57 protein-coding genes (1 of these 57 running past the window's edge) are annotated in these 56,318 nt (G+C 71.5%); 34 read left to right on the forward strand and 23 right to left on the reverse strand.

All coding sequences use genetic code 11. From position 1 onward, the window contains the following. Together IH26_RS0145295 and IH26_RS0145300 are read right to left on the reverse strand one after the other, a co-directional pair. Positions 1-596: Uma2 family endonuclease (locus tag IH26_RS0145295; protein ID WP_157437736.1), on the reverse strand; the 596-nt coding region annotated here is incomplete at its 3' end. A 68-nt stretch (positions 597-664) separates the two neighbouring features. Further along, positions 665-2,455, reverse strand: coding sequence for a S9 family peptidase (locus IH26_RS0145300; RefSeq protein ID WP_425394461.1), 1,791 nt, complete (start codon positions 2,453-2,455; stop codon positions 665-667). A 157-nt stretch (positions 2,456-2,612) separates the two neighbouring features. Between IH26_RS0145300 and mshB the strand changes: the two genes are divergently transcribed. The 3 genes from mshB (at position 2,613) to IH26_RS0145315 (ending at position 4,603) form a co-directional block, all read left to right on the forward strand. Next, positions 2,613-3,512: an N-acetyl-1-D-myo-inositol-2-amino-2-deoxy-alpha-D-glucopyranoside deacetylase gene (mshB, locus tag IH26_RS0145305; RefSeq protein ID WP_157437738.1), complete on the forward strand. Its 900-nt coding sequence runs from the start codon at positions 2,613-2,615 to the stop codon at positions 3,510-3,512. After that, complete coding sequence (locus IH26_RS0145310) at positions 3,509-3,985, forward strand: hypothetical protein (protein ID WP_030442502.1); 477 nt, start codon at positions 3,509-3,511, stop codon at positions 3,983-3,985. Before mshB ends, IH26_RS0145310 begins: the two co-directional genes overlap by 4 nt. A gap of 147 nt (positions 3,986-4,132) precedes the next feature. Continuing rightward, complete coding sequence (locus tag IH26_RS0145315) at positions 4,133-4,603, forward strand: hypothetical protein (RefSeq protein ID WP_030442503.1); 471 nt, start codon at positions 4,133-4,135, stop codon at positions 4,601-4,603. Here the strand turns inward: IH26_RS0145315 and IH26_RS0145320 are convergent. Further along, entirely contained in the window at positions 4,600-5,565 is a 966-nt protein-coding gene (locus IH26_RS0145320) for a GNAT family N-acetyltransferase (protein WP_034217469.1), read from the reverse strand. The two genes, IH26_RS0145315 and IH26_RS0145320, sit on opposite strands and share 4 nt — an antisense overlap. 82 nt (positions 5,566-5,647) lie before the next feature. Between IH26_RS0145320 and fdxA the strand changes: the two genes are divergently transcribed. The 8 genes from fdxA (at position 5,648) to IH26_RS0145360 (ending at position 12,995) form a co-directional block, all read left to right on the forward strand. Next, entirely contained in the window at positions 5,648-5,971 is a 324-nt protein-coding gene (gene fdxA, locus IH26_RS0145325) for a ferredoxin (RefSeq protein WP_030442505.1), read from the forward strand. Continuing rightward, positions 5,968-7,059, forward strand: coding sequence for a succinyldiaminopimelate transaminase (gene dapC / locus IH26_RS0145330; protein WP_030442506.1), 1,092 nt, complete (start codon positions 5,968-5,970; stop codon positions 7,057-7,059). The genes fdxA and dapC overlap by 4 nt, the downstream gene beginning before the upstream one ends. Positions 7,060-7,158: 99 nt before the next feature. Further along, entirely contained in the window at positions 7,159-7,572 is a 414-nt protein-coding gene (locus tag IH26_RS0145335; RefSeq protein WP_030442507.1) for a hypothetical protein, read from the forward strand. Continuing rightward, positions 7,569-8,981: a hypothetical protein gene (locus IH26_RS0145340; RefSeq protein WP_030442508.1), complete on the forward strand. Its 1,413-nt coding sequence runs from the start codon at positions 7,569-7,571 to the stop codon at positions 8,979-8,981. Before IH26_RS0145335 ends, IH26_RS0145340 begins: the two co-directional genes overlap by 4 nt. 59 nt (positions 8,982-9,040) lie before the next feature. Beyond that, entirely contained in the window at positions 9,041-10,093 is a 1,053-nt protein-coding gene (locus IH26_RS0145345) for a S8 family serine peptidase (protein ID WP_157437737.1), read from the forward strand. Between the two features lie 181 nt (positions 10,094-10,274). Next, positions 10,275-10,826 carry a hypothetical protein gene (locus tag IH26_RS0145350; protein WP_030442510.1) on the forward strand — a complete coding sequence of 184 codons (552 nt, stop codon included), beginning with the start codon at positions 10,275-10,277 and terminating at the stop codon, positions 10,824-10,826. A 160-nt stretch (positions 10,827-10,986) separates the two neighbouring features. After that, on the forward strand, positions 10,987-11,622 hold the full coding sequence (locus IH26_RS0145355) for an SIMPL domain-containing protein (protein WP_030442511.1): 636 nt from the start codon (positions 10,987-10,989) through the stop codon (positions 11,620-11,622). A 29-nt stretch (positions 11,623-11,651) separates the two neighbouring features. Then, positions 11,652-12,995, forward strand: coding sequence for a DUF4407 domain-containing protein (locus tag IH26_RS0145360; protein WP_030442512.1), 1,344 nt, complete (start codon positions 11,652-11,654; stop codon positions 12,993-12,995). Between the two features lie 7 nt (positions 12,996-13,002). Here the strand turns inward: IH26_RS0145360 and IH26_RS0145365 are convergent, their stop codons facing one another. From IH26_RS0145365 to IH26_RS0145390, 6 genes are all read right to left on the reverse strand, one after another. Beyond that, positions 13,003-13,629: a hypothetical protein gene (locus IH26_RS0145365; RefSeq protein ID WP_030442513.1), complete on the reverse strand. Its 627-nt coding sequence runs from the start codon at positions 13,627-13,629 to the stop codon at positions 13,003-13,005. A 448-nt stretch (positions 13,630-14,077) separates the two neighbouring features. Then, positions 14,078-14,476 (reverse strand): RidA family protein, encoded by a 399-nt coding sequence (locus IH26_RS0145370; RefSeq protein WP_030442514.1) that lies wholly within the window; start codon positions 14,474-14,476, stop codon positions 14,078-14,080. 26 nt (positions 14,477-14,502) lie between these two features. Continuing rightward, positions 14,503-15,210, reverse strand: coding sequence for a carbon-nitrogen hydrolase family protein (locus IH26_RS0145375; protein ID WP_030442515.1), 708 nt, complete (start codon positions 15,208-15,210; stop codon positions 14,503-14,505). 33 nt (positions 15,211-15,243) lie between these two features. Continuing rightward, positions 15,244-15,984: a class I SAM-dependent methyltransferase gene (locus IH26_RS0145380; RefSeq protein ID WP_030442516.1), complete on the reverse strand. Its 741-nt coding sequence runs from the start codon at positions 15,982-15,984 to the stop codon at positions 15,244-15,246. Positions 15,985-16,102: 118 nt separating this feature from the next. Further along, the gene (locus IH26_RS0145385) at positions 16,103-17,128 is read right to left on the reverse strand and encodes a DNA polymerase III subunit beta family protein (protein WP_030442517.1); all 1,026 of its coding nucleotides are present in this window, start codon (positions 17,126-17,128) and stop codon (positions 16,103-16,105) included. Positions 17,129-17,386: 258 nt separating this feature from the next. Continuing rightward, a complete protein-coding gene (locus IH26_RS0145390; protein WP_030442518.1) occupies positions 17,387-17,983 on the reverse strand; it encodes a LysE/ArgO family amino acid transporter in 597 nt (198 codons plus the stop codon). A gap of 72 nt (positions 17,984-18,055) precedes the next feature. Between IH26_RS0145390 and IH26_RS0145395 the strand changes: the two genes are divergently transcribed. Next, entirely contained in the window at positions 18,056-18,877 is an 822-nt protein-coding gene (locus IH26_RS0145395) for a LysR family transcriptional regulator ArgP (RefSeq protein ID WP_030442519.1), read from the forward strand. A gap of 27 nt (positions 18,878-18,904) precedes the next feature. On the opposite strand, the gene dapD is transcribed toward IH26_RS0145395, so the two are convergent. Beyond that, complete coding sequence (gene dapD, locus IH26_RS0145400) at positions 18,905-19,846, reverse strand: 2,3,4,5-tetrahydropyridine-2,6-dicarboxylate N-succinyltransferase (protein WP_030442520.1); 942 nt, start codon at positions 19,844-19,846, stop codon at positions 18,905-18,907. A gap of 74 nt (positions 19,847-19,920) precedes the next feature. Here dapD and dapE point away from each other — a divergent pair, with 74 nt between their 5' ends. Next, the gene (gene dapE / locus IH26_RS0145405) at positions 19,921-21,000 is read left to right on the forward strand and encodes a succinyl-diaminopimelate desuccinylase (RefSeq protein WP_030442521.1); all 1,080 of its coding nucleotides are present in this window, start codon (positions 19,921-19,923) and stop codon (positions 20,998-21,000) included. Here dapE and IH26_RS60615 read toward each other — a convergent pair. Continuing rightward, positions 20,997-21,179 (reverse strand): hypothetical protein, encoded by a 183-nt coding sequence (locus IH26_RS60615; protein WP_030442522.1) that lies wholly within the window; start codon positions 21,177-21,179, stop codon positions 20,997-20,999. The two genes, dapE and IH26_RS60615, sit on opposite strands and share 4 nt — an antisense overlap. A 188-nt stretch (positions 21,180-21,367) precedes the next feature. Here IH26_RS60615 and IH26_RS0145415 point away from each other — a divergent pair, with 188 nt between their 5' ends. The 5 genes from IH26_RS0145415 to IH26_RS0145435 all read left to right on the forward strand — a co-directional run bounded on the left by IH26_RS0145415 (position 21,368) and on the right by IH26_RS0145435 (position 31,019). Then, complete coding sequence (locus tag IH26_RS0145415; protein WP_030442523.1) at positions 21,368-22,147, forward strand: LOG family protein; 780 nt, start codon at positions 21,368-21,370, stop codon at positions 22,145-22,147. Position 22,148: 1 nt separating this feature from the next. Next, positions 22,149-22,697, forward strand: coding sequence for an LOG family protein (locus tag IH26_RS0145420; protein WP_030442524.1), 549 nt, complete (start codon positions 22,149-22,151; stop codon positions 22,695-22,697). A 311-nt stretch (positions 22,698-23,008) separates the two neighbouring features. Beyond that, positions 23,009-24,031: a LacI family DNA-binding transcriptional regulator gene (locus tag IH26_RS0145425; protein WP_030442525.1), complete on the forward strand. Its 1,023-nt coding sequence runs from the start codon at positions 23,009-23,011 to the stop codon at positions 24,029-24,031. 29 nt (positions 24,032-24,060) lie between these two features. After that, positions 24,061-27,633 (forward strand): ATP-dependent helicase, encoded by a 3,573-nt coding sequence (locus IH26_RS0145430; RefSeq protein ID WP_030442526.1) that lies wholly within the window; start codon positions 24,061-24,063, stop codon positions 27,631-27,633. Continuing rightward, positions 27,630-31,019, forward strand: a complete 3,390-nt coding sequence (locus IH26_RS0145435) for an ATP-dependent helicase (RefSeq protein ID WP_030442527.1) — start codon at positions 27,630-27,632, stop codon at positions 31,017-31,019. The genes IH26_RS0145430 and IH26_RS0145435 overlap by 4 nt, the downstream gene beginning before the upstream one ends. Here the strand turns inward: IH26_RS0145435 and IH26_RS0145440 are convergent. Further along, positions 31,016-31,423 (reverse strand): hypothetical protein, encoded by a 408-nt coding sequence (locus tag IH26_RS0145440; protein WP_030442528.1) that lies wholly within the window; start codon positions 31,421-31,423, stop codon positions 31,016-31,018. The two genes, IH26_RS0145435 and IH26_RS0145440, sit on opposite strands and share 4 nt — an antisense overlap. Before the next feature lie 223 nt (positions 31,424-31,646). Between IH26_RS0145440 and cspE the strand changes: the two genes are divergently transcribed. Further along, entirely contained in the window at positions 31,647-31,850 is a 204-nt protein-coding gene (cspE, locus tag IH26_RS0145445; RefSeq protein ID WP_030442529.1) for a transcription antiterminator/RNA stability regulator CspE, read from the forward strand. Positions 31,851-32,010: 160 nt separating this feature from the next. Here cspE and IH26_RS0145450 read toward each other — a convergent pair whose 3' ends face one another. Continuing rightward, complete coding sequence (locus IH26_RS0145450) at positions 32,011-32,724, reverse strand: lysophospholipid acyltransferase family protein (RefSeq protein WP_030442530.1); 714 nt, start codon at positions 32,722-32,724, stop codon at positions 32,011-32,013. Between the two features lie 115 nt (positions 32,725-32,839). On the opposite strand from IH26_RS0145450, the gene IH26_RS0145455 reads away from it, so the two are divergent. Next, positions 32,840-33,040 (forward strand): hypothetical protein, encoded by a 201-nt coding sequence (locus IH26_RS0145455; RefSeq protein WP_030442531.1) that lies wholly within the window; start codon positions 32,840-32,842, stop codon positions 33,038-33,040. 50 nt (positions 33,041-33,090) lie between these two features. After that, positions 33,091-33,975: a hypothetical protein gene (locus IH26_RS0145460; RefSeq protein WP_030442532.1), complete on the forward strand. Its 885-nt coding sequence runs from the start codon at positions 33,091-33,093 to the stop codon at positions 33,973-33,975. 105 nt (positions 33,976-34,080) lie between these two features. Here IH26_RS0145460 and IH26_RS0145465 read toward each other — a convergent pair whose 3' ends face one another. Genes IH26_RS0145465 through IH26_RS0145480 form a run of 4 tightly spaced genes read right to left on the reverse strand, consistent with a single transcriptional unit; the run spans position 34,081 to position 37,204 of the window. Further along, positions 34,081-34,947: an ABC transporter permease gene (locus tag IH26_RS0145465; protein ID WP_030442533.1), complete on the reverse strand. Its 867-nt coding sequence runs from the start codon at positions 34,945-34,947 to the stop codon at positions 34,081-34,083. After that, positions 34,937-35,716 carry an ABC transporter ATP-binding protein gene (locus IH26_RS0145470; RefSeq protein ID WP_030442534.1) on the reverse strand — a complete coding sequence of 260 codons (780 nt, stop codon included), beginning with the start codon at positions 35,714-35,716 and terminating at the stop codon, positions 34,937-34,939. Before IH26_RS0145470 ends, IH26_RS0145465 begins: the two co-directional genes overlap by 11 nt. A 13-nt stretch (positions 35,717-35,729) precedes the next feature. Then, complete coding sequence (locus IH26_RS0145475) at positions 35,730-36,788, reverse strand: ABC transporter substrate-binding protein (RefSeq protein ID WP_030442535.1); 1,059 nt, start codon at positions 36,786-36,788, stop codon at positions 35,730-35,732. A gap of 8 nt (positions 36,789-36,796) precedes the next feature. After that, entirely contained in the window at positions 36,797-37,204 is a 408-nt protein-coding gene (locus IH26_RS0145480; protein ID WP_030442536.1) for an RrF2 family transcriptional regulator, read from the reverse strand. A 162-nt stretch (positions 37,205-37,366) separates the two neighbouring features. Here IH26_RS0145480 and IH26_RS0145485 point away from each other — a divergent pair, with 162 nt between their 5' ends. From IH26_RS0145485 to IH26_RS0145510, 6 genes are all read left to right on the forward strand, one after another. Beyond that, positions 37,367-38,674 (forward strand): M16 family metallopeptidase, encoded by a 1,308-nt coding sequence (locus tag IH26_RS0145485; protein ID WP_030442537.1) that lies wholly within the window; start codon positions 37,367-37,369, stop codon positions 38,672-38,674. Beyond that, entirely contained in the window at positions 38,671-39,990 is a 1,320-nt protein-coding gene (locus IH26_RS0145490) for a M16 family metallopeptidase (RefSeq protein WP_030442538.1), read from the forward strand. The genes IH26_RS0145485 and IH26_RS0145490 overlap by 4 nt, the downstream gene beginning before the upstream one ends. Further along, a complete protein-coding gene (gene nudC / locus IH26_RS0145495) occupies positions 39,987-40,934 on the forward strand; it encodes an NAD(+) diphosphatase (RefSeq protein ID WP_030442539.1) in 948 nt (315 codons plus the stop codon). Before IH26_RS0145490 ends, nudC begins: the two co-directional genes overlap by 4 nt. 104 nt (positions 40,935-41,038) lie before the next feature. Next, positions 41,039-41,932: a phytanoyl-CoA dioxygenase family protein gene (locus IH26_RS0145500; RefSeq protein WP_030442540.1), complete on the forward strand. Its 894-nt coding sequence runs from the start codon at positions 41,039-41,041 to the stop codon at positions 41,930-41,932. 22 nt (positions 41,933-41,954) lie between these two features. Beyond that, entirely contained in the window at positions 41,955-42,431 is a 477-nt protein-coding gene (locus IH26_RS0145505; RefSeq protein WP_030442541.1) for a hypothetical protein, read from the forward strand. Continuing rightward, entirely contained in the window at positions 42,428-43,072 is a 645-nt protein-coding gene (locus IH26_RS0145510) for a hypothetical protein (RefSeq protein ID WP_030442542.1), read from the forward strand. Before IH26_RS0145505 ends, IH26_RS0145510 begins: the two co-directional genes overlap by 4 nt. On the opposite strand, the gene IH26_RS0145515 is transcribed toward IH26_RS0145510, so the two are convergent. Further along, positions 43,041-43,283 carry a mycoredoxin gene (locus tag IH26_RS0145515; protein ID WP_030442543.1) on the reverse strand — a complete coding sequence of 81 codons (243 nt, stop codon included), beginning with the start codon at positions 43,281-43,283 and terminating at the stop codon, positions 43,041-43,043. The two genes, IH26_RS0145510 and IH26_RS0145515, sit on opposite strands and share 32 nt — an antisense overlap. A gap of 80 nt (positions 43,284-43,363) precedes the next feature. Between IH26_RS0145515 and IH26_RS0145520 the strand changes: the two genes are divergently transcribed. From IH26_RS0145520 to IH26_RS0145530, 3 genes are all read left to right on the forward strand, one after another. Next, the gene (locus tag IH26_RS0145520; RefSeq protein WP_030442544.1) at positions 43,364-45,499 is read left to right on the forward strand and encodes an ATP-dependent DNA helicase UvrD2; all 2,136 of its coding nucleotides are present in this window, start codon (positions 43,364-43,366) and stop codon (positions 45,497-45,499) included. Between the two features lie 53 nt (positions 45,500-45,552). Beyond that, the gene (locus tag IH26_RS0145525; RefSeq protein WP_245665981.1) at positions 45,553-45,912 is read left to right on the forward strand and encodes a hypothetical protein; all 360 of its coding nucleotides are present in this window, start codon (positions 45,553-45,555) and stop codon (positions 45,910-45,912) included. Between the two features lie 143 nt (positions 45,913-46,055). Next, complete coding sequence (locus IH26_RS0145530; protein ID WP_030442546.1) at positions 46,056-46,418, forward strand: WhiB family transcriptional regulator; 363 nt, start codon at positions 46,056-46,058, stop codon at positions 46,416-46,418. A gap of 337 nt (positions 46,419-46,755) precedes the next feature. On the opposite strand, the gene IH26_RS0145535 is transcribed toward IH26_RS0145530, so the two are convergent. The 4 genes from IH26_RS0145535 to IH26_RS61715 form a co-directional block, all read right to left on the reverse strand. After that, positions 46,756-48,021, reverse strand: coding sequence for a M18 family aminopeptidase (locus IH26_RS0145535; RefSeq protein ID WP_245665982.1), 1,266 nt, complete (start codon positions 48,019-48,021; stop codon positions 46,756-46,758). A gap of 25 nt (positions 48,022-48,046) precedes the next feature. Beyond that, on the reverse strand, positions 48,047-49,393 hold the full coding sequence (locus IH26_RS0145540) for an ABC1 kinase family protein (protein WP_030442548.1): 1,347 nt from the start codon (positions 49,391-49,393) through the stop codon (positions 48,047-48,049). Positions 49,394-49,476: 83 nt separating this feature from the next. Next, positions 49,477-50,490 (reverse strand): thiamine biosynthesis protein ThiF, encoded by a 1,014-nt coding sequence (locus tag IH26_RS0145545; RefSeq protein ID WP_030442549.1) that lies wholly within the window; start codon positions 50,488-50,490, stop codon positions 49,477-49,479. Between the two features lie 197 nt (positions 50,491-50,687). Next, positions 50,688-50,849 (reverse strand): DUF5679 domain-containing protein, encoded by a 162-nt coding sequence (locus tag IH26_RS61715; protein ID WP_015625326.1) that lies wholly within the window; start codon positions 50,847-50,849, stop codon positions 50,688-50,690. 435 nt (positions 50,850-51,284) lie between these two features. Here IH26_RS61715 and IH26_RS0145555 point away from each other — a divergent pair, with 435 nt between their 5' ends. Continuing rightward, entirely contained in the window at positions 51,285-51,818 is a 534-nt protein-coding gene (locus IH26_RS0145555; protein ID WP_030442550.1) for a M48 metallopeptidase family protein, read from the forward strand. 9 nt (positions 51,819-51,827) lie between these two features. Then, positions 51,828-52,424 (forward strand): hypothetical protein, encoded by a 597-nt coding sequence (locus IH26_RS0145560; RefSeq protein ID WP_030442551.1) that lies wholly within the window; start codon positions 51,828-51,830, stop codon positions 52,422-52,424. An 18-nt stretch (positions 52,425-52,442) separates the two neighbouring features. On the opposite strand, the gene IH26_RS0145565 is transcribed toward IH26_RS0145560, so the two are convergent. After that, the gene (locus IH26_RS0145565) at positions 52,443-53,702 is read right to left on the reverse strand and encodes a zinc-dependent metalloprotease (RefSeq protein WP_030442552.1); all 1,260 of its coding nucleotides are present in this window, start codon (positions 53,700-53,702) and stop codon (positions 52,443-52,445) included. Between the two features lie 90 nt (positions 53,703-53,792). Between IH26_RS0145565 and IH26_RS0145570 the strand changes: the two genes are divergently transcribed. Both IH26_RS0145570 and IH26_RS0145575 read left to right on the forward strand, forming a co-directional pair. Further along, positions 53,793-54,821, forward strand: a complete 1,029-nt coding sequence (locus IH26_RS0145570; protein WP_030442553.1) for a YlbL family protein — start codon at positions 53,793-53,795, stop codon at positions 54,819-54,821. Positions 54,822-54,904: 83 nt separating this feature from the next. After that, positions 54,905-56,318, forward strand: the beginning of a protein-coding gene (locus IH26_RS0145575; RefSeq protein ID WP_030442554.1) for a UPF0182 family membrane protein. The gene runs 1,556 nt beyond the window's last position; the window shows 1,414 of its 2,970 coding nt (coding positions 1-1,414); its start codon is at positions 54,905-54,907; its stop codon lies beyond the right edge, outside the window.

Raw genomic sequence — 56,318 nt, forward strand, 5'->3', positions numbered from 1 at the left:
CGCCGCGACATCACCGAAGCCACCCGATGGGCCGGCCGGAACATGACCAGACCCTTCGCCATCCTCGGAATCACATCATGATCTTGAAACGGCCGTGGCCGGAGGGCATCGCCGTCCTTGCCGGCAGCGTGTTCTACGTAGCTGTTTCCGGCCAGCCGGTAGAGATGAAGCGAACGTGCGCCGGGGTCGACCAGCAGATACCAGACGATGCCGGCGGCCGCGTAGTAATGCATCTTGAGGACTTTGTCGGTGGCCTGGTTCGACGGCGAGAGGATCTCGCAGACGAGGTGGACGTCGCCCGCGTCGATGACCAACTCATCCAGGTCGATGTCGGCGGTGATCGCAAGATCGGGGATAGGAATCCGGTCCGGCGCGAGTCGGACATTCACCGCCTCGAGCACCTGTAGGTCGGCGGCCTGCGCACCGATGTCCAGCGCGTTGGCGAGGCGACGTGAGATCAATTGATGGCGAGGAGTCGGGCTCGGAGTCACGTGGAGGCTCCCGTCGAAGAGCTCGATACGCTCAGGCGTCTCGCCGATGTTCAGGAACTCCTGCTCCGACATCGGAAGCCCGTGGCTGAAGATGGAAGTCGTCATGGCGTCTCCCTGGCGATCGAGGTCTGACTCTCTCACGAAGACTAGTCTCATGCCAACTCTCCTCGCGACTACCGTTCGAGGGGTCCTCGCAGGAAGGCTAACTCCTCGGCCAGGGTTGCGGCCGGGAGCGAGGTGAAGCCGGGCAGGGTCGCGCCGATCAGCAGCAGGGGGCGGGAGCGGTCCGACTGGGCCGCCGCCTCGGCCAGGCTGTGGTGGGCGTAGACGTCCGAGGCGTCGCTCCGGTCGCCCAGATAGCGCTCCGCGAACGGGGCCGGGAGCTGGTACCAGTCCGTGATCGGGTCGCGGGCCACCGCCCGGTGGAAGACGTCCGGCCGGCGCAGCACCGCCATCGCCGCCAGCCAGCCGCCCAGCCCCGAGCCGCGGACGGACACCGCGGTCAGGTCCAGGTCGGGGTGCTTGCCGACCAGGGCGTGCAGGGCGTCCACCTGATCGGTCAGCGCCACGTCGCCCAGGCGGCGGTGCACCACCTTCTCGAAGCTGGGGGCCACCCCGGGCGTACCCCGGGAATCGACGCTCACCACCGCGAAGCCGGCGTCGGCCCACCACTGCCGCTCCTGCCACGCCGACGGGTCGGTCACCACCTGTTGGTGGCCGGTGCCGTCGCCCAGCGTGACCAGCACCGGGATCTTCGCCCCGCCCACGAAGCCGGCCGGGTACAGCACCGCCGCCGGCAGCCGCCGGTCGGTGATCCGTTCCAGGATCGGGCTCGGGTGGTAGGGCAGCGGCGCCGCCAGGTTGCGCAGCGTGGCCACCCGGGCCTCGCCCCGCCACACCGTGTAGTCGAGGACCAGCACGTCGCCGTTGGCCTCGGCGCGATGCCAGCCGGGGGTCATGCTGATCTTCCGCGCCTCCGCGCCGCCGCCGCCCAGGGACGTACGCACGCGGAACACCGACTGCGCCGACGGGTCGCCGTCGGTGCCCTCGACGACCAGGTCGGGCGCGCCGCTCGGGGCGTCCGACCGGGGCAGCGTGCCGACCACCCGCCGCACGTAGAGGCCGGGCGGGGTGAGCAGGCTGCCGTCGGCGAACAGGCAGCGCGCGTCGAAGCCGTCGTGCGCGAGCTCGCCGCCGACCAGCACCCGGCCGTCCGGCAGGTGCCGCGGCGTGCCGGCCACCGGCTCCACCCAGCGGGCGTCGGCCAGTTCGGCGTGCACCTGGGTCTCCCCGGTCCGCGGATCGATCGCCAGCACCAGCCCGTGCTGCTGCATCCGGCGCAGCACGGTGATCAACGGGCCGCCGCCGTCGGCCCAGCGGACATTCACCACGTACGGGTAGGTCTCCCGGTCCCAGTGCACGTCCACCCAGCCCTCGTCGAGGTCGAGCAGGTGCAGGCTGGTCGCCCCGGCGGTGCGGGTGGCCAGGATCTGCCGGCCCTCCGGCGACCACCACCAGCCGCGCCGCCGGCCGAACTGGACGGCGGCCGGGTCGGGCACGCCCCACGAGATCAGGCCGCCGTGCTCGCGCCAGGCGGTGCCGGGCTCGCCGGCCAGCAGTCGGTCGCCCTCCGGCCCGACCACGCGCAGCGAGGCCGAGCCGCCGGCCACGGTCACGTACCCGATGTGCCGCCCGGCCGGGTCGGGCCGCGGGTCCTCGACCGGGCCCTGGGCGGGGACCTCGGCGACCGTGAGCGTCGTCAGGTCGGCGCGGAACAGACGGCCGTCGCTCGCGAACGCCGCCGTCCGGGCATCGCGGTCCACGGCGTACGCCGAAATTGGTCCTTCCGCTATTTGTTTCTCTTCGCCGGTGGCCACGGTGAGCGTCCAGAGCGCGGCGGCCGGATCCTGCGGGCCGGCCGTGCGCAGGAAGACCACCCGGGCACCGTCGCCGCCGATCGACACGGCGTGCGGCGCACCGTAGCGGAAGTGACCGGTGCGATCGGCGAGCGCGGGGTAGTCCACGTGTCCAGCATCGCTGATCAAGGGCGCACTCCGCCGTGCAAACTCCCAGCCCGGCTCCGAAAAGGCGCGCACGCCCCCGCGTAGAGTTGCGCGCGTGATTGACGCCCTGCCCGCACGCCGCCTGCTGCTGGTGCACGCCCACCCGGACGACGAGGTCACCGGCACCGGCGCGACGATGGCTCACTACGCCGCCACCGGCGCCCACGTCACGCTCGTGACCTGCACACTCGGCGAGGAGGGCGAGATCCACGTGCCCGAACTCGTCCAGCTCGAGGCGAAACAGGCCGACCAGCTCGGCGGCTACCGCCTGGGCGAGCTGAGCCGGGCCTGCGCGGCGCTGGGCGTGACCGACCACCGCATCCTGGGCGGGCCCGGCCACTACCGCGACTCGGGGATGATGGGCCTGCCGACCAACGATCATCCGCGCGCGTTCTGGGGCGCCGACCTCGACGAGGCCGCCGCCCTGCTGCTCGAGGTGATCCGCGAGATCCGGCCGCAGGTCATGATCACGTACGACGAAAACGGCTTCTACGGCCATCCCGACCACATCCAGGCGCACCGGGTCGCGATGCGCGCCGCCGAGCTGGCCGGGCCGGACGGCCCGCAGAAGATCTACTGGACGGCGATGCCGCTCAGCGTCCTGCGCGAGGGCATGGAGGCGTTCCGCGGCCTCGACGACAACCCCTTCGCCGACGTGGAGAAGGTGGAAGACCTGCCGTTCGGGCACACCGACGAAGAGATCGCGGCCCGGATGGACGGCACCGACCACTACCAGCGGAAGGTGGCGGCGATGCGCGCGCACGCCACCCAAATTCCGGACAATTCCTGGCTGTACGGCATCGCCGGGGACTTCGGCGGCGAATTCATGGGCGTCGAGTACTTCCTGCTGGCCAAGGGCGAGCGCGGTCCGGGCGAGGGCCCGCACAACTGGGAGAGCGACCTGTTCAGTGGCCTGCAGATCGAGGAGCCGGCGAGAGCGGACGCGGCCACCAGATGATCGACTCGCGGGAAGAAGCGCAGCCCGAGGCGCCCCCGGCGCGCAGCGGGTGGGAGCCGGTCGTGGTGACCGGCGGCCTGGTGATCGCGATCCTCGCCGCCTTCTTCTCCGGCGTGCTGGAGCTGTTTCTCACCCCGCTGCGCTGGGGCGACCTGACCACGATCTGGCGCGGCGACGCGATCGGCTCCGGCCACGGCCCGCTGCTCGGCCTGTCGATCGTGCTGGCCGCGGCCGGCAACTACGCGATCGCCTGGTTCGCGGTCAGCACCACCGGCGGCCGCCGCTGGGCGCTCGGCCCGCCGTGGGCGCTCTGGACCCTGATGATGCTGCTGGCCGCCGGGGTGCGCACCAACGAGGGCGACTACCTGCTGGCCGGCAACGACTGGATCGGGCTCGCGATGATCCTGGTCGGCAGCCTGACCTTCGCCGTCTACTCGTACCGGATGATCTTGCAAAGGCTCCCGCGGAGTTAGCCGAAGACGCTGACTCGCAGCGGACTCTCAGGTTTCAACCAGGAACTCGTGGCGCGTCATCCGCAAAGATGGCCCACGAGGTCGAGCGCCGGAAGTTCACTTGGCGTTACGATCCCGTGCCACGGATAGCGGTTTCGGGGAGGACTCATGAGGGAGAAGCGCTGGTTCGCGCCCGCGGCGCTGGCGATCGGCCTGTTCGCGATCAACGTGGTCGCCCGGCTGGTCATCCGCTTCTTCGCCAAGGACAACGACTCGGCGCAGACCGCGGCGACGGTCATCATGTTCGCGCTGATCGGCCTGACCCTCGCCGTCTGGACGTTCCTGGTCTGCCAGCGCAGACGCCCGAGCGAGTGGCTGCTGCCCGACCTGGTCTTCGGCGCGGCCGGCGGCCTGCTGCTGACCGTCCTGGCCGGACCGTTCATCAGTGGCGGCAAGCCGTTCGACAGCGGCGCCGGCGACTTCTTCTTCCAGGTCTGGCTCTACAGCGGCTTCGCGATCGGCGGCACGCTGCTCGGCTACTGGATCGCGATGGTGTTCGGCCGCGACTTCCGCTCCCGCTCGCTCAACGCGTACACGCAGACCCGCGCCGCGAAACCGCGCAAGGTCGTCCGCCGCTAACCGAGCGGTGCTTCGCGGGTCAGATAGGTGTGGTGGGTGCCGAAGCCGAGCCGGCCGTAGAGCGTGACCGCGGCCGTGTTCCGCTCCTCCACCTGCAGGTAGGCGCGGGTGCTGCCGCGCTGCGTCGCCCACTGCGCGAGGCCGCCCACCACCTGCTGGGCGATGCCGCGGCGGCGGGCGGCCGGAGCGGTCTGCAGCAGCGAGATGCCGAGCCAGCGATCCGGGCCGGTGACCGCGCCGCGCGCCACGGCGATCAACGAGCCGTCGGCGTCGTGCACGTGAGCAAAAACAATTTCCGGTACGCCGGTGAGAATGCGCACCGCGTTCGCCGGCAGGTCGCCCTTGTGCTCGGCGACCATCGCGAACCAGTCGTCGCCGGGGGTGTCGGCCAGCTCGACCGGGGGCAGGTCGCCGCGCGGCGGAACCGTGGTGAGCAGGGCGGACAGCGGGGCGGTCTGCACCAGGGTGAGCGGCCGGGCGGTCCAGCCGCGCCCGTCCAGGGCCGCGTTGACCGGGGCGGCGAGCGGCATCGGCGCGTTGATCAGCGGTTGCTGGCCGTGTGCCTCGTACCACTCCTCGACGGCGTCGATGGCGGCCTCGAGCGTACGGTCCGGATCGCCGACGGCCAGCGCGGAGTTCGCCCGGCCGGTCCAGTTGCCGGCCGCCCGCAGGATCCAGCTGCCCAGCCGGCCCTGGACCGGCGCCGGCCAGGCATCGTTGGCGGCGAGTTCGAGGGCGACCACGTCGGCGGCCGGCGGCCGGCGCGCGGGCGGGACCCGCTTGGCCCGGTGCACCTCCGCCAGGGGCACCCGTAAAGTCCCTTTTTCCGTGGCGATAGTGAGATCCGTCTCGGTGAGGGCGACGAGCTCTCCCAGTGCATCGGAATACAGCGTTCGCTCGTGGGAGACGCCTACAATCCGGCGTACTACCACCCGGTGTCCCACATCCTGCCGACGGAGCACGTGTCACCTCCTCCGGCGGAGATACTAGGCTCTGCATTCGTCGCCGGCGGTTCGCGCGGCGTGGCTTTGGAGGGAAAGACCCGTGACCTACATCATCGCTGAGCCCTGCGTCGATGTGCTCGACAAGGCATGCATCGAAGAGTGCCCGGTCGACTGCATCTACGAGGGCAATCGGATGCTCTACATCCACCCCGATGAGTGTGTGGACTGCGGGGCGTGCGAGCCGGTCTGCCCGGTCGAGGCGATCTTCTACGAGGACGACGTCCCGGAGCAGTGGAAGGACTACACGAACGCGAACTACGAGTTCTTCGAGGACCTCGGTTCGCCCGGCGGCGCCGCGAAGAAGGGCAAGATCGACAAGGACACGCCGTTCATCGTCGCCCTTCCGCCCATGGGCGAGCACTGAGCGCTCTCGCGTCGGCCCTGCCGGATTTCCCCTGGGACCTCCTGGAGCCGGCGAAGACCAAGGCCGCCGGCCACCCCGGCGGCATCGTCGACCTGTCCATCGGCACCCCGGTCGACCCGGTTCCGGCCCTGATTCGCCAGGCGCTCGCCGACGCGTCGGACGCGCCGGGGTACCCGCTCACCGCGGGTACCCCGGCGCTCCGCGCGGCGATCGCCGGCTGGCTGGCCCGGGCGTGCAACGCCTCGGGCGAGCCCGGCGTGCTGCCGACGATCGGCTCCAAGGAGTTGGTCGCCTGGCTGCCCACACTGCTCGGCGTCCGTCCGGGTGACGTCGTGGTGATCCCGTCGGTCTGCTACCCGACGTACGAGGTCGGTGGTCTGCTCGCCGGCGCGACCGTGGTGCGCAGCGACTCGCTGACCGCCCTCGGCCCCGACCGGCGGATCAAGCTGATCTGGATCAACTCGCCGTCCAACCCGACCGGCAAGGTGCTCCCGGTCGAGCACCTGCGCAAGGTCGTCTCCTGGGCCCGCGAGCGCGGCGTCACCGTGGTCAGCGACGAGTGCTACCTGTCGCTGGGATGGGAAACCCGGCCGGTCTCGGTGCTCGACGACGCGGTCACCGGCGGCGACTACACCGGCGTGCTGGCCGTGCACTCGCTCTCCAAGCGATCCAACCTCGCCGGCTACCGGGCCGGCTTCCTCGGCGGCGACCCGGCGCTGGTCGCCGGCCTGCTCGCGGTCCGCAAGCACGCCGGCATGATCGTCCCCGCCCCGGTCCAGGCCGCGATGATCGCCGCGCTCGGCGACGAGACGCATGTGGAGCACCAGCGCGAGCGGTACGCCGCCCGGCGTGACACGCTGCGTACCGCCCTCGGCAAGGCGGGCTTCGAGATCGACTTCTCGGAGGCGGGCCTCTACCTGTGGGCGACCCGCGGCGAGGACTGCTGGCAGACCGTCGACGGCCTCGCCGAGAAGGGCATCCTGGCCGCCCCGGGCGCCTTCTACGGCCCGGCCGCGGCCCAGCACGTCCGGATCGCGTTGACCGCCACCGATGAACGGATCGCCGCGGCCGCGTCCCGCCTGGCCTGACACGGGGTGATCTCGCCCTGACCGGGCGGGGTTTCGCGATGTCGACGCCCATCGTTACCCTCGGGGTCGGAATCCATACGACGCTGCGGGGAGGCGGTCGTGGCTGACGGGGTACGCGTCGAGACGGACGGGCTGCACAAGTTCTCCAATCAGGTCCCCACCGACACGTCGACGACGCTCGCGTCGGGGTATTCGCGCGCCAGCGTGGATCTCTCGACCGGCGTCGCGTTCGGGGCCAACAACGCGAGCGGCGGGGTGGCCGCGGCCAAGCAGCGCTACCAGCAGAGCCTGAAGGCCTCGACGCAGAACATCGAGGCATACCTGGAGGCGGCGGAGATCCTGGCCGCGGCGGCCGGCAAGGTGGCCGAGGCCCTGGAGAAGAGCGACGGCCGCTCGGCGCAGAGCGCGTCGCAGGTGAACGCCCTGATGGAGCAGGCGGTGGCCGAGGCGCAGGCCCGCCGGGCCAGGGCCGACGGGCACCCGTCCACCCGGGGAGGTGCGCAGCCGAGATGACCGACGAACCCGTGATGACCAGCCTGTACTGCACGAACTGGGGCGCCTTCAACACCCCGCGGCTCTGGTCGATGGTGGAGCACGAGAACGACGAGCAGGGCCGCCAGCAGGTGACCGCGTGGCGCACGCTGGCCGGCTCGGTGCGCAGCCAGCAGGAGGCGCTGAAGACGGCCAAGGCCGATCTGGTCGCCGCCTGGCCGCCGGACCAGAACGCGTCGTCGGCGGCCTTCGTCCAGGAACTCGACGTCCTGATCGGCCGCCTCGACTCGGCATCGGCGGATGCGGACGCCACCGCGAGCGGCCTCGACAACATCATCTCGGCGATCCAGACCGCGAAGACCAAGCTGCAGCCGCTGTGGGAGCAGTACAAGGACAAGAGCACCGACCTGGTCCCACACTGGTGGGACAAGGCCGAGGACGGGATCGACTCCCAGGCACGCAGCGTGATGATCGAGGCCGAGCGGGCGGTGGAGGACTCGGTCTCCCTGCTCAAGGTCCCCGATCCTTATCAGCTGAAGATCGACAACAAGGTGGAGAAAAAGCCGCCCGCCGGTTCGAGCAGCGGCTCATCCGGCTCGGCATCCCGCGGGGGAATCGACGTGTCGGTGCCACACGACCCGCCACCGCCGATGCCCGGGCACGAAGCTACTGTGCCCGACGGCAACCAGGGTGGTAACACCGGCGGCTCGACCGGCGCCGGCAGCGCAGGTGGTGGCGGCAGTGTGGGTGACGGGGATGGTCCCGGCCTGGCCGGCGTGATCACCCCGAGCACCCCGCCGGGCGCGCCGGGCGGCGGTGGGTCCATTCCGCTGCCAACCGGCGGTGGCGGTGGCTTGCCCACGGGAGGTGCGCCGATCAATCCGGTTGTTCCCGGCCTGTTGCCCACCGGCGGCGGCGCACCGATCAGTCCGGGTGGTGGCGTTCGTCCCGCACGGTTGTCGTCGGGCGTCATCGGCGAGCCCGGGGTCGGCGGCGGTCGCGGCGGTCTGGGACCGCTCGGCGCGACGGGCGGACGCGGGGGCGCCGGCGGCAAGAGCCGGATTAGCAGGACCGGCACGATCGGCGGCATCGAGGGGGCGTCCGAGGGCGGCCGGGGGGTGCGCGGCGGCCTGACCGGCATTCCGGAGGAAGGCCTCGGTGCCGCGGGTGGTCGCCGCGGGTCGACGAGCGGTCGCAGTGGCCGGCAGCCTCGACCGTCGTGGCTCTCCGAGGACGAGATCGGTCCCGACCGCAAGAGGGGCATGACCGGCATGCCGGGCCGTGGCGGGCGCCGAGGACAGAACGAGGGCGAATTGGCCTTCGACCCGGACAACCCGTGGGAGGTCGCCGAGGGCGTCGAACCGGTGATCGCCCCGTCCACCGACAACCCGTGGCATGACCCCGGCCCCAACGTGATCGGCTGGCGCTAGTGCGGCGAAGCCTTCCTGCGGGCGGCGCCGCGATCGGCGCCGCCCTGCTTACCGTCCTGATGACCGGCGTACCGGCCCGCGCCGACGCTGAGCGGGACAGCCAGTGGTACTTCGCCCCCATGCAACTCGCTAAGGCTCAGGCGCTGGGCAACGGCGGCGAGGGGGTGACCGTCGCCGTGCTCGACAGCGGCGTGGACAAGACTCATCAAGATCTGCGCGGCGCGACCGTCGCGGGCTGGAACACAGTGCGCAAGGTGCCGGACGACAATTCGGACACAGGGCCACACGGCACCAGCATGGCGACGCTGATCGCGGGCCGCGGGCACGGCGATGGTGCCGGTCTGTTGGGGGTTGCCCCCCGCAGCAAGGTCATGTCGGTCAGTCCGACCGAGGATCCGGTATATGTGGCCGACGGCATCCGGTGGGCGGTCGCGCACGGCGCCAAGGTCATCAACATGTCGTTTGTGCTGGATGTGGGCGACGACGCGGTGCAGAAAGCGGTTGACGATGCGGTGGCCGCGGATGTCGTGCTGGTCGCCGGGTCCGGCAACGACCACAAGGCGGTGGCGATGCCGGCTCGACTGCGTGGCGTGCTCGCGGTCGGAACAGTGGACAGGAACAACAAGATCGCCGACTTCTCCAACTACGGCCCGCAGCTCGACCTCGTCGCCTACGGCACCGACATTCCGGCGGCACGTCCGCACAACAAATACGAAATCGCGGAGGGCACGAGCGACTCGACTGCCCTGGTCTCTGGGGTTGCGGCGCTGATGCGGGCCCGCTATCCCGACATGTCTGCGGCCGAGGTGGTGGATCGTTTGACTCGCACCGCGACTGATCGTGGTGCCAAGGGGCGTGACGACTACTACGGGTACGGGCAGCTGAATCCGGTCGCCGCGCTGACCGTGCCGCGGGTCAAGCCGAGCGCGACGACGGCCGCCCCGACCGACGCCCCGGCCACCGCCGCCCAAGGCTCGACGGTGGATCCGACGGCGGCTACCCCGGCGGCGGGTGGTCTGCCGGGCTGGCTGTTCTTCGCGGCCATCGGCGGGCTGCTGGTGATCGTCGCGGGGGCCGTCTTCATGATGGTGCGGGTGCGTCGAAGCCCCTGATCGCCGGGCGCGGATTGGCACGAATGCCTCGCATTTGAGGACTCGAATGCGTTACCGCCGTGCGTTACTGTCAGTGCCCTCAGATCTGGGGGGATCGACGTTGTTTCCATCCGTTCAAGCGGAACGGGACGACGACGCGCGCGTGGGGGACGCGCGCCGGTTCGTGACCGAAATAGAAAATATGGTGATTCGCGCCCGAGCCGGTGGCCCGCCGCCGCGGCTCGACCGGATCGCCGGGCCGGACCGCACCGGCACCGCGTTTGCCGTGGTCGACGCCGTGGGCCGGTTCGTCGACCTGAGCCTGCACCCGGGCTGGTGGGCCGCGCTCGGCCCGGCCCGTGTCGCGGCCGGGCTGCTCGAGGCGCTGGCGACCGCCCGCCTCAAGGCCGCGCTGGTTCCGATGATCCTGCGCCGACATGGTTACCAACTGTTACCACGGGAGGGCGAGGCGCCGCCCGCGTTGCGGCCCGGCGACGACGGCTTCCTGGATGCCGCCCGCGGCCGGATCGCCGAGGCGTACCGGCTGATCGACGATGCCGACAAGCGGCTGCGCGGCCGGCAGGCGGTCCGGGTGGTGGCCGGGCCGCGGGGGCTGTTCCGGGCGCAGGCCCGCGGCGGGCGGATCGAGCGGGCCGAGGTCACCGCGGTGCTGGTCCCGGGCGACACCGACCGGCTGCTGGCCGACGCCCGGCACGTGCTCGCCCAGCTGGCCCGGTGCCGGAAGGAGATCTGATGGCCGCGCACCGGGTGTGGTGAGGCTGGGTGTTGTCATGGGCTCGCCTCGCGGGCCGGACCCCTGACCTGCAGAATCAGTTTGCCGCCACGCCGGCCCGCGCGGAGGAGCCGCGGCCGGCCGGCTGGCCCGCGGCGACCGTCGAGTAGGGAGGCGAGGCATGCAGCCGACGATCTTGGTACGCGGCGAGGCGACCCGCGAGGTGCCGCCCGAGCTGGCCGTCTTCTCCGTCTCGGCGACCGTCCGGGGCCGCGACCGGGCGACGGTCGTGACCCAGCTGACCGAACGGGCGGCCGGCCTGCGTGCCGCGCTGGACGCGTACGGCGAAGCGATCGAACGCCGCGAGACCGGAAGCGTGCAGGTTCATCCCGAGGTCAAGCCCGGCCACGCCCGTCCCTCCGGCTATGCGGGAAGCATCGAGACGACGGTGACCGTGGCCGACTTCGGCGCGCTCGACGAGATGCTGCCGAGCCTGGCCCTGCGGGACCAGGTCTCGATCTTCGGACCGTGGTGGCGGCTGCGGCCCGGCAGCACGGCCGGCGCCGAGGTGCGCCGGGCCGCGATCGCCGACGCGCTCACCCGCGCCCGGGACTATGCGGCGGCCGTCGGCGCCCACGTCGATCGGTTGGTCGAGATCTCCGACGAGGTCGCCGGCCCGGTGATGCCGATGGCGACCCGGATGATCCAGGAGTCCGCGCCGACGCTGGAGCTCGACCCGCAGCGGCAGACCGTGGAGGCGGCCGTGCTGGTGCGGGTGACCATCACCGAGCCCGACATATCGGGAAAAGCCGAATAAAATCCGGATGATCGGTAAGACTCGGCATCATGCCCAAGGGTCGCCGAGACGTCCTGCTGAGGGTGGCGAACGTCAACCCGGACAGCGTGATCACACATACCGACCGGGTGCTCTACTCCGCGATCGGCGTCTTCATCCTGCTGTATTTCGTGTACGCCACGGTCGGCGGCGCGGCGTTCATCGACGCCAGCTCCGGCTACGAGCGGCCGTGGTACCGCTGGCTGGTCGGGCCGCTGGTCGCCTGCGGGGTGGTGGCCTTCGACCGAGCCGTGGTCGGCCGGGTGTCGATCAGCTACGACGACCTGGAGTCGACCGACCCGCGCGAGTTCCTGCGCAAGCCGACCCTGGGCCTCTACCTGGGCCGCCTCGGCCTGGCCGTGCTGTTCGCCGTGATCATCACGGAGCCGCTGATGCTGGCCCGCTACCAGGGCGAGATCGACGCCCGGCTCAACCAGGTGCACAACCAGCAGCTGAGCCGGATCGACACGAGCGGCGCGATCGGCACCTGGACCGCCCGGCTCGACCAGCTCAAGCGGGAGAACGACGCCGACGACGCGGCGGTCCGCGACCTCACCGACCGGTCCGCGCAGAAGCGGCAGGACGCCCGCGTGAGCTATCAGCAGGCGGTCGACGACTCGGCCGGCAACGGCGTGACCCGTTCGCCCGGCTGTCCGCCCGGCGGGTACTGCGACCAGCTCGTCCAGCGGTCCCGCATGCTCGACGCCGAGGCCACCGAGCTCGACCGGCAGGCCGGCGACCTGCTCGCCACCCAGCGGGCCGCCCGCGACGCCCGGGCCGCCGAGCAGGCCCAGCTCACCCGGCAGATCGGCGACCAGCGGCTGGCCAACAGCCGGGCGGTGGCCGACGACGCCGGCTTCGGCGCCCGGACCGCGGCGATGTGGCACCTGGTGACCAGCGACTTCTGGGGCGTCGGCGTCTTCTACCTGGGCATCACGCTGCTGCTGGTCTCGCTCGACTGTGCCGCGGTCGGCCTCAAGTTCGTCTCCCGCGGCAACGCGTACGAGCGGAACGAGGCCCGGATCGCCCGGCGCCGCGAGCACGAAGCGGCGCTGCTGCACGAGCGGGAGATCCACGACGCCCGGTCGTACGGCGCGGCGATGGCCAAGGTGGTGGCCGAGGGCATCGCTGCCGCGGCCGCCGACGAGCGGGTCGCCCGGGAGTCGGCCGAGCGGGCCGGCGAGGTGTTGCGGGCGGCGATGACCGTGCCCGAGGAGATCCGCCGGCTGATCGCCCACCCGGGCCGGCATCATCTGAACGGCGAGCTCGTCGAGGGAGCCGGCCGGCACCGCCGGACGCCGGTCTTCTACCGCGACGAGGACGTGCGGGCCCTGCCCGCCGCCGAAGCGGACTGATCCGGTCTCAGGACGCGTTGCGGCTGGTCCCGGAGGCCTGGATCGGCACGGTGAACACCGCTCCGTTGCAGACCGCGGCCGCATCCGGCCGCATGACCAGGGCGTCGGGGATGGTGAACGCGCCGATCGTGTTGCGCGGCACCTCCCACGAAACCACGAACCGGTCCCGGCTCAGCCGCACCCGGGGATCCTTGCAGCCCGCGTCGCGATGCTCCGGGTCGGCGATGATGGTGCCGGCGCCGGCCGTGACCGACGTGATCCGGATCGGGAAGTCGTAGTCGTTGGTCACCGTCACCGCGAGGTTGCCGCTCTGCCCGGCGATCAGCGGGTGGTTGAGGTCGGAGCGGGCCCGCAGCGCGATCTCCACCGTGGTCGCGCCGGCCCAGTGCCCGGTCTCCGAGCCGGTGACCCGCCAATAGATCCAGGCCGCGCCGGCGTTCACCACAACCGCGGCCACCGCGGCCAGCGTGAGGATTGCGCGGGTCCGGCCGTCCCACCGTCGGGACCGCTGGTCGCCGGGGTGCCGGACCTCCCAGGTCGGCTCCTCGTGATCGGCGGGGCGCAGCTCGATGTGCCCGTTCCTCGCCCGGCCGGCGGCGCCACGCCGGCGGGTCAGCGCGTCGAGGCGGATCACGAGCGGGCCTCAGGGTCGTGCGTTCGCATGCGGGGCGCGTTCCTCCCTCAAGGACCGACAGAACTGGTTGTTCAACGGTCCCCGACGAGGAACGGTCATGTGATCGGCATTCCGTCCGTCCTTGTGCGCGCATATATCGCACAGGTGCGGCTGTCCGGCCTAACCCCAACGGGGGACGCCCGGCGGTCGCCGGCGTATTGTCGCCGGTGAAGCGGCGAACCTGAATCCCCGGTGGTCAAGCCGGGCGATCAGGTCACTCTCCCTTGGCCGTACGGCCGGTGCACCGTCCCCGCCGGACCGGATCGCCGAACGCCGGAAAAGACACCCGGACGGCCTAATCCGTACGCGTCCAAGGAATTGACCGAGCCGTCGCCTCATCCAATTTCCTCGCCCGCACGGCACCCGTCAAGACCATTCCCCGAAAAGAGGTAAAAGGCGAACGCCTATGTCACTCGACGGGCGGGCGGAGGGCCGCGATCGCCTCGATCTCGATCCGGAAGGCCGGATGGACCAGCCCGCTGACCTGAACCAGGGAACTGGCCGGCGGGCGCTGCGGGTCGACGAACTCGTCGCGTACCGACCGGAACCCGGCCAGGTCGGCCATGGTGGTGAGGAACACGGTCAGTTTGACCACGTCACCCATCGTGGCCCCGGCCGCGGCCAGCACCGCCTCGAGGTTGCGGAACACCTGGCGGGTCTGCTCGGCACAGTCGTCATACCCGACCAGGCGCCCCTCGGCATCCAGCGGAACCTGCCCGGAGATCACCAGCATCGGCCCGGCGAAGGACACCGCGTGGCTGTAACCGTTGGTCGGCGGCGTGCCCGCCGGCCGGACATGGTGCTGCATGCGGCGAGCCTAGTCGCCGCTCGCGGTCAAAGCCGGGCGAGGGATTCGGCGACCATCGTGGCCCGGGCGATCTCGCCCGGCTTGCGGCCGGCTCGCGCCGCCACCCGGCCGTCCGGCGTCCAGATTCCCGAGCGGCCGGCCGACTCGGCGTACCCGCCGCCGGTCGGCCCGGCGAACGACGACACGGCGACCCACACGCCGTGCCCGGTGGTGACCCGGCGGGCCCGCTCGGCCACCACCGCCTCGCCCTCCGGCGCGTCGAGCACGCCGGCCACGTACGCGTCGATGCCCAGCGCCACCGTGCGCGCGACCTGCTCCTCCACCCCGGTGTCCCGGCAGATCGCCAGGCCGAGCCGCCAGCCGTCCACCGTGAGCACCTCGGGCGACGGCCCGGCCAGGAACCGCTCCTCGCTGGTGTGCGGGTGCTGCTTGCGGTACGCGACCCGCACCCCGGTCCCGTCGACCGCCAGCATCGCGATGTACGGCCCCTCGACCGGCGCGCCGACCAGCGCCACGGTGTTCCGCGCCGCGCATGCCTCGACCAGCGGCGCGAGCCGTGGATCGTCCGGCGCCACGGTGGGCGCGTCCAACTCGTACCCGGTCAGCGACATTTCGGGGAAGACCACCACCCGGGCGGCGGCGGCGTGGACCGCGGCGGCGTGCCGTGTCGCGTTGAGAGCTATGTCGAGGGGTTCTACTCGGGGCTGGGCGACGGCGATGACCAACGAGCGCATGGGCCCATCTTCCTTCGGGGGCGGGGGTGGGGGCTAGCTGCGTACGGCTTGGATCAGGAACCGGTGCGCGGTGACGGTAAGCGCCCCGTGCAACCGGATGAACGAGTCGACCCGCCCGAGGGCGTCCGCGTACTTCTCGGTGCTGAAGTCGCGAATCTGCCAGGGCAGGTCCCGCAGTTGGCGTACCACCTCGCCGACGCTGTGGAAGATCACGTCGGGGTGTTCCTCGCGCACGTCGGTGACGTGCAGCCCGGCCTCCTCGAGGGCGGCCGCCACCACCTCGGCCGTCCAGCGGTGGTGGGCCCCGGGGGCGCCGAGCGCCGCGTTGAGGCCGGCCAGGTCGTCGCTGCCGACCTGCTGGCTGAGCAGGTGCCCGCCCGGGCGCAGCAGCCGGAAGATGTCGGCGGCGGGCAGCCGGCCGTGCCGGCTGAGCACCACGTCGAACTCCTCCTCGCCGCCGGGCAGTTCGGTGAGCACCGGGACGCCGAACGGCGCGAGGCGGTCGCGGGCGACCGGGGTGTTACGGGCCCAGCTCTCCACCGCGACGGTGTGCGGCGGCAGCGGGGCGAGCTCGGCCAGGAGCTCGCCGCTGCCGGTGTCGAGATCGAGCGCGGCGCCGGCCCGGCGCAGCAGGTGCCGGGCGAGATTCGGGTACGACCAGGACGGCCCGCCGGGGCGCCCGTCCAGCCAGGCGAACTCCCAGCCGGTGGCGCGCTCGCCGAGAGCCGTGGTCGCCGAGTCGACCGGCTCGCCGTACTGCTGCCCGATGCGCACCCGCAAGACGTTAGTCAGGCGGGCTGTGCCCCCGCCGCCGTTGTGACGCGACTCAAGCTCGAAACATGGTTACGGTATGACAACGGCCAGGTGGGTCGCGTCGGAAATCTCCGACACGTCAAGGGCGCACGGGCATCAGGATCGAGAACCGCGACTCGCCCGGCACCCGCACCGCCAACGGCTGGATCGGCCCGTCCAGCTCCAGCACGAGCTGCCCGGCGCCGCCCGCGTCCAGCGCCTGCAGCAGGAACTCCCGGTTCACCGCGACGTGCTGCTCCGACCACTCGCTCTCGGCCGCCAGCCGTACGCTTCCGTCCCGATCAACCCCAAAGATCACTATTTCGTACGGGTGTCCCTCGTGCTCCCGCGGCGTCCCGGGTGCGGCCGCCACCAATTCCCGGAGGCGAGCCGTGTCGATCGTGACGCGGGTGGCCGGCTCGCGCCCGTGCTCGACGAGCCGGCGGTAATCCGGGAAGTCGACCGGCAGCGGCTTGTCGTCGAGCACGGTCCCGCCGGCCTCGGCCCGCACCCCGCTCTCGGCCAGATCGAGGGTCACCGCCCCGGACAGGCCCCGCAGCCGTTCGACGAACGCCAGCGGCAACGACACCCGGGCCGGCGGCCCCTCGACGTCGGCCGCCACCTCGGCCAGCGCCATCCGGAAGCGGTCGGTCGCCACCAGCGTGAGCAGGCCGTCGCCGGTCTCGAAGAGCACGCCGGGCAGCAGCCCGGCCGGGTCGGCGGCGGCGAACCGCACCGCGTCCAGGCTGGCGGCGAGCGCGGCGGCGGGCAGGGTGACTCGGGTCATCAGGTTCTCCTCCAGATCCAGCAGGGCATGAATGCGCAGGAGCGCCCGCTTGGCGTCGGCCAGCCCGTCCTCCAGCCGCCGGCGATGCCGATCGAGCCGGCGCCGAACCGCCGCCGGCTCGCCCATCTCGCGAACCGCTTCGGCGATCTCCGCAACCGGCAGACCCACCCGGCGCAGCCCGGCGATCAGCCGAGCCGCCCGAACCTGCTCGTCGGAGTACCGCCGATACCCGGTCACCGCGTCGACCTCGGCCGGAACCAGCACACCCGCGGCGTCGTAGAACCGCAGAGCGCTGACCGCCAGGCCGCTGGCCCGAGCCACCTCGCCGATGCCGCGCATCTCTCCTCGCACTTGAAAGACCCTGCTGTCTCACCCAGGTGGAGAGTCAAGCACCCGGCTCGGCTCGCAGTTGCGCGCGACCCCTGCTCTCACGCCGAGCGAGATACTCGCGGAGCGAGATACTAGCCCGGAAAGATACTCGCCGAGCGAGATACTAGCTGCGCGAGATACTCGCGGGGCGAGATGCTCGCGGGGCGAGATGCTCGCGGGGCGAGATACTCGCTCAGCGAGACAAGCGGGCAGTGGGCGTCGGGCGGGCTATCCGGCGAGGAGGCTGGCCGCCACGCCGAGCATGACCAGGGCGATCAGGCCGTCGAGGACGCGCCACGCGGCCGGGCGGGCCAGCAGCGGCGCGAGCCGGTGTGCGCCCGCGCCCAGTGCCGTGAACCAGGCCAGGCTCGCCAGCGCCGCGCCGGCGCCGAAGAGCCAGCGGTGCGGGTGTCTCTGCGCGAGTGAGCCGAGCAGCAGGACCGTGTCCAGGTAGACGTGCGGGTTCAGGTAGGTCAGCGCCAAGCAGGTGAGCACCGTCGCGCCGAGGGTGGCGGGCGCGCGCTCGGCGGGTGTCAGCTGGGCGGGGCGCCATGCTCTGCGGGCCGCCAGGATGGCGTACGTGATCAGGAAGGCCGCGCCGACCCAGCGGATCACGGTGACCGCGCTCGGCCGGGCCAGGACCACCGCGCCGAGGCCGCCGATGCCGGCCAGGATCAGCAGCAGGTCGGAGAGCGCGCAGACGGCCACCACCGCGAGCACGTGTTCCCGGCGCAGGCCCTGGCGCAGGACGAAGGCGTTCTGGGCGCCGATGGCGATGATCAGGGCGGCGGAGGCGGCGAAACCGGCGAGTGCGGAGGTGAACACGGCAACGACGCTAGGAGCCGGCCCTAGGCGTACGCAAACTAAAGATTTTGAACTTGGGTTAGATTTTCTTACGTGGACCAGGTGCAGTTGGCGACCTTTCAAGCGGTGATCGGCACCGGCAGCTTCGAGGCGGCGGCGCGGCAGCTGCACGTCACGCCGTCGGCGGTGAGTCAGCGGATCAAGGCGTTGGAGAGCGCGGTGGGGCAGGTGCTGGTGCGCCGGGCCAAGCCGTGCGTGGCGACCCCGGCGGGGGAGGCGCTGGTCCGCTTCGCGGGGCAGGTCGAGCTGCTCGAACGGGAGGCGCTGGCGCAGGCCCGGGACGGCTCCCGGGTGTCGATCGTGGTGAACGCGGACTCGCTGGACACCTGGTTCCTGCCGGCGCTCGCCGCGGTGCCGGGGCCGAGCTACGAGCTGCACACCGACGACCAGGACTACACGGCCGATCTGCTGCGATCCGGTACGGCGATGGCCGCGGTGACCGCCGAGCACGTGGCGGTGCAGGGCTGTCGCCTGGAGCCGCTGGGCGCGATGCGCTACCTGCCGGTCGGCTCCGGTGATCTATCCGCCCCGATGATCGTCTACAACCGCAAGGATCACATCCAGCATCGGTTCCTGGCGTCCCTCGGGCGGGACGCCGACGGGCCGATCCATTACGTGCCGGCGGCGGCAGCCTTCGTCGAGGCGATCCGGCTGGGCCTGGGCTGGGGCATGGTGCCCGAGCAGCACGCTCTGCCCGACATCGCGGCCGGGCACTATCGCCCGCTTTTTCCGGATAAATTCCTGGATGTGCCGCTGTACTGGCAGTACTGGAAGATCGAATCGGCGGTGCTCAGCGACCTCACGGCGGCAGTCAAGGCCGCCGCAGCGGTCCTGAGAAGAAAGCCGCGATCCTGAGCAGAAAGCCGCAGTCCTGAGCAGAAGCTAGTCGTTCGCGTGCAGGGCCGAGTTCAGCTCGATGCCCGTGCCCGAGCGCGGCCGCGCCTCCAGCGTGCCGGTGACCGAGTTCTGCCAGAAGAGCAGATTGTCCTGCCCGCTGAGCTCGCGCGCCTTGACCACCCGGCCGTCCGGCAGGGTCAGCTTCGAGCCGGCCGTGATGTAGACGCCGGCCGCCACCACGCAGTCGTCGCCGAGCGAGATGCCGATGCCGGAGTTGGCCCCGATCAGGCTGCGCTCGCCGACGCTGACCCGGTCTTTCCCGCCGCCGGAGAGGGTACCCATGATGGACGAGCCGCCGCCGACATCCGACCCGTCGCCGACCACGACGCCCTGGGTGATCCGGCCCTCGACCATCGAGACGCCCAGCGTGCCGGCGTTGAAGTTGACGAAGCCCTCGTGCATCACCGTGGTGCCGGAGGCCAGGTGGGCGCCGAGGCGCACCCGGTCGGCGTCCGCGATCCGCACGCCGGTCGGGGTGACGTAGTCGGTCATCCGCGGGAACTTGTCCAGCCCGTACACCTGCAGGTGGCGGCCGGCGGCGCGGTCGAGCAGGCGCAACTCGTCGACCCGCTCCGGCGGGCATGGGCCGGCCGACGTCCAGGCGACGTTGGCCAGGGCGCCGAAGATGCCGTCCAGATTGACCGTGTTGGGCCGGACCAGGCGGTGCGAGAGCAGGTGGAGGCGCAGGTACGCGTCGGACGCGCCGGTGATCGGGTCGGCCAGCGAGTCGATCGTGACAGTCACCTCGACCACCGAGAGGCCGGGCAGCGCGCGCGGCCCGGTCAGCCCGGCCGGCAGCACCGGCGGCTCGGCCGGCGCCGGGCCGAGACCGAGGAAGCCGGACGGATACCAGGTGTCGAGGACCTGTCCGTCGGCCGTGACGGTGGCGAGGCCGATGCCCCAGGCGGGCGAGATCGCGGTTTCCACGAGGAGACCCTACTAAACGTGATGAGGATCTTAACTCCGAGGGCGATTCACCCTGGCCCGGTAGGGTGCGCCCTATGGCCAACCCGCTTACCCCGGACGTGTTGGTCGACCCGGTCGTGCTGACCCGCGCCCTGGTCGACGTCGAGTCCGTCTCCCGCAACGAGAAGGTGATCGCCGACTGCGTCGAGGAGGTCCTCCGCTCCGCGTCGCACCTGAGTGTGGACCGTCATGGCAACACCGTGATGGCGCGCACGAATCTGGGACGGGAACAGCGGGTGGTGCTCGCCGGCCACCTCGACACGGTGCCGATCAACAACAACTTCCCGTCGACCGTCGTCGATGACCTGATCTACGGCTGCGGCACCTCCGACATGAAGTCCGGGGCCGCGCTCGCCCTGCACCTGGCGGCGACGCTGCCCGACCCGGGCTACGACGTCACCTACTTCTTCTACGAGGCCGAGGAGATCGAGTCCAGGTACAACGGGCTCGCGCTGGTCGCCGAGGCGCACCCGGAGTGGCTCGAGGCCGATTTCGCGCTGCTGCTCGAGCCCACGTACGGCGTGGTCGAGGCCGGCTGTCAGGGCACGCTGCGGGCGCTGGTGCGCACCCACGGCCGCCGGGCGCACACGGCCCGGGCCTGGCGCGGGGTCAACGCGATCCACGCGGCCGGCGAGGTGCTGCGCCGGCTCGGGGACTACCGGCCCCGTACGGTCACCATCGACGGCTGCACCTACCGCGAGGGACTGAACGCGGTGCGGATCTCCGGCGGCGTCGCCGGCAACGTGGTGCCGGACGAGTGCACGGTCGAGGTCAACATGCGGTTCGCCCCGGACCGGACCGAGAAGCAGGCCCTCGAGCACGTGCAGGAGGTCCTCGAGGGCTTCGAACTGGAGCTCACCGACTCGGCGCCGGGCGCGCTGCCCGGGCTGACCGCCGCGCCGGCCCGCGACTTCCTGGCGGCGGTCGGTGCCGAGCCCGCGGCGAAGCTCGGCTGGACGGATGTGGCGCGGTTCGCGGCGCTGGGCATTCCGGCGCTCAATTACGGGCCCGGCGATCCGCTGCTGGCGCACGCGCCGGACGAGCACGTGGAGATCGGCAAGATCCGGGATGGCGCGGCGACGCTGCACCGCTGGCTCGCGTCCCCGTCTGACTAGATCACATGCACCGCCACGCGGCCGATGGCCCGCAGCGCCTGCGGCGGGATCTCCACCGTCTTCTCCGGATCGTGCGGCGGCCGGCTCTCGGCGCGGGACAGGCGGCGTTCCTCGACGACCAGTTGGATCCGCCGCTGCATGCGGCGCTGTGCCCTCAGTCGCTCAGATCGGTTCGTCACGGTGGCTCCTTAAGCCCAGGAACCCGGCCGAGGCCGGGCGCCGTGCCGTCGATTTCGTAACTGTACAGACGCGTCAGAGCTACCGTCCGTTGCTTCAATCTGGCAAAAAGGTTCGCTGGTCGCAATCCTCTTACCGAAACCCAACCGGTTATTCACCGGCTACTGACCGTCCGCACTACCTTGGTGGCATGACGGACAGCACCAACGGACGCCGCCGGGCCGAGCCGGAGCGTCATCGCGGAGCGGTCACGCTGCGCCGCGAATCCATCCCGCCGAGCACCGCCGACGAGAAACTGCTCGACTCGCACCACCGGCGCGAGTGGAAGACCAAGGACGCCTGGCGGGCGCTGCGCATCCTGTCCGAGTTCGTGGAGGGCTTCGACACGCTGGCGGACCTGCCGCCCGCGGTCAGCGTCTTCGGCTCGGCGCGCAGCAAGCCGGACAGCCCCGAGTGCGAGATGGCGGCCGACCTGGGCGCCGCGCTGGCCGAGGCCGGCTACGCGGTGATCACCGGCGGCGGCCCGGGCGTGATGGAGGCGGCCAACCGCGGCGCCACCGAGGCCGGCGGCATGTCGGTCGGGCTGGGCATCGAGCTGCCGTTCGAGCAGGGCCTCAACGACTGGGTGGACGTCGGCATCGACTTCCGCTATTTCTTCGTACGCAAAACGATGTTTGTGAAGTATGCCCAGGCCTTCGTGGTGCTGCCCGGTGGGTTCGGCACGCTCGACGAGCTGTTCGAGGCGATCACGCTGGTGCAGACCAAGAAGGTGACCCGCTTCCCGGTGATCCTGATGGGCGCGGAGTACTGGTCCGGCCTGGTCGACTGGATCAAGCAGACGCTGCTGAAGGACGGCAAGGTCAGCGAGAGCGACCTGGATCTGATCCAGGTGACCGACGACGTGGACGAGGCGGTGCAGATCATCGTGGACGCCGACGCCGCCCTGGCCGCCGCCGACGGGAAGCGGTGACGTGGCCGCCATCTGCGTCTTCTGCGCCTCGTCCAGCACCCTCGACCAGAAGTGGATCGACCTCGCCACCGGCACCGGCGCCGAGATCGCGGCCCGCGGGCACACCCTCGTCTCCGGCGGCGGCCGGGTCGGGATGATGGGCGCGGTCGCCGACGGCGCCCGGGCCGGCGGGGCGCACACGCTCGGCATCATCCCGCAGGCGCTGGTGGATCTCGAGGTGGCCGACCTCAACGCCGACGAGCTGATCATCACCGACGACATGGGCACCCGGAAGAACCTGATGGTCGAGCATTCGGACGCGTTCATCACGCTGCCCGGCGGCCTCGGCACGATGGACGAGCTCTTCGAGGTGTGGACCACGGCCACCCTCGACCTGCACGCCCGGCCGATCCTGCTGCTCGACCCGGAAGGCTTCTACGACGGGCTGCTCGACTGGCTGGCGGAACTCGCCTCGACCGCCTTCGTCCGCCGGGCGGCGCTCGACCAGTTGATCGTCACCCGCTCGATCGGCGACGCCTTCGACGAGATCGAGAAGCGGCTCGTTCAGTGATCGTCACGCCGGAGTGGGTGTCACCACACCACACTCCGGCGTGACTTTCGGCCCCGGTGAGCCCGCCGGGTAGCCGGGGCGCGCCGGCGACACGCTCTCACCGGACGTGCTCGGTGCGCTCGCGCCGGTCACCAGACGGGGTCGCAACTCGCCGGGGCACGCCATCGCAAAATTGGTTTAGCGTCGACGCTTCTCCCCGTTCGGGGGACACGTCAAGACATGTCGATCAGTAATCGTCCGGTTACTTTTCGTGAAACGGCCCGGTTCCCGCCTCGATTCGCGCCTCTGGTCGTATGTGGAACACTCCTGACATGCCGCCGCAAAGGGCGACCTTGCTACAGGTCGCGCAGCGGGCCGGCGTGTCCCGCAGCACGGCCTCCTTCGTCCTGACCGGGCGCCACCAGGACATGAGGATTTCCGAAGACGCCCGGCAACGGGTGCTCCGGGCGGCCCAGGAGCTGGACTACCGGCCCAACTTGATGGCCCGCAGTCTGCGGACGAAGGTCACGAAGACGATCGCGCTGGTCTCCGACACGATCGCCGCCGACCCGTACGCCGGGCGCGCCATCCACGGCAGCCTCGCCGCCGCCATCGCGCACGGGCATCTGCTGTTCATCGGGGAGACCGACGGCGACCCGGTGGTCGAGCAGCGGCTGATCGCCGACTTCCTGGACCGGCAGGTGGACGCCTTCATCTACGCCAGCATGTTCACCCAGTACGTACGGCTGCCCCGGCAACTGCGCGAGCGGCCGGTGGTGCTGCTCAACTGCCTGATCCGGGGCGCCCGGCCGCTGCACCACTCGATCATCCCGGACGAGCTGACCGCCGGCCTGACCGCGGCCCGGACGCTGCTCGAGGCCGGCCACCGCCAGGGCATCTACGTGGTCGGGCACGCCGACAAGGGGGTCTTCGCGAGCCGGGAAAGGATGACCGGGATCCAGGAGGAGCTGGGCACGGCTGGGGTGCGGCTGGCCGGGGTGGTCGACTGCAACTGGTGGCCGGATTCGGCGTACGACGCGGTCCGCCAGGCGCTGGTCGACGGGCTCGCGCCCAAGGCGCTGATCTGCGTCAACGACCGGGTGGCGCTCGGCGCGTACCAGGCGTTGCGCGAGGGCGGGCTGGCCATTCCGGACGACGTCTCGGTGATCTCGTTCGACGACTCCGAGCTCGCGGCGTGGCTGCGACCACAGCTGACCAGCATCGCGCTGCCGCACTACGAGCTGGGCTGGCGCGCGGTCGAGACGCTGCTCGGCCCGTCCGCCGAGCCCGGGATCACCCGGCTGGCCATGCCGATCCGCCGCCGGCACTCGGTGGCGAAACCGACCGTCGAATAACGTCGTACCCGCGTGGTTTCCTTGATGCCGTGAGCACGCCGGCCGCTTCCGCCTCGGTGCGCCGGCCGGTCTACCGCCTGGTCCGGCGCCCGGCCGCCGCGCTGCCCGCGTTGCGGGCCGACGAGCTGCAGCGGTATGTGTCGGAGCACGTCGACGGGCCCCTCCTCGTGGTCGGCGGCCCGGGCACCGGCAAGACCACGATGCTGGTCGAGGCGGTGGCCGCGCGCATAGCCGAGGGCGTCGACCCGGAACGCATCCTGATCCTGACCTTCGGCCGCCGCGGCGCGATGGCGCTGCGCGACCGCATCGAGGCGCGGATCGCGGGCGACCGCGGCCGCATCATGCACGAGCCGCTGGTGCGGACCTTCCACGCTTATTCGTATGCGTTGCTCCGCCGCGCCGCGGCCGAGCGCGGCGAGCCGTCCCCCCGCCTGCTCACCGGCCCGGAACAAGACTTGATCATCCGCGAGCTCCTCGAGGTGGTCGCCGATCCGGATGCGCCGGACGAGATCGGCTGGCCCGAGGGCCTGCGCCCGGCGCTGCCGACCCGCGCGTTCGCCCAGCAGCTGCGCGACCTGATGCAGCGGGCGGCGGAACGAGGCATCGGCCCGGTCGAGCTGGCCCGCCTGGGCGAGCGCCTGGGGCGCGACGACTGGCCGGCGGCGGCGCGCTTCCTGAGGGAATATGTCGCGGTCCTGGCCCTGCGGGACGTGACGACGCGCGGCTCCACGGCGTATGACCCGGCCGAGTTGGTACGGGCGGCGTCCGGGCTGCTGGCCGACGATCCCGAGTTGCTGGCCGCCGAGCGAAACCGGCTGGCGCAGGTGTATGTGGACGAGCTGGCGGATACCGACCCGGCGCAGGTGGAGCTGCTGGCCCAGGTCGCCGGCGGCGGCAAGCCGCTGGTGGCGTTCGGCGACCCGGATGCGTCGATCTACGGCTTCCGGGGCGCCGACCCGGGCGCCGTGTCAGCGTTCCCGGCGAAGTTCCGGACGGCGTCGGGCGCGCTCGCCGAGACGATCACCCTCCACACCAACTACCGAGCGGCGGCGCCATTGCTCACGGCCACCTCACGCGTGGCCCGGCACATGCGCGGCCCGATCACCCACCGCCCGATGCACCCCCCGGCGCCGCCCCCCACCGAGCCCGGCGAGCAGCCCAGCCACGACCCAGCCGCGACGGGCCCCACCAAGTCCGGCCACCCGCCCAGGGTGCCTGGTGAGCAGACCGACGGCCTGACCGAGGGGGCAATTGTCCGGACTTTCCGGGCATCCACCGCCGAAAGCGCCTACGTAGCCCACGCCCTACGCGAGGCCCACCTCCTCCACAAAGTCCCCTGGTCGAGGATGGCGGTCGTCCTCCGCTCCACCTCGCTGCAACTGCCGTCCTTCCAACGAGCCCTGGCCGCCGCCGGCGTACCGACCGTCACCCACGCGGAGGACCTCCCGCTCCACCTTCAGCCGGCCGTCGCCCCGTTCCTCCTGCTTCTCCGCTGCGCCCTGGACACGGAGTCGCTGACCGAGGAAGCCGCCGTAGCCCTCCTCCACTCCCCCCTGGGCGGCGCCGACCCACTGGCCGAGCGCCGCCTGCGCCAGGGCCTCCGCGCACTGGCCCTGGCCGCCGGCGACCGACGCCCCTCGGGCGAGCTGCTGCTGGATGCCGTACGAGACCCCGCCGGCCTGGACCTGGTCGACCGCCGCTGGGCCCGCCCCGCCCAGACCGTGGCCCGCCTGATCGCCACCGCCAAGGAGGCCGCCGCCGAGCCCGGCGCCAACGCCGAGCAGGTCCTGTGGACGGTCTGGCGGGAGAGCGGCCTGTCCGACCGCTGGTTCGGCATGAGCACCCGGGTGGGCCTCTCCGACGACGCCGACGTGGCCCGGGCCCGGCAGTGGCGCGCCGAGGCCGCCGACCGTGATCTCGACTCGATGGTGGTCCTCTTCGACGCGGCCGCCCGCTTCGTCGACCGCCTCCCGGGCGCGCGGACCGAGGTCTTCCTCGACCACGTCCTCGGCCAGGACCTGCCGGCCGACTCGATCGCCCCGAGTGCCGACCGTGGCGAAGCGGTCCGGCTGCTCACCGCGCACGCGGCCAAGGGTCTGGAGTGGGATGTGGTGGTGCTGGCCGGCGTCCAGGAGGGCATCTGGCCCGACCTGCGCCTGCGCGGCAGCCTGCTCGGTTCGGAACGCCTGGTCGACGTCCTGGCCGGCCGCGCCGCCACCGGGACCGCGGCGGTGGTCGGCGAGACCTCGGCGCTGCTCGACGAGGAGCGCCGCCTCTTCTACGTGGCCGCCACCCGCGCCCGCCGCAAGCTGATCGTCACCGCCGTGGCCTCGGCCGGCGTGGGCGGCTCCGAGGGCGAGGAACAGCCGAGCCGCTTCCTGACCGAGCTGTCCTTCCCGCTGCCCGGCCCCGAGTCCCCGCCGCCCCCGCCGAGCCCGCCCGACCCCGACCCCTGGGCCACCGGCCCTCCCGACCCCGACGCGACCGACCCGTCAGACGCGGCCGACCCGTCAGACGCGGCCGGCCCGTCAGACGCGGCCGCGCCGTCCGACGAGGGTGCGGCGAGCTATGACGCTGGTCCGCCGACCGTTGCCGAAGAAGAGATTCCGGTGGGTCGGGCACCCCGCGCGCTCACCCTCGCCGGCCTGGTCGCCGAGCTGCGTACGGTCGTGGTGGGAAGGGACCAAACGCCCGCCCGGCGGTGGGCCGCCGCCGCGGAATTGGCCAGGCTGGCCGTGGCCGGGGTGCCCGGCGCTCATCCCGACGAGTGGTGGGGCTTGCGGCCGCTCTCCGACGATCGGCCGCTGGTCGACGAGGGTGAGCCGGTCAAGGTCACCCCGTCCTCGATGGAGAGCGCCCTCCGCTGCAGCCTCCGCTGGCTTCTCGAACGACACGGCGGCGCCGCCCCGCCCGGCCCCGCCCAGGGCGTCGGCAACCTCGTGCACGCCGCCGCCATGCTCGCCGAGGACGCCAACGCCGATCGGGAGAAGCTCGTCGAGTATGTCGACGCCCGGTTCGACGCGATCGAGCTTGCCGCCCGCTGGCTGGCCGGCCCCGAGCAGGAACGCGCCCAGGGCATGGTCGACAAGCTGCTGCGCTGGCTGGCCGCCAACCCGCGCCGGCTGCTCGCCATCGAGCACGAGTTCACCGTGCGTCTCGAGGACGAGAAGCGCCCGATCCAGCTCACCGGCCGGGTCGACCGGCTCGAGGTGGACGAGAACGGCCGGCTCGTCGTGATCGACCTCAAGACCGGCAAGACCACCACCGTCTCGTCCGCCGACGTCGAGGAGCACGCCCAGCTCGCCGGCTACCAGGCCGCCGTCGAGGCCGGCGCGTTCGCGGAGCAAGGCCACGGCGCCGAGAGCGGGGGCGCCGCGCTGGTGCAGCTCGGGCCCGGGAAAGATGCTCGCGAGCAGATGCAACTCCCGCTGGCCGACGCGACCGACCCGCAATGGGCGTACGCGATGGTCCGCCGCACCGCCGAGACCATGGCCGCCGCCACGTTCTCGGCCGTGGCGAACAGCCGGTGCCGGGTCTGCCCGGTCCGCACCAGCTGCCCGATCTCCGGCAAGGGGCGCCAGGTAGTAGAAGATACGCAGTGACCCAGCCCAGCCTCTTCGCCGACGAGCCGTCGGCGCCACGTCGTCGTGCCGACTCGGGACCGCGCTACACGCCGGCCGAGCTGGCCAGGCTGCTGCGCCTGCCGCCGCCGACCGGGGAGCAGGAAGAGATCATCTCGGCGCCGGTGGAGCCGCTGCTCGTGGTCGCCGGCGCCGGTTCGGGCAAGACCGAGACGATGGCCTCGCGGGTGGTGTGGCTGGTCGCCAACGGGTACGCGCACCCCGACCAGATCCTCGGCCTCACCTTCACCCGGAAGGCGGCCGGCGAGCTCGCCCACCGGGTCCGCACCCGCCTGGGCCAGCTGGTGCGGCGCCTCGGCCGGGACGACGCGCTGGTCGGCGAGGCCACGATCGCCACCTACCACTCGTACGCGGCCCGGATCGTCACCGAGCACGGCCTGCGCGCCGGCTTCGAGCCCTCCGCCCGCCTGCTGACCGAGGCGGCCCGCTGGCAGATCGTCGACTCGCTGGTCCGGTCGTACACCGGCGAGATGACCGGGCTCAACCGGGCGCCCGGCACGGTCACCGACGACGTGCTGGCGCTCGCCGGCGAGCTCGCCGAGCACCTGGTCACGCCGGACGACCTGGCCGCCTGGACCGGCCGGTTCTTCGCCGAGGTGCAGGAGCTGCCGGGCCGGGTCTACAAGGACGTCTCGGACGCCCTGCAGCGGCAGCGCCAGCGACTCACCCTGCTGCCCCTGGTCCGCCTCTACGACCAGCGCAAGCTCGACCTGGAGGCGATGGATTTCGGCGACCAGATGGCCCGGGCCGCCCGGGTGGCCCGCGACCACGCCGAGGTCGGCGAGATCGAGCGCGGCCGGTACCGGATCGTCCTGCTCGACGAGTACCAGGACACCAGCCACGCCCAGGTGACCATGCTGAACGCTCTCTTCGGCGGCGGACACCCGGTCACCGCGGTCGGCGACCCCTGCCAGTCGATCTACGGCTGGCGCGGCGCCTCGGCCGGCACCCTCGACCGCTTCCCCGGCGAGTTCATCACGGCCGCGGGCGAGGACGCGGCCATCAAGACCCTCACCACGAGCTGGCGCAACCGCCCCGAGATCCTCGAGGTGGCCAACGAGCTGTCCCGGCCGCTGCGGGATTTCGGCGCGCAGGTGGCCACGCTGCGGGCCGCGCCCCGGGTGGCGGCGAGCGTGGGCGGGCGTACGGTCACTTGCGCGTTGCTGCCCACGTACCAGAACGAAGCGGACTGGATCGCCGACCAGATGCTCACCGCTTGGCGGATCGCCGCCGGGATGTTCGACGCGTCGCCCGAGCAGATCCCGGTGGAGAAGCGTCCGACCAGCGCGGTGCTGGTGCGGGTGCGCAGCCAGATCGCGGTGATCGAGCAGGCGCTGCGGGCCCGCGGGCTGCCGGTCGAGGTGGTCGGCCTGGGCGGCCTGCTGGACACCCCCGAGGTCCGCGACGTCGTGTGCACGCTGCGGGTGCTGGCCGACCCCACCGACGGGGCCTCGCTGCTGCGGTTGCTGACCGGCGCCCGCTGGCGGATCGGGCCCCGCGATCTGGTCGCCTTGCATCGGCGGGCGCGCGGGCTGGCCGCGGCCCGCGCCGAGGTGGTAAACCGGGCCGACCCGGAGGAGGTGCTCGCCGACCGGCTCGACGACGCCACCCTGGTCGAGGCGATGGCCGACCTGGGCGCCCCGCAGCAGTACTCGGCCGAGGGCTATCTGCGGCTGCGCGCGTACAGCCGGGAGTTGGGCGCGCTCCGGCAGCGCCTGGACCAACCCCTGCCCGACCTGGTCGCGGACATCGAACGGACCACCGGCCTGGACGTCGAGGTCGCGGTGCGCGGCTGGCGGGCCGGCGACGCGGGCCTGGCCCGGGGTCACCTGGACGCGCTGGGCGACGTGGCCGCCCGGTACGCGGCCGAGACCGACGGCGGCACGCTGGCCGGCTTCCTGGCCTTCCTGGCCGCGGCCGAGGAGGAGGAGCGCGGCCTCGAACCGGGCCAGGTCGACGTGGTCGAGGGCGCGGTGCAGATCCTGACCGCGCACGCCGCGAAGGGCCTGGAGTGGGACGTGGTCTCGGTGGCCGGCCTGTGCAAGGGCGTCTGGCCGGGCCTGGTCCGCGGCACCGACCACTACCTGATGGGAATCGGCGTGCTGCCGTTCCCGCTGCGCGGCGACGCCGAGGGCCTGCCCCGGCTGGATCTCTCCGAGGCGGAGGACCAGAAGGGCGTGCTGGCGGCGGTCACCGCCTTCGGCCGGGCCTGGCGGGAGCATGACGAACGAGAAGAACGAAGGCTTGCGTACGTGGCGGTGACCCGTCCCCGCCGCCTCCTGCTGTGCTCGGGGTACTGGTGGGGCGACGGCGTCAAGCGGCCGCGGGGCCCGTCCGTCTTCCTCGACGAGATCCGGGCGAGCTGCGAGGCCGGCGCCGGCCTGGTCACCGAGTGGACGGTGGAGCCCGCCCCGGAGGCGACCAACCCGTCCGGTGAGGAGGTGACCTCGCAGGAGTGGCCGCTCGACCCGCTGGGCCGCCGCCGCCCGGCCATGACCGCGGCCGCCGACCTGATCCGCCGCATGATCGCCGACCCGGACGCCTCGGCCGCGACCGCGTTCGCCGAGCTGGCCGCCCACGAGCCGGAGATCGCCGCGCAGGCGGGCTTCGCGGCCGACCTGGTGGGCCTGCCGACGCCGGACGACCCGGAAGACCCGGACATCGTGCGCTGGCGACGGGAGGCCGACCTGCTGCTGGCCGAGCGGGACGAGCGGTCCCGCCGGGACGGCCCGGTCAAGGTGGCGCTGCCCGCCCACCTCTCCGTCTCGCAGCTGGTGGTGCTGCGCCGCGACCCGCAGGCGCTGGCCCGTTCGCTGCGCCGCCCGCTGCCGCAGCGACCCGCGCCGTACGCCCGCCGGGGCACCGCCTTCCACGCCTGGCTGGAGCAGCGCTTCGGCTCGGCCCGGCTGATCGACATCGACGAGCTGCCGGGCGCGGCCGACGACGACGCGGCCGCGGACGACGAGCTGGCCGCCCTGCAGGAGGCGTTCCTGACCGGGGAGTGGGCCGACCGTACGCCGATCGAGGTGGAGGTGCCGTTCGCGACCTCGGTGGCCGGTGTCGTGGTGCGCGGCCGGATGGACGCCGTCTTCGCCGAGTCGGGCAACCGGTACGACGTGATCGACTGGAAGACCGGCCGGCGGCCCAGCGGCGCCGAGGCGGAGGCGGCGGCGGTGCAGCTGTCCGCGTACCGGATCGCCTGGGCCTCGCTGGCCGGGGTGCCGATCAACCGGGTCCGGGCCGGCTTCCACTACGTACGCGAGCAGGTGACCGTCCGCCCGGCCGACCTGATGGACGCCGACGCACTCGCGGCGCTGCTCGCCGACGTCCCCGAATCGAGTGACTAGGCGACGGCCGCCGCCAGCAGGTGGAGCAGCGCGCCGGCGTACGCCTCCTCGGCGCTCGCCCCCTCGAACCGCCGCTCCTCGCCGAGCAGGTCGATGGTCACCTCGAAGCCGTCGGCCGCCCGGCGCAGGCCGCGGAACGTCCCGCCGAGCAGCTCCCGCAGCTGGTCCTCGCGGGGCAGCCAGAGGGCTTCCTCCAGCTCCACGTCGTCGAGGGCCCACTCGGTGGTGCCGTTGAAGCCGATCATGCGGCCCTCCGGCACGGTATGCACCTGGATGGTCATGTTGCTGAGCACGAAGACCTCGTCGTCCAGATCGCGGTCCGGAACCGCGAAGCGGTCGCCGAGAGCCGGCTTCCAGCTCAGACCCGCCTCTCGGAGCCGCTGTGCCAGTTGTACGCCGATCACCGCTGAGTCCCCTCTTCCGTGCTACGCTCCGGACGTTGTTCGTTTGGTTCCCAAGTACTCAGGAGCGCCTGTGGGGTTATCTGCCCAAGGCGCTTTTTGTCGTAACCCGGGTTTCTCCGGTACGGGCGATCAGTACGGCGACACGAGACTCGGGGAATCCGGGTCTTACCACCTCGCTCCTGTCCATAATGGCCTGGAGCGATCGACCGTCGAGGAGACGATCATGGTTACCGGCGTTGTGAAGTGGTTCAACGCGGACAAGGGCTTCGGGTTCATCACCCCGGACGACGGCGGGGCCGACGTCTTCGCCCACTTCTCCGCGATCCAGATGTCGGGCTACCGCAGCCTGGAGGAGAACCAGCGAGTCGAGTTCGAGGTCACCCAGGGCCAGAAGGGCCCGCAGGCCGCGAACATCCGCGCAGTCTGATCTTCGTAAAGGTCAGATCTCGATGTGACGGCGCCGCATCTCTGGTGGGGTGCGGCGCCGTTCCGGGCCTCCCGGGGTGCCCCGTATCCGGCAACGGCCCGCGATCAGCCCCGAAGGGGCGATCGCCCGCGGCGCCGGAGGCGACGCCAGCCAGCTCAGCTCAGACGGCGGCTGCCTCGGGCAGCGGCGCCGTCCCGCCCAGGTGCGCCGGCAGCCACCAGCGATCCTCCGACCCGGCGGGCTTGTCCGGGTACGCCTTCTGCACCGCATCCAGCAGGCCGGAGAGCCGCTCCTTGAGCGTCGCGGTGAGCGCGTCGGGCGAGATCCCCTTGGGCATCTCGATCGCCTGACCCACCTTGATCAGCACCGGCACGTGCCGCTTGGTCAGTTCTTTCTTGTGCCCCTTGGTCCACAGCCGATGCGGGCCCCAGACCGCCATCGGGACCAGCGGCACCTTCGCCGTACGGGCCAGCCGTACCGCGCCGGACTTCAGCCCCTTCACGGTGAACGACTCGCTGATCGTCGCCTCCGGGAAGACGCCGACCACCTCGCCGTCCTTCAGCGCGGTGGTGGCCTCGCGGAACGACGCCGCGCCGGCGTCCCGGTCGACCGGGATGTGCCGCATGCCGCGCATCAGCGGACCACTGATCTTGTGGTCGAAAACCGACTTCTTCGCCATGAACCGGACCAGACGCTTGGTCGGCTGGGCGGCCAGGCCACAGAAGATGAAGTCCAGATAGCTCACGTGGTTACTCGCCAGCACCGCCCCGCCCTCGGTGGGGATGTGCTCGGCGCCGTCGATCTCGATACGCAGATCGAGCACGCGGAACATCGTCTTGGCTAAGGCGATGACCGGGGGATACACGAGTTCCATGGAAAGACGGTAGCCGAACTCACTGAAGATCGGCTGTGTCGGGGTGCAACCGTCCCCGCCCCGGCTGCGTCTTTACTTTGTGACGCCTGTGTTCAGACCCCGGGGGAGGACCCGCATGCGCAGCACGCCCGGCCGTCGCGAGCTGGCGTTCGTGCTGGCCGTGGCCGCCGCGGGCCTGGCCCTGGTCCTGGTCGTGGTCTTCGCGCCGTGGTATCCGGCGGCCCCGCCCGCCCCCGCCCGGGTCGCGACCGTCCGCGACCACATCGTCCGCCTCGTCGACGATCAGCCGGCCGGGGCGTCCACGATCACCCGCTGACCCGCGCCGCGTCCGGGCGGCGCTCAGGTACGTGGTGTTCACTGGGATTCATGTCTGAGCCGACCCCGGAGACGTTCGCCTGGCAGCGCCCCGGCGACCGGTTCGCGTCCGGCATGGTGACGGCTCCGCCCGGCCCGCCGGTGACGCCGCCCTCCGCCCCGCCCGAGCCGCCCCGGCCGGATGGCCCGCGCCGCCGCCGTCGCCAGCTGCAGATCTTCGCGGGCGTCGCCGGCGGGATCGTGGCGATCGGCCTGACCATCATCCTGGTGCTCGCCTTCTCCGGCGACACCAGCGTCTTCCACCGCAAGGAGTCGGCGCCCACCGACGTGCGGCCGCCGCTCGCCCAGGCCTGCCCCGAGCCGACCTCGTCGCCGAGCGCCGCGCCCACCCAGGCGCCGAGCGCGTTGCCGCCGGCGACCGGGGCGCGCACGGTCGACAAGGAAGCGGGCATCTCCTACAAGGCCTATGGCGCGCCCTGGGTGCCGTGGGACGAGGTGTGGCGGGCCGGCACGCTGGAGGTGCCCTACAAGACCGGCCAGCACTTCATCACCGAGACCTACGCGGGCGGCGACTACCACGCGTCGATCCTGTCCGCCGCGGTGCCGGCCGCCGACAACGACGCCATGACCCTCAACCTCGAGTGCGTCGGCCAGCAGGTGGCCGCCGACGTCCGAGCCGAGTACTACCCCCAGCCGAACACGCTGGACCGCATCAAGGACGGCCTCACCACGCTCGGCGGCCGCCCGGCCTACCTGAGCGAGTTCCGCCTGCACTTCCACGCCCAGGGCCTGACCGCCACCGACGAGCTCTCCGCGGTCGCCGTCATCGACGTCGGCAAGCCCACCGCAGCCGTCCTTTACGTCTCCATCCCCGGCACCCATAAACAATGGGACTACGTGGTCGATGACGTCATGCAGAGCGTCCGGGTGGTCTGAAACCATGCAGGACAGCCCGGCGGCCGCGCGCGGAGGGCGACCAACGACGGCGCTGGGCGCTGAATCGGGGACTGGTGTCCAGCGTACGGTCGAATGGTCTGGCTCTTAATTGCCGGTCAATCCCCAACGCTTTCGGAGGGCGTTGTCGGCGGTGTTGAAGAGGACGTCGATCAGGATGCCGATGACCAGGACGACGATGATGTAGCAGATCACCAGGCTGGAGTCGGAGAGGTCGCGGGCCTGCTGCATGCGGACGCCGATGGAGAGCGCGCCCGGCACGATCACCAGGAGTTCGCCGGCCATCAGGCTGCGCCAGGAGAACGCCCAGCCCTGCTTCAGGCCGGAGATGAACGACGGCAGCGACGCCGGCAGGATCAGGTGGCGGTATTTCGCGAGGCCCTTCATGCCCAGCACCTGGCCGACCCGCAACCAGGTTCGCGGCACGTAGTCGATGCCGCTGATCAGGCCGTTCGCGACCGACGGCGCGGCGCCGATGACCACCACGAACAGGATCGCGCTCTCGCTGATCTGGAAGAGCAGGATGGCCAGCGGGAACCACATGATCGACGGCATCGTCTGCAGGCCGGTGATCAGCGAGCCGATCGCGGCCCGCAGCGGCGCGAACCGGGAGACCGCGGCGCCGACGATCGTGCCGATCAGCACCGCCAGGCCGAAACCGGTGAGCGCCCGGATCAGGGTGAGGCGCACGCCGTCCCAGAAGTCGCCGGTGGTGATCACGTCCTTCAGGTCGCCGAAGACCGTCCGCGGGCCGGGCAGGACGTATTCCGGCTTCCACCCCGACCAGACCACGACCTGCCAGAGCAGCAGCACGATCGCCACGGCCAGCAGCTTGGGCCAGGTGCTCTTCCAGATCCGCTTGCCGAGCGTGCCCTTGTCGGACTTCGGCGCGAGCTCGAGGTTGTCGAGGCCGTTGACCTCGGCGGACTCGGCGACGGTGGTCTCAGTTGGCATGGCGGGCCACCTCCGCGCGGAGCCGGTCGGTGATCTCGGCGGCCTGGCCGGAGACCTCGGGGGAGTCGATGCGCCGGGGCCGGCCGTGGGTGACCGGGAAGTCCTCGATCACCCGGCCGGGCCGGCTGCTCAGCAGCACGACCCGGTCGCCGAGGCGGACCGCCTCACGCACGTTGTGGGTCACGAACAGGACGGTGAGCTCCTGCTCCCGCCAGATCCGCTCGAGCTCGTCGTGCAGGATGTCGCGGGTCATCGCGTCCAGTGCGCCGAACGGCTCGTCCATCAGCAGGACGTCCGCGTTCTGGGCCAGCGCGCGGGCCAGTGCCACCCGCTGGCGCATGCCGCCGGAGAGCTCGTGCGGCCGCTTCTCGCCGAAGCCGCGCAGCCGGACGATCTCCAGCAGCTCCTGCGCGCGCTTGCGGCGCTCGGCCTTGCCCACCCCCTGCAGCCGCAGCGGCAACTCGACGTTGCCGGCCACCGACAGCCAGGGGAAGAGCGCGGCCTCCTGGAACATCAGCGAGACGTTCCGGCCGCCGATGTCGAAGGTGCCGCCACTGATCTTGTCCAGCCCGGCGACCAGCGAGAGCAGCGTGCTCTTGCCGCAGCCGGAGGCGCCCAGCAGGCAGACGAACTCGCCCTGCCGGACGGTCAGCGAGACGTGGTCGAGCGCCAGCAGCGCCGAGGCACCCGACCCGTACTGCTTGGAGACATTCTCAAGGCGGACAACCGCATCGGTCGTACGGACGTGGGTCTGTTCCAGGAGGCTCATGCTGTTCCTACCTTCAGGCCGCGGCGTCGCTGACCGCGGGCTGACCGGCCGCCGTGAGCAGCTCGTTCAGCGGGCCGAGGTCGTAGATGCCCTTCAGGTCGACCGGCTTGAGCAGGCCGACGTCCTGCGCGTGCTGGGCGCTGGTGAACAGGGAGGAGGCGATCGGGTCGGCGGTGAAGCTCAGGTTCTGGAAGGCCGCGGCGAGGATCTTGTCCTTCAGCGGCTTGCCGGAGAGGGCCGCGATCTGGGCGTTGGCCGCCTTCTGCGCGTCCGCGTTGTCGTTCTTGATGTAGTCCAGCGCCTTGAGGTGCCCCTGCAGCAGCTTCTTGACCGTGCCGGGGTACTTCTTCAGAAAGGTCTGCGAGACGATCAGATGGGTGGTGACGAACTGGCCGCCCGGCCACAGGTCCTTCTCGTTCACCAGCACCTTGCCGCCGGATTCGAGCTGGAGCCGGCTGAAGTAGGGCTCGGGCACCCAGGCGCCGTCGATCGCGCCCTGGGCGAACGCCTGCAGCGCGGTCGCGTTGTCCTGCGGAAGGATCGAGACGTCGCCGCCGCCCTGGGCGTCGGCGTTCAGGCCGTTCTGCTTGAGCCAGGCGCGCAGCGCGACGTCCTGGGTGTTGCCCAGCTGCGGGGTGGCGATCTTCTTGCCCTTGAGGTCGGCGGCCGAGGTGATGCTCGGCTTGACCACCAGGCCGGCGCCGCCCGAGGTGCTGCCCGCGATGATCTTCAGGGCGGTGCCCTTCGACTGCGACCAGCCGTTGATCGCCGGGTTCGGGCCGATGTACGTGGCGTCGATCGCGCCGGAGAGCAGCGCCTCGAGCGCGGCCGGGCCGGCGTTGAAGGTCTTCGCCTCCAGCTTGGTGCTGCCCAGCGCGTCCTGGAAGAAGCCCTTGTTCACGCCGATCAGCGCGGGCGCGTGGGTGATGTTCGGGAAGTAGCCGAGCCGGAGCGTCGACGCCTCGGCCGTGCTGCTGGCGGCCTTGTCGTCGTTCTTGCCGCAGGCGGTGAGGGCGGTTGCGGTTATCAGCGCGGTGGCGATGGCGAGCGCACGTACGGTGCGGGAGCTCATGCTCACTCCTAGTTCTTCGTTATCGGGGAGAGTTCGGCCAGGGTCCGGTGGTCGACGACGCCCTCGATGGCTTCCTCGACGGCGACCCACACGTCGCGCAGCCCGGTGGCCGCGCCGTGGTAGGTCGTGGTGGCGGTGGGCAGCCCGCGCACGGTGGTCAGCGCGCCGCCGACGGCCCGGACCACGTCGCCCACCGTGATTTCTTCAGCCGGCCGGGCCAGCGCGTATCCGCCGTCCACCCCGCGGTGGCTGTGCAGCAGCCCGGCGCGGCGCAGGTCGAGCAGGATGCCCTGGAGAAAGCTGAGCGGGATGTCCTGCGCGGCGGCCAGGCCGGCGGCCTTGACCAGGCCGGGCTGCTCGGCGGTGATGGCGAGCATGGCCCGTACGGCGTAGTCGGTGCGTGCCGAGACGTACACCGGTTCTCCTCCGCTCCCAAACTCTGCTTCCCCTATCTGATGCATGGGAATAATGGATCAGATGGGAAAGGGTCGTCAAGGCCGGACCGCATCGCGGGATCCGTCAGATCGGCGGTGACCTGCCGTGGGGACGATGAACACGGAGCGCGCTAATGTCAGTCCGTGGCGCGCAGAGGCAAGATCCCCGCAACGAAGTACCCGGTCGAGCGATTCACCCTGGAAAACGGCCTGCGGGTGGTTCTCACGCCCGACCGCAGCGCACCCGTCGTGGGGGTGGCCGTCGTCTACGACGTGGGCATCCGTTCCGAGCCCGAGGGGCGGACGGGCTTCGCCCACCTCTTCGAGCACCTGATGTTCCAGGGCTCGGAAAACTTGGAGAAACTCGCCCACTTCCGGCATGTGCAGGGCTCCGGGGGCACCTTCAACGGCTCCACCCACCTGGATTTCACCGACTACTTCGAGGTGCTGCCGGCCGGCGCGCTGGAGCGGGCGCTCTTCCTCGAGGCCGACCGCATGCGCGGCCCGCGGCTGACCGAGGAAAACCTGCTGAACCAGATCGACGTGGTGAAGGAGGAGATCCGGGTCAACGTGCTGAACCGGCCGTACGGCGGGTTCCCCTGGCTCAAGCTGCCCCCGGTGATGTTCTCCACCTTCCCCAACGCGCACGACGGGTACGGCTCGTTCGGCGACCTGGACAGCGCGACCGTCGACGACGCGAAGGCGTTCTTCGACCGCTACTACGCCAGCGGGAATGCGACGCTGGCGGTGGCCGGCGACTTCGACGTGGCCGACGCGACCGCGATGATCCAGCGGCACTTCGGCGACGTGCCGGCCCGCCCGGCGCCGCCACTGCCCGACTTCGACGAGCCCGCGCCCGACGCCGAGCGGCGCGACGTGTACACCGACCGGCTCGCCCCGCTGCCCGGCGTGGCCAGCGCCTGGCGGGTGCCCGACCCGATCGCCGGCTTCGACGAGTACCTGCCGTACGTGGTGCTCGCCGAGGTGCTCACCGACGGCGAGGCGTCCCGGCTGGTCGAGCGGCTGGTCCAGCGGGACCGCTCGGTGACCAGCATCGGCGGCTACATCGGCTTCATGGGCGACGAGTTCCAGGTGCGCAACCCGACCGCGCTGCTGCTGCAGGCGCACATGCCGCCCGGCGGCGACGCGGAGAAGGTGCTGCGCACGGTCGACGAGGAGCTCGACCGCCTGGTGCACGACGGCCTCGCCCCGGGCGAGCTCGAGCGTACCCAGGCCCGGATAGCGACCCACCTGCTGCGCGACACCGACGCCGTGCTGGGCCGGGCGCTGCCGATGGCCGTGCTGGAGTTGCAGCGTGGCCGCCCCGAACTGCTCAACGAACTACCCAAGCTGGTCGGCGAGGTCACCGAGGCACAGATCGTCACCGCCGCGGCCGCCCTGCGCCCCGACCGGCGCGCCACCGTCGAGGTCCTCCCGGGAGCCGCCCAATGACCACCAAGAAGCTGCCCGACCTGGTGCCGGACGCCAAGCTCAAGCTTCCGAAACAGGCCGAGCGCTCGCTGCCCGGCGGGCTCACGGTGATCGCCATCCGGCGCACCTCGGTGCCGCTGGTCGAGCTGCGGCTGCGGGTGCCGTTCAGCAAGGCGCCGCTGCCCCGGGCCACCCTGCTGTCCCAGGCGCTGTTCACCGGCACCGGCGCGATGTCGAGCGTCGACATCGCGGCCGAGCTGCAGTCGGTCGGCGGCGGCCTCTCCGCCGGCCTCGACCCCGACCGGCTGCTGATCACCGGGAACGCGCTGGCCACCGGGCTGGACCGGATGCTCGAGATCCTGGCCGCCGTGCTGACCGACCCGGCGTACCCGAACGCCGAGGTGGCGACCGAGCGCGACCGGCTGGTCGACCACATCAACGTGGCGCTCAGCCAGCCGGCCCACATCGCCCGGACGGCGCTGCTCAAGCGGATGTACGGCAACCACCCGTACGCGGTGCAGACCCCCGAGCCCGAGCAGGTGCGCGCGGTCCGCCCGGCCGCGCTGCGCAGCCTGCACGCCGACCGGGTCCGCCCGGAGGGCGCCGTGCTCGTGCTGGTCGGCGACATCAGCCCGGAAAAGGCGATCGACGCCGCCGAGAAGGCGCTGGGCAGCTGGACCGGTCCCGGCCGGGACGAGTCGCTCCCGGCCACCCCGCCGCTCGAGCCCGGCCCGCTGCTGCTGGTCGACCGCCCGGGCGCGGTGCAGTCCTCGCTGCGGATGGCGCTGCCCGCGCTGCCCCGCACCGACCCGCAGTACGCGGCCCTGTCCCTGGCCAACATGATCTTCGGCGGCTACTTCTCCTCCCGGTGGGTGGAGAACATGCGCGAGGACAAGGGCTACACGTACGGTCCGCACACGGCGATCGAGCACTACCTGGCCGGCTCCTCGCTGATGGTGGCGGCCGAGGTGGCCACCGAGGTGACCGGCCCGTCCCTGCTCGAGACCCTGTACGAGCTGGGCCGGATAGCCAGCCTCCCGCCCGGCGAGGACGAGCTCGAGCAGGCCCGGCGGTACGCTCTCGGCACGCTGCGGCTCGGCATGTCCACCCAGGCGGGCCTGGCCGGCCTGGCCAGCATGTACGCGAGCTTCGGCCTGCGCCTGGAGCATCTGCGCGAGCATTCGGCGGCGCTGGCCACGGCGACCCGGGAGCAGGTGGCCGAGGTGGCCGCCAAGTTCCTGGCGCCGACCCAGGCGGTCACCGTCGTGCTCGGCGACGCCGAGAAGGTGGCGGCCCCGCTCTCCGCCCTCACCCAGGTTGTGCGCGGCACCGCGTGAGGAGCCCCGAGTTCCCCCCGACCCCGCCGCTGGCCCGCAGCACGCTCGATCGCTCCGCCGTACGCCGCCGGGACGAGGCCTGGCTCGCCGAGGCCTGGTCCCGCGGCCTGGTGCTGGTTCTCGACCCGCGTGGCCGCGCGCAGATCGAGGACCGGCCGGACGGCCAGGTCGGGCTGGTGCTGGTCCCCACGGCCGAGGCGCCGGCCGGCGCCGAGCGCTGGTTCCTCGGCGTCGACCCGGAGGGCACCGCGCTCTGGGCGGTCTCCGCCGAGCTGCCGGAGGGCGTGCGGGCGGCCTCCCTGCGGGACGTGGGTCACCTGCTCGATGCCCGCGACGCCGGACTGTTCACCACTGCGGCGGCGCTGGCCAACTGGCACGCGAGCCACGGGTTCTCGCCGCGTACCGGGCTGGCCACCACGGCGGTGGAGGCCGGCTGGGTGCGGCGCGACACCGACGGCAACGAGATGTGGCCGCGCACCGACCCGGCGATGATCGTGCTGGTGCACGACGGCGTGCCCGGGCCGGAGGGCCGCTGCCTGCTCGGGCACAACGCCACCTGGCCGGCCGGGCCGGACGGCGTGCGGCGCTTCTCCTGCCTGGCCGGCTACGTCGAGCCGGGCGAGTCGGCCGAGGCCGCGGTGCTGCGCGAGGTGGCCGAGGAGGTGGGCATCCCGCTGTCGAGCCTGACGTACGCGGGCAGCCAGTCCTGGCCGTTCCCCGGCTCGCTGATGCTCGGCTACCACGCCGTCGCCGACCCGGCCCAACAACTGCGGCTCGAACCGGAGGAGATCGACGAGGCGCACTGGTTCACCCGGGACGAGATCGCCAAGATGATCGCCGGCGATTTCGTCCACCCCGAGACCGGTGTCCGAATGAGCCTGCCGATGCGGTCTTCGATCGCTTTCTTCCTTATTGAGACGTGGTTGGGTGGTTTCGCCCGGTAACGTATTGATATCGGTCGAAGCAGAAAAAGTTTTCTCCTTCCCGGGTAACCAAAATGCGGCCATGCTGCGTCTCGAACTACAAAGACCGAGAGGTGGATTTTTCGATGACGCAGGTGGAGGCGCCCGCCTGGGCGCCCATGACGGACGACGAGCGCGCCCAGTTCGACCGGGACGGCATCCTCGTCGTTCCCGGTGTGCTCAGCGAGAGCGAGGTCGAGACCGGGCGTGACGCGCTCCAGACGGCCTTCGAACGGGCCCAGCAGCCCGGCGGCCACGGGCTGAACGCGACCGGTTCGCTGCACCAGCTCTCCGCGGTGACGTCCGTCCCCGAGCTGGCGTTCCTGATCGACCACCCGGCCGCGTTCAAGTACATCTGGTCGCTGCTCGGGTGGAATATTCACATCTACCACTCCCACGTGGACGTGCACCCGCAGATCCACGAGCAGCAGAAGGAGTGGTGGCACTGGCACCAGGACGGTGGCCGGCAGAACCGCGAGATCGAGACCGACCCGCGGCCGATGCTCTCCGTCAAGCTGGCGTTCTGGTTCTCCGACGTGAGCGAGACCGGCCGGGGCAACTTCACCGTGATCCCGGGTAGCCACAAGACCAACTGGCTGCCCGGCCCGCCGAGCCGTGGCGTCCCGTGGCCGCAGCCCGAGGGCGCGACCCAGATCACCGCGAAGCCGGGCGACCTGGTCGTCTTCGACCGCCGCATCTGGCACGCCCGGTCGGACAACTACTCGACCTGGACCCGGATGGGCGCGTTCTTCGGGTATACGTACCGCTGGATCGCCGGCCGCGACGACGTCGCCCACCTGCCGAACGAGCCCTGGTTCGACGGGCTCAACCCGGTGCAGAAGCAGTTGCTCGGCCACTGCCCCGGCGGCCAGAGCACCGGCGACCACGCATGGGGCCACGACCCGTCGACCGTGCCGCTCTACGGCGCGCTCAAGGAGCGGGGCCTGCTCGACTCCAGCATTCCGGCTCTCATCCCGTAAGACCCCCGTTAGAGTCCCCTATGTGGGGCAAACCGGGACATTAGACAAAGCGGCGACCGCGGCGGGCCGGCTCATCCTCGAGGCACTCGGGGAGGAGCGCCCGGCGCGGTCGCTGTCGCGTCTCATTGACTCGCCGCGCGCCGTACGGCTGCTACGCGAGCTGTTCACCGTGGCGGTCCGCCGCAGCTTCGTCGGGCGCGAGTCGCGCGACGTCACCCGCTACGTTCGCGACCTGCTGGACTACCAGTCGCTGCCGGCCGCCGGCGAGCTGGCCCGGGAGACCGAGGCCATGATCCGTGGGGCGATCGGCGAGCCGGAACTGGCCCACGGCGTGCCCGAGCTGCGCCGCTTCGAGCTGATCTGCCACGTGGTCGGCGACCTGGCCCGCCCGCCCGGGGTGCCGCCGGCCGAGCTGTTCGCCCTGGTCGATCAGGCCGAGCAGCGGGTGGCCCGGTTCGACCGGCCGCGTAACCGGGTGGTCGGCCGGAGGGCGATGTGAAGAAGAACAGGCGCCGCTCGCACCTCGAGCCGCCGGTCACGGAAGAGCCGGCGGAACAGCCGGCGGCCGAGAGCGCCCGGCGGCGCCTTCGCCGGGTCGAGGAAGAGCCCCCGCCGGAGTCACCCGTCATCGGCGCGCTCTCCGGTCAGCTGCCGCCCGGGGTGCCCGGTGGCAGCGGCGCGATCGTCACCGACGCGGGCCGCTACCTGCGGCAGGCCGCGCGGGACGAGGCGCCGTCCCGCTTCGGCTCCCCGGCCGGCGACGTGGACGAGTCGGCGCGCCGGGTCTGGGAAATCGCATTCGGTCTGATGGTGCGCCGCCGCTTCGACCCGGAGGCGGCGCTGGCCGAGATCAGCCGCACGGTCGCGGTGGCGGCGCACGACCACGCGGCGGCCGGCCTGGCGCTGCTCGACGCGGAGATGCTGGTGCGCGCGGCGCTGGGCGAGTCGGTCCCGGTCGGCGACATCGACGAGGGCGTGGTCATCGCCGTACACCTGCTGCTCTTCGCTTCGCTCGCGGACGAGCTCGCGCTGGGCGACGCCGAGTTGGACGCCATCATCGCCGAAGCCGAGGAGAAGGCCTCGGCGCTGATGGCGGTGTGCGCGAGCGTCAGGCGGCCAGCGCCGCCAAGTGCTCCTTGACCTGGACGATCGACGGGTTGGTCAGTGCCGAGCCGTCGTCGAACTTCAGCGTCGGGACCGTGCGGTTGCCGCCGTTCACGGTCTGCACGAACTCGGCGGCTGCCTCGTCCTGCTCGATGTCGACGACGTCGTAGGCGATCCCCTCGCGATCGAGCTGCGACTTGAGCCGGTGGCAATAGCCGCACCAGGACGTCGAATACATGGTCAACATCGGTCAGGGATCCCTTCGGCTGGGTCACTTGGCACTCCGCCTTGCGGCACAACGTCAGACCGGGGTGCCATGATTCCCGCGTGCGGACTGATGCGGTGCTGGCCGGGCTCGACCCCGAGCAACGGACGGCGGTGACCGCCCCGGCCGGCCCGGTCTGCATCCTGGCCGGCGCCGGGACCGGGAAGACCCGCGCGATCACCCACCGCATCGCGTACCGCACGCTCACCGGCGAGGTCAGCTCCCGGCACGTGTTGGCCGTCACGTTCACCGCCCGCGCCGCCGCCGAGATGCGGGCCCGGCTCGGCGCGCTGGGCGCCACCGGCGTGCAGGCCCGCACGTTCCACGCCGCGGCCCTGCGTCAGGTCCGGTATTTCGCGCCCCGGCTGCTCGAGGGGCGCCAGATGCCCGAGCTGCTGGAGTCCAAGGCGAGGATGGTCGGCCTCGCCGCCGCCCGGGCCGGCGTCCGGACCGACCGCACCGGCGCGCGTGACCTGGCCGGCGAGATCGAGTGGGCGAAATCGTCGCTGGTCGAGCCGGGGGAGTATGCGGTCGCCGCGACCAAGGCGCTGCGCGAGCCGCCGTACGAGCCGGCCAAGGTCGCCGAGGTCTTCGCCGCGTACGAGACGCTGAAGCGGCGGCAGGGTGTGATCGACTTCGAGGACATGCTGCGGGCCGCGGTCTGGGGCATCGAGGAGCACCCGGACGTCGCCGAGGAGATCCGCAACCAGTACCGGCACTTCGTGGTCGACGAGTACCAGGATGTGAACCCGCTGCAGCAGCGCCTGCTCGACGCGTGGCTGGGCGGGCGCGACGACGTGACCGTGGTCGGCGACGCGAGCCAGACCATCTACTCGTTCACCGGCGCGACCTCGGCGTACCTGATCGATTTTCCGCGCAGGCTGCGCAACGCGGTGGTGGTCCGCCTGGTCCGCGACTACCGCTCGACGCCGCAGGTGGTCGGGCTGGCCAACGCGGTGATCCGGCAGGCCCGCGGCAGCGAGGCGCGGCTGCGGCTGGAACTGGTCGGCCAGCGCCCGCCCGGCGCCGAGCCCGAGCTCAAGATCTTCCCGGACGAGGCCGGCGAGGCAGCGGCGGGCGCCCGCCGCTGCCGCGAGCTGATCTCCTCGGGCACCTCGCCCAGCGAGATCGCCGTGCTGTTCCGTACCAACGCCCAGTCCGAGACGTACGAGGAGGCGCTCGCCGAGGCCGAGGTGCCTTACGTGGTGCGCGGCGCCGAGCGGTTCTTCGAGCGGCCGGAGATCCGCCAGGCGATGATCGCGCTGCGCGCCGCGGTGCGCTCCACACCCGGCGAGACCCCGCTGGTGCCGGCGGTGGTCGACGCGCTCGCGGCGACCGGGTGGGCGCGCGAGCAGCCCCCGGCCGGTGGCGCGGCGCGCGAGCAGTGGGAGGCGCTGGCCGCGCTGGTCGCCCTGGCCGAGGAGTATGCGAAGGCGCCCGCCCTCGTGCCGATCGGCGAGGCCGGCGCCGTGCAGCGGGACGTGTCGCTGACCGAGTTCAACGATGAGCTGTCCCGCCGGGCCGAGCAGCAGCACGCCCCGACCGTCGAGGGTGTGACGCTCGCCTCACTTCATTCGGCCAAGGGCCTCGAGTGGGATGCCGTCTTCCTCGTCGGGCTCTCCGACGGGACGTTGCCCACGACGTACGCGAAAACGCCCGAGCAGCTGGAGGAGGAGCGCCGCCTGCTCTACGTCGGGGTGACCCGCGCCCGGCAGTGGCTTTGGCTTTCCTATGGTCAGGCCCGTTCGGCGGGGGGCCGCGCCCGGCGCCCGTGCCGCTTCCTGCCGCAGCTGGAGCGCCATTCGTCGACCGAGCGGGCCGGCGACCGCAGTCGGAAACCCGACCGGCGCCGCCCGCAGGTCTCCTCCTGCCGGGTCTGCGGCGCCACCCTGCTGGCCGGCGCCGACCGCAAGCTGGGCCGCTGCCCGACCTGCCCGTCGGACCTCGACGAAGACCTTTTCGAACGGTTTCAGGTCTGGCGCAAGCGCACCGCCGAGGAGCTGAAAGTTCCTGCGTACGTGGTGTTCACGGACGCCACTCTGGTGGCCCTGGCCGAACGCCGCCCGAGCAAGCCCGCCGAGTTGCTGGCGATCGCCGGGATCGGTCCCCGAAAGCTCGGCCAGTACGGCGATGCGGTCTTCGCCTTGGTGGGCGGCGCGAGCCCCGACGAGCTCGTGACGAAAAACTTTGAAAACTAGTCCGTAATTCGTTTGCCCTCCCTTGAGCGGGAGGCATAGCCTCAGGACACGCCTTGCGGAGCGCCCTGCTCCACGAGAGAAAAACGACGAGTGCAACGCATCTGGAGGAGGTGGCAACGATGGAGATTTACACGATGACCACGCGACCGTCGGCGCCGCTGAACCCTGCCTGCGCTCCGACCGCCATCGAGCCGAAAGCTCCGGCTCAGGCTGTCCGGCCGGTAGCGATTCTCGCCGCCGAGCGGGCCCCGGTTTCGTGGGCGCACCAGGTCCAGGTCCAGGCCGAGCTGGCCCAGGCCCTGACGTCTGCCGACGGGATCAATGGCACCACTGGGTTCATGGGCCTCGATGTCTCCAAGAAGCGCTACGCGGATGGTGGCAGCGGTGTCCCGCCTCGAGGAAGGCCGGTCTGATCAACCAGACCTACCGGCTCACCTCGAGGCCGCGGAACCCGTACAGGGTCCGCGGCCTAATTTTTTTGCCGGCTCACCGGCCGGTGCGCGACCAGCACTGCGATCCAGAAGATCGAGTTAGAAGAGAGAGGTGACCGGGCTTTATGAGTCTGGCGCTGGCCCCGATCGACGTGAGCGTCGACATCGAGGCAAACCTGCCCTGTCGGAAGTTCGACCCGGACCTGTGGTTCTCGGACTCCCCGGCCCAGCTGGAGCTGGCCAAGTCGCTCTGCGGGGACTGCCCGCTGCGCGTCGAGTGCCTCGCCGGCGCGGTCGAGCGGAACGAGCCCTGGGGAGTCTGGGGCGGCGAGATCTTCGAGCGTGGGGCCGTGGTCCCGCGCAAGCGGCCGCGTGGCCGTCCGCGTAAGGCGGACGTGGCGCGCGACGCCGAGCTGGCCCACGAGGTCGAGGAGCGGCTCGCCGCGAACGGCCTCGAGTCCCGCAGCCAGGTCCGTCTCGCGGCCTGACAACTCCAGCACACACCAGCCCTCCCCGAACGGCCAAGAGGCCACAACCGAAAGCAGAGACCGTGATGAGCACGAATGGAGCTTCCCGGATGAGACTTCTCCAAGAGGCGTTGTCCAGGGCCCGAATGCGTCGGCCTCAGAGTGGCTTTTCACCTGAGGCACACCGCCCCGCTCGCCAGGTAGCCATGGAGGCCCATCGCCGGGCCTCCCGCGAACTCGGCGGTGGGCGCTACTAAGACCCGCTGACAACCGATGAGAAGCACGAAAAAGGCCCGTCCGCGTGTGCGGACGGGCCTTCCGTGATTCCGCCGGACGCTTGCGCCCGGCGGGGATGCGGTCATGCGCCGGTGAAGAAGACTGTCGCGGCGGCGGCCAACGATGCCGGGTCGTTGAGGTGGCAGAGTTCGCGGGCCGAGTGCATGGAGAGGACCGGGGTGCCCACGTCGACCGTCGGGATGCCGATTCGGGTTGCGGTCAGAGGGCCGATCGTGGAGCCGCAGGGGACCGCGTTGTTGGAGACGAAGGGCTGCCAGGGGACGCCGGCCTCGGCGCACATGCGGGACCACAGCGCCGTGCCGATCGCGTCGGTGGTGTAGCGCTGGTTGGCGTTGACCTTCAGGAGGGGGCCGCCGCCGACGATCGGGCGGTGGGTCGGGTCGTGTTTTTCCGGGCGGTTCGGGTGTACGGCGTGGCCGGCGTCGGCCGACAGGCACCACGAGCGGGGTAGCGCTCGGGACAGGTCGATGCCGAGGGCCGCCGCGACCCGGTCGAGCACGTCGGCGAGCAGTGGGCCGGACGCCCCGGAGCGGCTCTCCGACCCCAGCTCCTCGTGGTCGAAGGCGGCCAGCACGGCGATCGCGCCGTCGACCGGCGTAGCCAGCAGCGCGGTCAGGCCCGCGTGCACCGAGGACAGGTTGTCCAGCCGGCCGGCGGCGAACAGCGCCCGGTCGGCGCCGAAGCGAGCCGGCGCCGCCGAGTCGACCGCGACCACGTCGTGGCCGGCGACCTCGGTGGGCGGGACGTCCGCGAGCCGGGCCAGATGGGTGAGCACGTCCGGGCCCTCGACGGCGAAGACCGGCTGGACGTCGCGCTGGCGGTCGGGGGCGAACGACGAGTTCAGCTCCCGGTCGAGGTGGATCGCCAGGTGCGGGATGCGCGCGAACGGGCCGGTGCGGACCAGGTGGACCGTGCCGTCCCGGGTGACCAGCCGGCCGGCGAGCTCGAGCTCCCGGTCGAACCAGGAGGCGATGATCGGGCCGCCGTAGATCTCGACGGACGCCTGCAGCCAGCCGTTCGAGGCGAGCGCCGGGCGCGGCTTGAGTTTGAAGGTCGGCGAGTCGGTGTGCGCGCCGAGGATCCGGAACGGGGTGACCGGGCCGACCCGCTCGGGCACCGCGACGGCGAGCACCGCGCCGTCCCGCACGATCACCAGACGGGCGCCGGGGTGGACCGCCTCGCGCCAGTCGGCGGTCTCGTCCAGCACCGCCCAGCCGGCCGCGGTCAGCCGACGGGCCACCTCGGCCGCCGCGTGGTAGGAGCTGGGCGAGGCCGTGATGAAGCTGCCGAGATCGTCGATGTGTGCGGTGGCGTCCATGCCTCCCATCGAATCATGGTGAGGGCGGGGCCGATCACCCGACCGGGGCGAAACCGGGCAGCCACTTCGCCACGATCGACCGGTACGGCGCGGACGCCTCCAGCTGGCAGAGCACCCCGATCGAGCCCAGCGTCACCCGGTGGATCAGCAGGTACGACGGCGGCAGGTTGAGCTTGCGGCTCAACTGGTACGCCGGGGAGCGCGGGCTGCCCAGCCGGGCCGCCTCGCCGCGCAGCCAGGACCGGGTGAACCGGAACTCGTCGACCGCGAGCGGCTCGATCATCGGGCGCAGGAACTTCAGCACCGCCTCGGCGTCCAGCTCGTCGTCCGGCTTGATGAAGCCCTCGTCGCGCAGCCCGTCGGCGACCGCCTCGGCGTCCCCGTCCAGCGCGAGCCGCACCAGCCGGCCGATCGGCTCGGGGTGGCCGCCGGGCAGCCGCGCCACCGCGCCGAAGTCGATCACGCCGAGCCGGCCGTCCGGCAGGATCCGGAAGTTGCCCGGGTGCGGGTCGGCGTGCAGCAGGCCGGCCCGGGCCGGGGCGGAGAAGTGCAGGGTGGCCATCAGCCGGCCGGCCTCGTCGCGCTCCTCGGGCGTGCCGTCGGTGATCACTTTGGCCAGCGGGGTGCCCTCGACCCACTCGGTGACCAGCACCCGTGGCGCGGAGGCGATCACCCGGGGCACGTAGATCTCGTCGTCGCCGGCGAACGCCTCGGCGAAGGCCGACTGGGTCCGCGCCTCGAGCGAGTAGTCGAGCTCCTCGGTGATCCGGGCGCGCAGCTCGGCCAGCAGCGGCTTGATGTCCATGCCCGGCTGAATGATCTTGAACATGCCGGCCAGCAGGGACAGCTGCTTGAGGTCGGCCAGCAGCGCCTCGCCGGCCCCGGGGTACTGCACCTTGACCGCGACCTCGACCGTCTTCTGCCGGGCATTCTTCCGCGCCTTCGGCAGCTTCCACTGCGCGCGGTGCACCTGGCCGATGCTGGCCGCGGCGGCCGGGCTGTCGTCGAACTCGGTGAACTTCTCCCGCCAGTCCTCGCCCAGCTGCTCGGCGAGCGCCTTGTGCAGGCTGGCCGCCGGCATCGGGGGCGCGGCCTCCTGCAGCTTGGTCAGCGCCTGCCGATACGGCCCGGCCATCTCTTCCGGCAGCGCCGCCTCGAACACCGAGAGCGCCTGGCCGAACTTCATCGCACCGCCCTTGAGCTGCCCGAGGACGCTGAACAGCTGCTCGGCGGTGCGTTGCTGGATGTCGGCCGAGATGACGTCGGTGGCGATCCCGACGGCCCGCTTGCCCAGGCCCAGGGCCGTCCGCCCGGCGAAGCCCAGGGGCAGCGCGGCCAGCCTCGCGGTGCGGGACGCGGCACGACGCGGTATGTCGCTCACCAGATCATTGTGACCGACGGATCGCCGGTCATCCGCCCGCGCGGTACCGCTTCGCGGCTTATACGAGGAAAGTCCGCCAAACCTCAGCGGGCGCACGGGCACTCCGGATGCGGCGCCCAGCTGCGCCGCCGCACTCGGCCGGGGCCGGCGACCTCGGCGGTCGCGCCCATCGTCTGCGGGACGTCGCCGTCGAGAAACGACAAAACCTCACCGACCGCGTACGCCGTGGCCGCCAGCAGCGTCGCGACGGTGCACGGCTCCTCCCCGGAGGCCCCCGAGACCCGCCCCGGCCAGCCGGCGTCCCGCTCGCGGCGGTGCAGGTCGAGGCAGTTCAGGCAGGGCCGCCCGGCCGCCGGGACCAGCGGGCCGATCACCGCCACGCCCTCCCGCACGGTGACCGCCAGATGGGGGCGCCGGTGGCCGGCCAGCACGGCGGAGCGCAGCGCCGTGGGCTCGTCATGATCGAGCTGGACCAGCAGGAACGGGACCCCCGCCCGTACGGCGGCATCGTCTTTTCTCTTCGGCACCGAGCGTGACCGGGCGTCGATGATCGCCGCCCGCCGGGACCGCCCCACGTCGCCGGCGAGCAGCGGCCCGCCCGCCAGCTCGCCCGGCCGAACGTCGCCGGTGACCTCGGGCTGCACGTCGCCCACGCCCGCCTGGGCGAGCGCCACCGCGATCGGCGCGCCGAGCCGCCCATGCCCGCTGATCACCACCCGGGCGGCGGCCCGCCGGCGCAGCACCTGGGCCGGCCGGGGAACGCCGTGCAGGGCCAGGGCCGCGGCCTCGCCGGCCAGTCGCCGCTGGGACTCGGCCGACAGCGTGTGCGGGATCAGGGCGGTGGCCGGGAGGATGAGACCGGCCTTGGCCAGCGCGTCGAGCAGGACCCGGCACTCGTCGGCGGGGACGCCGAACTCAGCGGCGCGGATCATCACGAGCCGCTCGGAGCGGGTGCCGTCGAGCAGGTCGAGAACCCGCTCATAGCGCGGGTCGGGCAGGTGCAACAGCAGCGCACGGGCCGGATCGGAGCCGAGCTGCAACTCGTCGGGGCGGCGCCAGACCCGGGGCAGGCCGGGAATCAGGGTGGGACGGTTCACCGTGACAGGTTGTCATCGGCGTGACGCGGAGAGCGTCGTTGTCCACAGGGCCGCGGTGGCCGTGACACGCGTTGTCCACAGGAAAACGCGAGTTATCCACAGGGCTCAGGCGGTATCCACATTCACTCAACGTGCCCGGTTGGACACGGTTATGGGTAGAGCGGAGCGTTCGCCACCGCTCTACCCACCCGGGTGAATCAGGCCTTGGCCTTCCCGAGGATCCGGTTCACGGTGGTGCCGCAGACCGGGCACTTGCCCTTCGCCATGTTCATGCCGGTCTTCGAGACCTCCACGGTGCCCTGGAAGTCGCGCTTCTCCTTGCACTTCACGCAGTAGCCGTTGTACGTGTTGTCGGCCACGGTTCCTCCTAGTCAGTGTCGTCGGCCCGGGTCGGCCCGATGAATGCCTCTCGGTGGCGGCGCTCGGCCGTTCCGCGGCCACGTGGACGTGACCTCCCCGCCAGGGGCGGTCACTACCCAACTCCGGCCGTTTCCATGTCTCGTCAGCGCCGCCGTCGTGAGTGTGCCGGAGAATTCGTCCTTTTTGCGAAGTTGAGCCCGAACACGCCGGAAATTACCGGCAAAGTGGATCAAATAGGGCGTTGGTGGCGGGTTGTCCGGGTGCGCTAGGTTGGCCGCTCCGCAACGATGTTGCGACCATGGAAAATTTTTTCGGTTATACGGGGAGGAAGCGCCCATATCCGGCGGGTGTCATCGGCCGTACTCTTGCGGTGACATGGGTCTCACGGATTAGCGTCTCAACGTGAACCCGAATCTGGGCCACGCGAGCCGGTAATGGCCCGGACGCGTAAGCCTGTCGTCGAAGTGCGGCGCAGCCAGCGCCGGCGCCGGACGGTGTCCGCGTATCGCGACGGTGAGCGCGTGGTCGTGCTCATCCCGGACCGCTTCTCCCGCGCCGAGGAAACCGAGTGGGTCGAGCGCATGCTCGCCCGGCTGGCCGCCCGCGAGGAACGCATCCGGCGCACCGACGACGAGTTGCTGGCCCGGGCCCGCCGGCTCACGGCGCGTTACCTGCCCGACCACGTCGACCAGGTGATGCCGGCCAGCGTCCGCTGGGTGACCAACCAGAACGGCCGCTGGGGCTCCTGCACCCCCGACGACGGCACGATCCGCATCTCCCACCGCATCCAGGAGATGCCCGACTGGGTGATCGACTACGTGCTCCTGCACGAGCTGGCCCACCTGGTCGTGCCCAGCCACAGCACCCGCTTCTGGGAGCTGGTCGCCCGCTACCCCAAGTCGGAGCGCGCGCGAGGCTACCTGGAGGGCATCTCCGCCGCCACGGGCCTGGTTCTCCAGGACGACTAAGGTTGACCCGTGGTGCGACGGGTTGTGGCTGCTCTGTTGGTGCCGGTCGAGTGGAGCCCGCCCGGGGTGGGTCTCTTGGCCTGGCGGGCCGCGCTCGCCGAGGACGTGGTCGACCTGCTCGCCCGCCTCGCCCAGGCCGAGGCCGCGATCGCCGCCACGCCGGAGGACCGCAAGCTGGCCGAGGAGATCGCCTGGCCCGGCATGCGGATCTACGAGGTGCCCACCGCGACGTATCTGCCCGTGCTGGCGGCGGCCGCCGCGGACGGGTTCGACCAGGCCGCGGTGATCGCCGCCGACGCCCCGGACGTGCCCGGCATGATCCTGGGCAAGCTGCTGCGCCCGCTGGAGAACAAGGCCGTGGCGGTCGCCGCCGGCGGCCCCGGCAACGGGCTGCTGGGGCTGGCGACGAGCCTGCCGGCGCCGCCCTGGCTGATCGATCACGACCTGGACGGCGCCTCCGCCGCACTGCTGCGCAGGACCGCGCCGCAGCCGGGCGATGTCAGTTCGGCACCGGAGTGGCGCCGCCTGCGGGGGCCGGCCGAGCTGGCCTCGCTCGACCCGGCGCTGGAGGGCTGGGAGAACACCCGAGCCCTCCTCGGCGGCTGATTGCTTCTCTTCCTCCGGTTACTTCTCTTCCTCCGGGCCCTCGCCCTCCTCGGGGGCTTTGCCCAGGTTTTCCAGCTCGCTGATGTCCCAATCCAGCGAGCTCTGGGCGAAAACCTGCGGGTTGGCGAAATCCTCCTCCGTCGGGAGCAGGTCGGGGTGGCCCCAGAGCGCGTCCCGGCCCTGGATGCCGCGGTGCTCGGTGACCGCCGCCCACAGCGCGCCGGCCTCGCGCAGCCGGCGCGGCCGCAGCTCGAGCCCGACCAGCGCGGCGAAGGTCTGCTCGGCCGGACCGCCCGCGGCCCGGCGCCGGCGGAACGCCTCACCCAACGCCGCCACGCTGGGCAGACGCTCGCCCGCGGCGATGTCGACCACGTGACCGACCCAGCCCTCGATCAGCGCCAGCGCGGTCTCCAGCCGGGCCAGCGACGCCTTCTGCTGCGGGGTGTCTTCCGGCGTGAAGATGCCCTCGAGGGCCATGGCCTGCATCGACTCGGGGTCGCTCGGGTCGACGCGGCTCATCGCCTCCTCGATCGCCTCGCGGTTGACGGTGATGCCGTTCGCATACGTCTCGACGGCGGTCAGCACATGCGCCCGCAGCCACGGCACGTGGCCGAAGAGCCGCTGGTGGGCGGCCTCGCGCAGGGCCACGTAGAGGCGCACCTGGTCTTCCGGGAGCTCGAGACCCTCGCCATACGCCTTCACGTTGGCCGGGACCAGCGCGGCCGTGCCGGTCGGGCCGAGCGGCAGCCCGATGTCGCCGGCCGAGAGCACCTCGGCGGCGAGCTGGCCGAGCGCCTGGCCAAGCTGGCCGCCGAAGAGCGCTCCGCCGAGCGTGGCGACCATCGACTGCATCGGGCCGAGCTGCTCCTTCGCCTCGTCGGGGACCAGGTCGCCCATCGCGCCGACCATGCGCCCGGCGATCGGGTCGCACAGCTTCTTCCACACGTCGAGGGTGTTGTAGATCCACTCGTTGCGGTTCCACGCGGCGGCCAGCCGGATGCCGCTGGGCAGCGCGGAGACCGGGTCGAGCCACAGGTCGGCCAGGCGCAGGCTCTCCTCCACCTGGTGGCGCTCGAACATGTTCACCGCGGGGTCGCCGGACGCCGAGAGCTGGCTCGCCGCGATCTGCCGGGCCATGTCCCAGTTCACCGGGCCGCTGTCGGGGCCGCCGGCGAACATCCGCTGCAGATCGGCCATGAACTGCTGCATCTGCTGCGGGTCGGAGGGGTCGGGCGGCTGGGCGCCCGGCAAGGAGAAACCGAACGGGATATCAGGCACGTAGACAACCGTACGCGCGAAAGGCACGGTCCGGACCGATGGCGGTGTCAGCTCAGAGAGAACTCAGGGTGAGGCGATAGGCTCCCGCGCATGAGACGTCGCGGTGTAACCGTCATCCTCGGCGCCCTGCTCACCGCCCTGCTGGCAGTCGGTGTCATGGCGGCGCCGCTGCCCTATGTCGTGCTGAAGCCCGGCCCCACGGTCAATACGCTCGGTTCCAGCGACGGCACCGAGGTCATCCAGGTCACCAACGCGAAGACCACGCAGTCGGCCGGGCAGCTGCGGCTGACCACGGTGAACGTGCAGTCGCAGGTGGAGCTGGTCTGGGCGATCAGCAGCTGGTTCAGCAAGAAGGACGCGGTGGTCCCGCGCGCGCTGATCTACCCGCCCGGCCAGACCGAGAAACAGGTGGAGCAGCAGAACGCGCAGGAGTGGCACCAGTCGCAGGACAGCGCCGTGACGGTCGCGCTCACCAAGCTGGGTTACCCGGTGCAGACGTTCGTCAAGACGGTGACCGCCGGCGGTGCCGCGGTCGGCAAGCTCCAGCCCGGCGACGTGCTCACCACGATCGACGACGCGCGGGTGACCAGCCCGACGACGCTCACCGACGCGGTGCGGGCCAAGCCGGCCGGCACCACCTTCACGGTCGGCTTCAACCGCGGCAGCCAGGCGATGACCGCCAAGATCACGACGAAGACCATCGGCAGCGACAAGACCCCGCGCCTGGGCATCGAGATCGACACGAAGCAGAACGCGCCATTCAAGGTCACGATCGACCTCGACAAGATCGGCGGGCCGAGCGCCGGCCTCATGTTCACCCTCGGGATCATGGACAAGCTCGAGCCGGAAGACCTGACCGGCGGCAAGATCATCGCTGGGACCGGCACGATCGACGACGACGGCAACGTCGGCCCGATCGGCGGCATCCCGCAGAAGCTGGTCGGCGCCAAGAGCGCCGGCGCCCAAATCTTCCTGGTGCCCAAGGACAACTGCGCCGAAGCGCTCAAGAACGCCGTGTCCGGGCTGCCGATGGCCGAGGTGGCCACGGTGGACGACGCCCTGACGGCGCTCAAGACCTTTACGTCCGGCGGCACTCCGAAGCCGTGCTCGGCGTCGTGACAGATGTCGTAATGTGAGACACCGGTCGCCCCAAATGATGTGTGGAGCCCACGTTGGTCATGCGTAACAGCCCTCTTCCGAGGATGAGCCGGCGCGGTCGCGTCACGGTCGGCGTCCTGGTCGGGGTCTTCCTTCTTTTCACGCTGCTCGGTTGGGGCATCGACGCGTACACCGACTATTTGTGGTTCAACGAGGTCCACTTCGTCAACGTGTTCTCCGGCGTGCTGGTCACCCGGCTGCTGCTTTTCGTGATCATCGGGCTGCTCGTGGCCCTGATCATCGCGGGCAACCTCTACCTGGCGTACCGGCTGCGGCCCCTGCTCCGGCCGCACTCCGCCGAGCAGGCCACCCTCGAGCGCTACCGGATGGTGATCGGCCCGCGCCTCGGCACCTGGATCACCGTGCTCTGCGTGATCATCGGCTTCTTCGCCGGCCTGTCCGCCCAGGGCCAGTGGAAGGAGTGGATGCTCTTCCGCAACGCGCAGCCGTTCCACGTCGACGACCCGCAGTTCAAGATGGACATCGGGTTCTACGTCTTCAACTATCCGCTGTGGCGTTACCTGCTCGGCGTCGCGTTCACCGTGGTGGTGCTCTCGGTGCTCGGCGCGCTCGCGGTGCACTACATCTTCGGCGGGGTGCGCCTGCAGGGCGTCGGCGACCGGATGACGACCGCGGCCCGGGCCCACCTGACCACGCTGGTCGCGATCTTCGTGCTGCTCAAGGCGGTGGCGTACGTGCTGGACCGGCGCGCCCTGCTGCTCGAGCAGCACGTCTCCCCGGGGCTGTACGGCGCCGGGTACACCGACGTCAACGCGCTGCTGCCGGCGAAGGAGATCCTGGCGTACATCTCGATCGTGGTGGCCATCGCGATCATCGTGTTCTCCAACGCGGGCATGCGCAACCTGGTCTGGCCGGGCGTCTCGCTGGCGCTGCTGGCCATCTCGGCGGTCGCGATCGGCGGCATCTACCCGCTGGCGGTGCAGAACTTCTCGGTCAAGCCGAGCCTCGCCGACAAGGAAGCGCCGTACATCCAGCGCTCGATCAACGCGACCCGGGCGGCGTTCGCCTTGGACGACACCAAGGTCGACCCCTATCAGGCCAAGAACGTCGTGCCGCCGCCCACGCTGGCCAGCAACACCAGCGCGCAGAACGCGCGGCTGGTCGACCCGCAGCTGGTGTCCCAGGCGTTCACCCAGTCCCAGCAGTCCCGCGGCTTCTACGACTTCGGCAAGAAGCTCGACGTCGACCGGTACACGATCAACAACGTCACCTCCGACTACGTGGTCGGTGCCCGCGAGATCAACGACGACAAGCTGACCGCGCAGCAGCACAACTGGCTCAACCGGCACACCGTCTACACCCACGGCTACGGCCTGGTGGCGGCTCCGGCCAACGAGGTGGTCTGCGGCGGCTTGCCGTACTTCGTCTCCGGCTTCCTCGGCGACGCCCGGCAGAGCGGCTGCTCCTCCGCGACCGACGAGATCAAGGTCGACCAGC

It is taken from the genome of Actinoplanes subtropicus, assembly GCF_000721705.1.
In the GTDB taxonomy this organism is placed as follows: Bacteria; Actinomycetota; Actinomycetes; order Mycobacteriales; family Micromonosporaceae; genus Actinoplanes; species Actinoplanes subtropicus.

What these genes read in the sequence shown, in the direction of transcription:
- IH26_RS0145310 (WP_030442502.1), top strand. Translation starts at nt 3,509, where the DNA reads ATGATCGACTCGCGGGAAGAAGCGCAGCCCGAGGCGCCCCCGGCGCGC.
- IH26_RS0145315 (WP_030442503.1), top strand. Translation starts at nt 4,133, where the DNA reads ATGAGGGAGAAGCGCTGGTTCGCGCCCGCGGCGCTGGCGATCGGCCTG.
- IH26_RS0145340 (WP_030442508.1), top strand. Translation starts at nt 7,569, where the DNA reads ATGACCGACGAACCCGTGATGACCAGCCTGTACTGCACGAACTGGGGC.
- IH26_RS0145345 (WP_157437737.1), top strand. Translation starts at nt 9,041, where the DNA reads ATGACCGGCGTACCGGCCCGCGCCGACGCTGAGCGGGACAGCCAGTGG.
- IH26_RS0145350 (WP_030442510.1), top strand. Translation starts at nt 10,275, where the DNA reads ATGGTGATTCGCGCCCGAGCCGGTGGCCCGCCGCCGCGGCTCGACCGG.
- IH26_RS0145355 (WP_030442511.1), top strand. Translation starts at nt 10,987, where the DNA reads ATGCAGCCGACGATCTTGGTACGCGGCGAGGCGACCCGCGAGGTGCCG.
- IH26_RS0145360 (WP_030442512.1), top strand. Translation starts at nt 11,652, where the DNA reads ATGCCCAAGGGTCGCCGAGACGTCCTGCTGAGGGTGGCGAACGTCAAC.
- IH26_RS0145370 (WP_030442514.1), bottom strand. Translation starts at nt 14,476, where the DNA reads ATGCAGCACCATGTCCGGCCGGCGGGCACGCCGCCGACCAACGGTTAC.
- IH26_RS0145375 (WP_030442515.1), bottom strand. Translation starts at nt 15,210, where the DNA reads ATGCGCTCGTTGGTCATCGCCGTCGCCCAGCCCCGAGTAGAACCCCTC.
- IH26_RS0145385 (WP_030442517.1), bottom strand. Translation starts at nt 17,128, where the DNA reads ATGCGCGGCATCGGCGAGGTGGCTCGGGCCAGCGGCCTGGCGGTCAGC.
- dapE (WP_030442521.1), top strand. Translation starts at nt 19,921, where the DNA reads ATGGCCAACCCGCTTACCCCGGACGTGTTGGTCGACCCGGTCGTGCTG.
- IH26_RS0145415 (WP_030442523.1), top strand. Translation starts at nt 21,368, where the DNA reads ATGACGGACAGCACCAACGGACGCCGCCGGGCCGAGCCGGAGCGTCAT.
- IH26_RS0145425 (WP_030442525.1), top strand. Translation starts at nt 23,009, where the DNA reads ATGCCGCCGCAAAGGGCGACCTTGCTACAGGTCGCGCAGCGGGCCGGC.
- cspE (WP_030442529.1), top strand. Translation starts at nt 31,647, where the DNA reads ATGGTTACCGGCGTTGTGAAGTGGTTCAACGCGGACAAGGGCTTCGGG.
- IH26_RS0145450 (WP_030442530.1), bottom strand. Translation starts at nt 32,724, where the DNA reads ATGGAACTCGTGTATCCCCCGGTCATCGCCTTAGCCAAGACGATGTTC.
- IH26_RS0145455 (WP_030442531.1), top strand. Translation starts at nt 32,840, where the DNA reads ATGCGCAGCACGCCCGGCCGTCGCGAGCTGGCGTTCGTGCTGGCCGTG.
- IH26_RS0145460 (WP_030442532.1), top strand. Translation starts at nt 33,091, where the DNA reads ATGTCTGAGCCGACCCCGGAGACGTTCGCCTGGCAGCGCCCCGGCGAC.
- IH26_RS0145465 (WP_030442533.1), bottom strand. Translation starts at nt 34,947, where the DNA reads ATGCCAACTGAGACCACCGTCGCCGAGTCCGCCGAGGTCAACGGCCTC.
- IH26_RS0145470 (WP_030442534.1), bottom strand. Translation starts at nt 35,716, where the DNA reads ATGAGCCTCCTGGAACAGACCCACGTCCGTACGACCGATGCGGTTGTC.
- IH26_RS0145475 (WP_030442535.1), bottom strand. Translation starts at nt 36,788, where the DNA reads ATGAGCTCCCGCACCGTACGTGCGCTCGCCATCGCCACCGCGCTGATA.
- IH26_RS0145490 (WP_030442538.1), top strand. Translation starts at nt 38,671, where the DNA reads ATGACCACCAAGAAGCTGCCCGACCTGGTGCCGGACGCCAAGCTCAAG.
- IH26_RS0145500 (WP_030442540.1), top strand. Translation starts at nt 41,039, where the DNA reads ATGACGCAGGTGGAGGCGCCCGCCTGGGCGCCCATGACGGACGACGAG.
- IH26_RS0145515 (WP_030442543.1), bottom strand. Translation starts at nt 43,283, where the DNA reads ATGTTGACCATGTATTCGACGTCCTGGTGCGGCTATTGCCACCGGCTC.
- IH26_RS0145530 (WP_030442546.1), top strand. Translation starts at nt 46,056, where the DNA reads ATGAGTCTGGCGCTGGCCCCGATCGACGTGAGCGTCGACATCGAGGCA.
- IH26_RS0145535 (WP_245665982.1), bottom strand. Translation starts at nt 48,021, where the DNA reads ATGGGAGGCATGGACGCCACCGCACACATCGACGATCTCGGCAGCTTC.
- IH26_RS0145555 (WP_030442550.1), top strand. Translation starts at nt 51,285, where the DNA reads ATGGCCCGGACGCGTAAGCCTGTCGTCGAAGTGCGGCGCAGCCAGCGC.
- IH26_RS0145570 (WP_030442553.1), top strand. Translation starts at nt 53,793, where the DNA reads ATGAGACGTCGCGGTGTAACCGTCATCCTCGGCGCCCTGCTCACCGCC.